This is a genomic window from Streptomyces sp. NBC_00316, from assembly GCF_036158715.1.
Classification (GTDB): domain Bacteria; phylum Actinomycetota; class Actinomycetes; order Streptomycetales; family Streptomycetaceae; genus Streptomyces.
Map to the genome: position 1 here is coordinate 3045759 of NZ_CP108023.1, position 57671 is coordinate 3103429.

Here is a 57671-nt window from a genome sequence, read left to right on the forward strand (position 1 = left end):
GCCAGCCCCGACAACCTCAGCCTCGACGGCAACGGAAACCTCCGGATCACCCCGCTCCGCGACGGTGCGGGCAACTGGACCTCCGGCCGGATCGAGACCACGCGCTCCGACTTCAAGGCCCCGGCGGGCGGCACGCTGCGCATCGAGAGCCGGATCCAGATGCCGAACGTCACCGGGAACGCGGCGCTCGGCTACTGGCCCGCGTTCTGGGCGCTCGGCTCCCCGTACCGCGGCAACTACTGGAACTGGCCGGGCATCGGCGAGTTCGACATCATGGAGAACGTCAACGGGATCAACTCCGTCTGGGGCGTGCTGCACTGCGGCGTGAACCCGGGCGGCCCGTGCAACGAGACCAGCGGCATCGCGAGCAACCGGGCCTGCCCCGGCTCCAGTTGCCAGTCGGCGTTCCACACGTACACCTTCGAGTGGGACCGCGCCGTCACCCCCAATGCGCTGCGCTGGTACGTGGACGGCCAGCAGTTCCACTCCGTCTCCCAGAGCCAGCTGGACGCCGGCACCTGGGCCAACATGACCGAGCACGCGGGCTACTTCGTCCTGCTCAACCTCGCGATCGGTGGCGCGTTCCCCAACGCACTGGCCGGCAGCACACCCACCGCGGAGACCGTCCCGGGCCGCCCCATGCTCGTCGACTACGTCGGTGTCTGGACCAAGGGCGGCGGGGGCAGCACCGATCCGACCGATCCCCCGGACCCGACCGATCCGCCGTCCGGCTCCTCCGACCTCACGCTCCGCTCCGGCGGCGGTCTCGGTGCGGCGGAGGCGTCCGGCTCGGCCGTGACCCTCGCCTCGGCGGGCGGCGCCAACTACGACGGCACCCCGCACAGCCCGCAGACCTTCACCGCCTCGGGCATCACCCGGACGTACAACGGCGGGGCCACACAGTTCGACCTGTTCGTCGACGCCGGCACGACCGTCGCCAACGGACAGCAGGTGAGAGTGAGCTATGACCGTACGGGCGACGGAACCTGGGACCGCACGGAGACGTACAACTACTTCCCCACCGACCCGGTCACCGGCTACGAGCACTACACGCAGGGCAAGGGGCTCATGGCCTCGACAGGGAGCCAGGGCAATCTGGTGAACGGCAAGGTCAGGGTGGAGATCTGGAACGCCATCGGCAACGGCTCCAGCACCGTCGGCGTCGGCAACCAGTCGGTCGTCCACATCCCGTTCGGCTGACCCGCAGGCCGACATGCGTGTGCGGCCGGTACGGGAGTCCCGTACCGGCCGCACACCCGCCTCGTTACGCCTTCGCCAGCGAGGGCTTCTCGTCGTCGCCGCCCCGGGACTCCGGGACGTACGGCTCGGAGGGACCTTCGTCCGTGATCATCCGCTCGTCGAACGGAATGGATCCGGACAGCACCTGGTCCACCCGCTCCCTGTCGATCTCCTTGGTCCACGTGCCGACCAGCACCGTGGCGACCGCGTTGCCCGCGAAGTTCGTCAGGGCGCGGGCCTCGCTCATGAAGCGGTCGATGCCGACGATCAGGCCGACGCCGTCGACCAGCCCGGGGCGGTGGGACTGCAGGCCGCCCGCCAGCGTGGCGAGGCCCGCACCGGTGACGCCCGCCGCGCCCTTCGAGGCGACGATCATGAAGAGCAGCAGGGAGACCTGCTCCCCCGCGCTCAGCGGGTCGCCCATCGCGTTGGCGATGAAGAGCGAGGACATCGTCAGATAGATGGCGGTGCCGTCGAGGTTGAACGAGTAGCCGGTCGGCACCGTGATGCCCGCGACGGACTTGCTGACGCCCAGGTGCTCCATCTTCGCGATGAGCCGCGGCAGCGCGGACTCCGACGACGAGGTGGAGAGGATCAGCAGGAACTCGCGGCCCAGGTACTTCAGCAGGAGCAGCAGATTCACCCCGGCGACCAGCCGCAGGATCGTGCCGAGCACCACGAAGACGAAGATCGCGCAGGTGATGTAGAAGCCGACCATGATGATCGCGAGGGACTTCAGCGCGTCGACGCCGGTCTCGCCGACCACGGCCGCCATCGCGCCGAACGCGCCGACCGGGGCGGCCCACATGATCATGGCGAGGACGCGGAAGACGAGTCGCTGGATGTGGCCGATGCCGCGCAGGACCGGTTCACCGGCGGAGCCCATGGCCTGGAGCGCGAAACCCGCGAGCAGGGCGACGAGCAGGGTCTGGAGCACTTCGCCCTCGGTGAAGGCGGAGATCATCGTCGTCGGGATGATGCCCAGCAGGAAGTCCACGGTGGACTCGCTCGCGCCGGCCGCCTGCTTCTCACCGGCGGCGCGCACCGCTTCGGTGAGGTGGAGGCCCTGTCCGGGCTCCAGGATGTTGCCGACGAGCAGACCGATGGCGAGGGCCACGGTCGACATCACCAGGAAGTAGCCGAGTGCGAGCCCGCCGACCGCGCCGACCTTGGCGGCCTTACGGACCGAGCCGACGCCCAGCACGATCGTGCAGAAGATGATCGGCGAGATCATCATCTTGATGAGGTTCACGAAGCCGGTACCGATCGGCTTCAGCTCGACGGCGAATCCGGGGGCCGCGAAGCCCACCAGGATGCCGAGTGCCACAGCGCCGATCACGGCGAGATACAGATAGTGCGTACGGTCCCGCCTGGCGGCTGGCACTCCCACGGGTGTCTCCTCGGCTCGTCCTTGTCCGTCCCCCGCCCCTGTCCCCGGGGCCTCGGCGAATATCCCGCCCCTTGTGACGGCCGTCACCCTTACGTGCATTTCGTTCATACGTTTTCGGCCAGGCAGACTGTGGCCATGCGCCTTCCCCGCCCCCGTACCCGTCCGCGCAGCCTGGCCGGTCAGCTCTTCGCGATGCAGGTGGTGCTGGTCGCGGCCGTGGTGGCGGGATGTGCGTTCTTCGCGTACGTGTCCGGCAGCGCGCAGGCGGAGGAGACCGCGACGCGGCAGGTCAGGGCGGCGGCGCTGGCGGTGGCCGATTCCCCTTCGGTGCGGGAGGCGATCCGCACCCCGGACCCGTCCGCCGTGCTGCAGCCGTACGCGGAGCAGGTCCGCAAGGACACCGGGATCGCCTTCGTCACGATCATGAGCCCGGACCGGATCCGCTGGACGCACCCCGACGTCGACCGGATCGGTGAGACGTTCCTCGGGCACACGGCGCGGGCGCTGCGCGGGGAAACGTTCTCGGAGACGTACACCGGCACGCTCGGAGCCTCGATCCGGGTCGTCACCCCGATCCGGGACGGCGGCAGGATCACCGGTCTGGTCAGCGCGGGCATCACGGTCGAGCGGGTCTCCTCGCAGGTACGGGCGCAGCTCGGCGCGCTGGGGCTCGCGGCGGGCGGGGCGCTCGCCCTGGGCGGCGTCGGTACGTATGTGATCAACGCCCGGCTGCGGCGCCACACACACGGGATGAACGCCGCCGAGCTGAGCCGGATGCACGACTACCACCAGGCCACGCTGCACGCGGTGCGCGAGGGGCTGCTGATGCTCGACGGGCGGCGCAGGATCGCGCTGATCAACGACGCGGGCCGGGACCTGCTCGGGCTGCCGCCGGGTGCGGTCGGGCGCCGGGTCGCCGATCTGGAGCTCCCTCCCCCGCTGACCGGGGCGCTGCTCGCCTCCGAGGAGCGGGTCGACGAACTGCATCTGACGGCGGATCGGGTGATCGTGGTGAATACCCGTCCGGTGGTGGGCGGCGAGCAGCGCGGTACGGTCGTGACCCTGCGCGACCACACGGAACTCCAGGCGCTGTCCGGCGAGTTGGACTCGGAGCGGGGTTTCACCCAGGCGCTGCGCTCGCAGGCGCACGAGGCGGCGAACCGGCTGCACACGGTCGTCTCGCTGATCGAGCTCGGCCGGGCGCAGGACGCGGTCGGCTTCGCCACGGCGGAGCTGGAGCTGGCCCAGGTCCTCACCGACCGGGTGGTCGGCGCCGTCGCCGAACCGGTACTGGCGGCGCTGCTGCTGGGCAAGGCCGCGCAGGCGAACGAGCGGGGGGTGGAACTGGTGCTCGCGGACGACAGCGTGATCGACGACGGGGCGCTGCCGGCGACGCTGCCGCAGCGCGATCTGGTGACGATCCTCGGCAATCTGATCGACAACGCGGTGGACGCGGCGTCGGAGGCGGCGACGGGCCCGTCCGCCGCCGGTGCCGTTCCCGGTCAGCGCGGTCCTGCGGCCGGCCGCCCGGTCCGCGCCCGGGTCACCGTCACCGCGGTCGCCGACGACGGTGAGCTGCTGCTGCGGGTCGCCGACACCGGGGCCGGGGTCGACCCGGGCGACGCCGCCGAGGTGTTCCACCGCGGCTGGTCGACGCACGGTGCCGGCCGCGGGCTCGGGCTGGCCCTGGTCCGGCAGGCCGTGCACCGCAACGGCGGGACGGTCACCCTGGGTGAGGGGCCGGACAGCGGCGCGGAGTTCACCGTGCGGCTGCCGCTGACGCCCGTACCGACGCCGCACCCCCCGAAGGAGCCGACCCCGTGATCCAGGTGCTGGTCGTCGAGGACGACCCCGTGGCCGCCGACGCCCACAGGCTGTATGTCAGCCGTGTCCCCGGCTTCACCGTGGCCGCGGTCGCGCATTCGCGTGCGGAGGCCGTGCGGGCGCTGGACCGTACCCCCGTCGATCTGCTGCTCCTGGATCTGTATCTGCCCGACGGGCACGGTCTGCAGCTGCTGCGTGCGCTGCGCGCGGCGGGGCACGCGGCGGATGTCATCGCCGTGACGTCGGCACGCGATCTGGCGGTGGTCCGGGAAGGGGTGTCGCTCGGGGTCGTCCAGTACGTCCTGAAGCCGTTCACCTTCGCCACCTTGCGCGACCGCCTCGTGCGGTACGCCGAGTTCCGTGCGGCGGCCGGTGAGGCGAGCGGCCAGGAGGAGGTGGACCGGGCTCTCGGCGCGCTCCGGGCTCCGCAGCCGGCCCGGCTGCCCAAGGGGCTGAGCAGCCCGACGCTGGAGGCGGTGACCCGTACGCTGCGGGCCTCCACGGACGGGGTGACCGCGGCCGCGGCGGGGGTGGAGCTGGGCATCTCCCGGATCACCGCACGCCGCTATCTGGAGCATCTGGTGACGGTGGGCCGCGCCGTCCGCAGTCCGCAGTACGGGCAGATCGGGCGGCCGGAGCTGCACTACCGATGGGTGGCCGAAACTCGCTGACGTTCTCCGACCGCATGTCCCACGCACCCCCCTCATGCACAACAAGCGCTTCCTGCACGGGCATTGACCTTGCCGACAGGCCGGTCCTACGGTCACGTCTCAGCCCCCCGTGGCTATGAGGAGGTCGTGCCCGTGCGCCCCACCGCCCCGCTGGTCCTCGCCGCTGCAGTCACCGTTCTGGCTGCCGGCTCTCTGACTGCCTGCTCGTCCGGTTCCGGCAGTGACCCGGACACCGTGAAGGTCGCGTACAACCGGTCCACGGACAACAAGATCCGCTTCAAGGACGCCTATCTCGAATCGGTGAAGAAGCAGTTCGAGAAGGAACACCCCGGCAAGAAGGTCAAGCTGATACCGATTCAGGCGCCGGACAACGACTACGCCACCAAGGTGCAGCAGATGATGCGGTCACCGAAGACGGCGCCGGACCTGGTCTACGAGGACACGTTCCGGATCAATTCCGACATCAAGGCCGGCTATCTGCGGCCGCTGGACACCTACCTCGCCACGTGGGACACGTGGGACCGGTTCGTGGAGACGGCGAAGGCCGCGGCGAAGGCCGAGGACGGCAAGACGTACGGGGTCCCGGACGGCACCGACACCCGCGGGCTCTGGTTCAACAAGAAGCTCTTCGCCAAGGCGGGGCTGCCCGCCGACTGGCAGCCGAAGAACTGGGCAGAGGTCCTGGACGCGGCCCGCACGATCAAGAAGAAGGTCCCCGGCGTCATCCCGCTGAATGTGTACACGGGCAAGGGTCCGGGCGAGGCCGCGGTGATGCAGGGCTTCGAGATGCTGTTGTACGGGACCGGCGAGGACCCGCTCTACGACCCGGCAGCCAAGAAGTGGGTGGCCGGGGGGAAGGGCTTCCGCGATGCGCTCGGCTTCGTGGAGACCGTGTACGGGGAGAAGCTCGGACCGGATCCGTCGGACGCCCTCGACCCCAACGTCGGTACACATGTGGCCACCGAATGGTTCCCCGAGGGCAAGCTGGCGATCTCGCTGGACGGCTCCTGGATGGGCCAGAACTGGGTCAACGCAGGGCCCAGGGAATGGCCCGGGTGGAAGACGGAACTCGCCCAGACCCCGATGCCGACGCAGAACGGCCAGGCACCCGGGAAGGTGTCCATGTCGGGCGGCTGGACCTGGGCGATCCCGCAGAAGGCCAAGAACGCAGATCTGGCCTGGGAGTTCATCGAGACGATGCAGACCCCGCAGAACGCGGCGAAGTGGGACGTGGTGGGTGCGCAGATCGCGGTGCGCGAGGACGTGGCGAAGGATCCTGCGTATCTGAAGTCGATGCCGGGCATCGACTTCTTCACCGGCCTCGTCCAGTACACCCACTACCGTCCCGCGCTGCCCGTCTATCCGCAGGTGTCGACGGCCGTCGGTGAGGCGATGGAGAAGGTGACGACGGGCGACGGGTCGCCGGAGTCGGCGGCGAAGGAGTACGACGAGCAGCTGAAGACGATCGTCGACGGCGCGGTCGTCACGAAGTGAGCGGCGGCGCGTCGGAGACCGGATCATCGCCGTGGCGGCGGGCGGGGCGGTGGCTGCCGATCGCGCCCGCCACCGCCCTGCTGCTGCTCTTCCTGGCCGGCCCCATCAGCTACTGCGTATGGATCGCCTTCACCAACACCCAGTTGACCGGATCGTCCGGCTCCGACTTCGTCGGCCTCGCCAACTTCCGGCGCGCGTTCGCCGACGACAATTTCCGTAATGCCGTCTGGCTGACGCTCGTGTTCACCTTCCTGTCGTCGATCGTCGGGCAGAACACCCTGGGGCTGGCGCTCGCGGGTCTGATGCGGGCCGCGTCCCGCCCGGTCCGTACGGTCACCGGGGCGCTCGTCGTCACGGCGTGGGTGCTGCCGGAGATCGTCGCGGCATTCCTGCTGTACGCGTTCTTCCGGCGCGAGGGCACCCTGAACGCGATCCTGGAACAGCTCCATCTACCGGACCAGAACTGGCTGTTCACCTTGCCGATCCTGGCGGTGTCGTTCGCCAACATGTGGCGCGGGACGGCCTTCTCGATGCTGATCTACTCGGCCGCGCTGGCCGAGATCCCGCAGGACATCACGGAGGCCGCCGAGGTCGACGGGGCGAGCGGGCCGCGCCGGCTGTGGCACATCACCCTGCCGATGATCCGCCGTTCCATCGGCACCAATCTGATGCTCAACACCCTGTCCACGCTCTCCGTGTTCGGACTGATCTGGGCCATGACCCGCGGCGGACCGGGCAACCGCAGCCAGACCCTTCCGGTGTTCATGTACGACCAGGCGTTCGTGAACAGTCTGATCGGCTACGGGACTGCTGTGGCGCTGCTGCTGCTTCTGGTCGGGTCGCTGTTCTCGGTCGTCTATCTGCGGCTGATGAAGGTGGAGGTGTGACGGACGTGAGCGGTGCGAGCGAGGTGCGGGGCGTGAGCGGTGCGGAAGCCGTGCCGACGCCCCGGCGCACCCATGGTGCGAGAGGCATGACCGTGTCCCGGCACACCCGGGCGCGGCTGGCGTCCGACGGCGCGCTGCTGCTGGTCGCTGTGGCGTTCGCACTGCCGCTGATGTGGCTCCTGTTCGCCTCGGTGGACGGCAGCGCCGATCTCCGGGTACGACCGCCGGCGTCACCGACGCTGGACAACTTCGACGCGGTCCTCACCGACGAGATCACCTTCACCCCGATGCTCAACAGTCTGCTGCTGTGCGGCAGCGCGACACTGCTGACCGTGGTGTGCGCTGCGCTGGCCGCGTATCCGCTGTCCCGCCACCGCTCGCGCCTGACCCGCCCGTATCTGCTGACCATCCTTTTCACGACGTGTCTGCCGATCACCGCGATCATGGTGCCGGTGTACGGGCTCTTCGTGCAGGTCGATCTCATCGACACGACGTACGGGACGGCGCTCTTCCTCGCCACCGCCCAACTGCCGTTCGCCATCTGGCTGATGAAGAACTTCATGGACGGTGTGCCCAAGGTGCTGGAGGAGGCCGCCTGGACGGACGGGGCGTCGATGACGCAGACCCTGGTCCGGGTGGTGCTGCCACTGATGGGGCCGGGGCTGGGTGTGGTGACGATCTACACGTTCATCATGCTGTGGGGGAACTTCTTCGTCCCCTTCATGCTGCTGCTCTCCCCCGATCAGCTGCCGGCATCCGTCTCGATCTTCACGTTCTTCGGCAACTACGGGTCGGTGGTCTACGGGCAACTGGCGGCGTTCTCGATCCTGTACTCGACGCCGGTGCTGCTGCTCTACATCCTGATCTCGCGCCGCCTGGGCGGCGGGTTCGCCCTGGGCGGCGCAGTCAAGGGCTGACCGGGCCGCGCAGGGCGCCGGCCGTCGGCACGCGGCGGCCGCGGCGTGCGCGAGGACCGGACGCACCCGCGGCCGGCCCTCGAAGAAGCTCGCAGCCGCCGGTCAGAACACCGACTCCGCCTCGTACATCCGGTCCTTCGGCACCGTCTTCAGCTGCGTGATCGCATCCGCCAGCGGCACCATCGCGATGTCGTTGCCGCGCAGCGCCGTCATCCGGCCGAAGTCACCCCGGTGCGCCGCCTCGACCGCGTGCCAGCCGAAGCGGGTCGCGAGCACCCTGTCGTACGCGGTCGGCGTGCCGCCGCGCTGGACGTGGCCGAGAATGACCGGCCTGGCTTCCTTGCCGAGGCGGGTCTCCAGCTCGACCGCGAGCCGGTTGCCGATGCCCTGGAAGCGCTCGTGTCCGTACTGGTCGATCTCGCCCTTGGCGTACGGCATCGAGCCCTCTGCCGGGTGCGCACCTTCCGCGACGCAGATGACCGCGAACTTCTTGCCGCGTGCGAAGCGTTCCTCGATCATCTTGACCAGGTGGTCGACCTGGAACGGCCGCTCCGGCAGACAGATGCCGTGCGCACCGCCCGCCATGCCGGACTCCAGCGCGATCCAGCCCGCGTGCCGGCCCATCACCTCGACGACCATGACCCGCTGGTGCGATTCGGCCGTCGTCTTGAGTCGGTCTATGGCCTCGGTGGCGACGCCCACCGCCGTGTCGAAGCCGAAGGTGCGGTCGGTCGACGAGATGTCGTTGTCGATGGTCTTCGGCACGCCGACGACGGGCATCCCGGCGTCCGACAGCATCCGGGCCGCGGTGAGGGTGCCCTCGCCGCCGATCGGGATCAGTACGTCGATGCCGTAACGGCGGCTCAGCGCGTCACAGTTCTCGGCGGCCTCGCGGAGCCGGTCGCGCTCCAGCCGGGCCGAGCCGAGGATGGTGCCGCCGCGCGCGAGGATGCCGCTGACCGCGTTGAGGTCGAGGGGACGGAAGTGACCGTCGAGGAGTCCCTTGAAGCCGTCCTCGAACCCGATGACTTCGTCGCCGTGACCCACCACGGCGCGGTGCACGACCGACCGGATCACTGCGTTCAGCCCAGGGCAGTCGCCGCCGGCGGTCAGAACTCCGATGCGCATCGTGCTGTATCTCCTGCTCGCTAGGTCCCGTGCATGCCGGGGGGTGCCTGCCGGATCCCCCGGAGCGTGAGCCACTGTGATTGTCCCACGTCAGGTCTGGGCCTGGCGCTTTCCGCTGCTCCGGGGGCGCGGCACCTGGCCGCAGCAGGACGGTTCAGCACCCTGGGACAAGGGCTTTCGCCCGGCGGGCGGCGGGTCCAACCCCGCGGGTATCGTCGAAAAAGGGCGATACCCCATCCGGCCAGGACGACAGGAGAGCACGCGTGACGCGCAGCGTGTACGTGACGGGGATCGACCGAGGAGACGGGCGCCAGGTCGTCGATCTGGGGGTCATGGAGCTCCTGACACGTCAGGTGGACCGGGTCGGGGTGTTCCGTCCGCTGGTCCATGACAGCCCCGACCGGCTCTTCGAGCTGCTGCGGGCCCGCTACCGGCTCACCCAGGACCCGGCGTCGGTCTACGGCCTCGACTATGCGGAGGCGTCCGCACTGCAGGCGGAGAAGGGCACCGACGAACTGGTCTCGCGGCTCGTCGACCGCTTCCACCAGGTGGCCCGGAAGTACGAGGTGGTGCTGGTGCTCGGCACCGACTACGCCGCCACCCAGCTCCCCGACGAGCTGGCGCTCAACGCCCGGCTGGCCAATGAGTTCGGCGCCTCGGTGATCGTGGTGGTCGGCGGCAAGGGCCAGGACGCCGAGTCCGTACGGGCCGAGACGCACAACGCCTACCGGGCGTACGCGGGGCTGGGCTGCGACGTCCTGTCGATGGTGGTGAACCGGGTGGCGGCCGAGGACCGCGAGGCGATCGCCGGGCGGCTGGCGGCGCGCCTGCCCGTGCCCTGTTCGGTGCTGCCGGACGATCCGGCGCTCTCCGCACCGACCGTCGCCCAGATCACCGCGAGCCTCGGCGGCACGGTGCTGCTCGGTGACGACGCGGGGCTGGCGAGGGACGCGCTGGACTTCGTCTTCGGTGGAGCGATGCTGCCGAATCTGCTGAAGGCGCTGACGCCGGGCGCCCTCGTGGTCACGCCGGGGGACCGGGCGGATCTGGTGGTCGGCTCGCTGGCCGCGCACAGCGCCGGCACGCCGCCCATCGCCGGTGTGCTGCTGACGCTGAACGAGCGCCCCGGCGAGGAGATACTCAAGCTGGCCGCACGGCTCGCGCCGGGCACCCCGGTCGTCTCGGTGGCCGGCGGCTCCTTCCCCACGGCCGGCGAGCTCTTCGCGCTGGAGGGCAAGTTGAACGCGGCGACGCCCCGCAAGGCGGAGACCGCGCTCGGTCTCTTCGAGCGCCACGTGGACACCGCCGCCCTGCTGGACAGGATCTCGGTGGCCCGAAGCGGCCGCGTCACACCGATGATGTTCGAGCACGAGCTGCTGGAGCAGGCCCGCTCGGACCGGCGCCGGGTGGTGCTGCCCGAGGGCACCGAGGAGCGGGTGCTGCGCGCCGCCGATGTGCTGATGCGCCGCGATGTCTGTGAGCTCACCCTCCTCGGCGACCCGGACGTCATCCGCAAGAAGGCCGCCGACCTCGGCATCGATCTCGCCGGCACCCAGCTGATCGATCCGCAGACCTCCGAGCTGCGCCAGGTGTTCGCGGAGCGGTACGCACAGCTGCGCGCGCACCGCGGGGTGACGGTGGAGCTGGCGTACGACGTCGTCGCGGACGTGAACTACTTCGGCACGCTGATGGTGCAGGAGGGCCTGGCCGACGGCATGGTCTCCGGGGCCGTGCACTCCACGGCGGCGACGATCCGCCCGGCGTTCGAGATCATCAAGACCAGGGCGGACGCGTCGATCGTCTCGTCGGTCTTCTTCATGTGCCTCGCCGACAAGGTTCTGGTGTACGGCGACTGCGCGGTCAACCCGGACCCGGACGCGGAGCAGCTCGCGGACATCGCCGTGCAGTCCGCCGCGACGGCCGCCCGCTTCGGTGTGGAGCCGAGGATCGCGATGCTCTCCTACTCGACGGGCACCTCCGGCACGGGGGCCGACGTCGACAAGGTGCGCCAGGCGACGGACCGGGTGCGCGAGAGCAGGCCCGACCTCAGGATCGAGGGTCCGATCCAGTACGACGCGGCGGTCGAGCCGAGCGTGGCCGCGACCAAGCTGCCGGGTTCGGAGGTGGCGGGGCAGGCGACCGTGCTGATCTTCCCGGACCTGAACACCGGCAACAACACGTACAAGGCCGTGCAGCGCTCGGCGGGCGCCGTGGCCGTCGGACCGGTGCTCCAGGGGCTGCGCAAGCCGGTCAACGACCTGTCGCGCGGTGCGCTCGTCCAGGACATCGTCAATACCGTGGCCATCACGGCGATCCAGGCGCAGGGCCGGGACTGAGTCCCATGGCCACGACACCCACGAACACCCCTACGAAGAAAGGTTCCGCCGCCGTGCAGGCCCGTCGCGTACTCGTCCTCAACTCCGGCTCCTCCTCGGTGAAGTACCAGCTCCTCGACATGAACGACCGCTCCCGGCTCGCGGTCGGCCTGGTCGAGCGGATCGGCGAGGACACCTCCCGTCTGGTGCACACCCTGCTGACCGGCGGCGGCGCCGAGCCGCGCGAGCGCACCGGCAGGATCGCGGACCATGCGGCGGCGCTGAAGGCGGCGGCCGAGGAGCTGGCCGCCGACGGGCTCGGCCTGGACTCACCGCAGCTGGCGGCGATCGGCCACCGTGTGGTGCACGGCGGTCTGCGGTTCACCGAGCCCACCGTCATCACCGACGAGGTACTGACGGAGATCGAACAGCTCGTCCCGTTGGCTCCGCTGCACAACCCGGCGAACATCACCGGCATCCGTACCGCACAGGCCCTGCGCCCCGACCTGCCGCAGGTCGCCGTCTTCGACACCGCGTTCCACACGACGATGCCGGAGTACGCGGCGCGGTACGCGATCGACGTGGAGACCGCCGACGCGTACCGGATCCGCCGTTACGGCTTCCACGGCACCTCGCACGCGTACGTCTCCCGCAAGACCGCCGAGCTTCTCGGACGTACCCCCGAGGAGGTCAATGTCATCGTGCTGCACCTGGGCAACGGCGCCTCGGCCTCGGCGGTGGCGGGCGGCCGGTGCGTGGAGACGTCGATGGGGCTGACCCCGCTGGAGGGGCTGGTGATGGGGACCCGGTCCGGGGACATCGACCCGGCGGTCACCTTCCATCTGAAGCGGGTGGCGGGGATGTCTGCCGAGGAGATCGACGACCTGCTCAACAAGAGGAGCGGTCTGGTCGGCCTCTGCGGGGACAACGACATGCGGGAGATCCGGCGCCGGATCGACGAGGGCGACGAACGGGCGGCGCGGGCGTTCGACATATATGTGCACCGGCTGAAGAAGTACATCGGCGCCTATTCGGCGGTCCTCGGGCGGGTGGATGCGGTGGCTTTCACGGCGGGGGTCGGGGAGAACTCGGCGCCCGTACGGGAGGCTGCGATCGCCGGTCTCGAGGAGTTCGGCCTGGCGGTGGACGCCGGTCTCAACGCCGCACGGTCCGGACGACCGCGGCTGATCTCGCCCGACTACGCGCGGGTCGCGGTCGCCGTGGTGCCGACGGACGAGGAGCTGGAGATCGCCGAGCAGACCTTCGCGCTGATCGGACAGGCGGAACAGGCCGGTCCAGCCGGCTCCGCCGGGCAGCTCGGACAGGTCGACAACTGAGCACCCCCGCGCCCCTTTGTATCTTCCACCAGACGGAATATTCCGCAGCGAAACAAACCGATAGGATCCGCCTCATGCGCCGTTCCAAAATCGTCTGTACCCTCGGTCCCGCCGTCGACTCCCATGAGCAGCTCGTCGCTCTGATCGAGGCCGGCATGAGCGTGGCCCGTTTCAACTTCAGCCACGGCTCCCACGAGGAACACCAGGGCCGTTACGACCGCGTCCGCAAGGCGGCCGCCGAGACCGGGCGGGCGGTGGGCGTGCTCGCCGACCTCCAGGGCCCGAAGATCCGCCTGGCGAAGTTCGCCGAGGGCCCCGTCGAGCTCGTCCGCGGGGACGAGTTCACCATCACCACCGAGGACGTCCCCGGTGACAAGTCGATCTGCGGCACGACCTACAAGGGCCTGCCCGGCGACGTCGCCAAGGGCGACCCGATCCTGATCAACGACGGCAACGTCGAGCTGAAGGTCGTCTCGGTCGAGGGCCCCCGGGTCAGGAGCATCGTCATCGAGGGCGGTGTCATCTCCGACCACAAGGGCATCAATCTGCCCGGCGCGGCGGTGAACGTCCCGGCCCTGTCCGGGAAGGACGTGGAGGACCTCCGGTTCGCCCTGCGGATGGGCTGCGACATGGTCGCGCTCTCCTTCGTGCGGGACGCCGACGACGTCAAGGACGTCCACAAGGTGATGGACGAGGAGGGCCGCCGGGTCCCCGTCATCGCCAAGGTGGAGAAGCCGCAGGCCGTCGAGCACATGGAGGGCGTCGTCATGGCGTTCGACGGTGTGATGGTCGCCCGTGGCGACCTGGCCGTCGAATACCCGCTGGAGAGGGTCCCGATGGTGCAGAAGCGCCTGGTGGAGCTCTGCCGGCGGAACGCCAAGCCGGTGATCGTGGCGACCCAGATGATGGAGTCGATGATCACCAACTCGCGGCCGACCCGCGCCGAGGCGTCCGACGTCGCCAACGCGATCCTGGACGGCGCGGACGCGGTCATGCTGTCCGCCGAGTCCAGCGTGGGCGCGTACCCGATCGAGACGGTCAAGACGATGTCGAAGATCGTCGTCGCCGCCGAGGAGGAGCTGCTCTCCAAGGGCCTGCAGCCGCTGGTTCCGGGCAAGAAGCCCCGCACCCAGGGCGGTTCGGTGGCCCGCGCGGCCTGCGAGATCGCGGACTTCCTGAACGGCAAGGCGCTGGTCGCCTTCACCAAGTCGGGCGACACCGCGCGCCGGCTCTCCCGCTACCGTGCCGCACAGCCGATCCTGGCCTTCACCACCGACGAGTCCACCCGTAACCAGCTCGCGCTGAGCTGGGGCGTCGAGGCCCACGTCGTGCCGCACGTGGACAACACCGACGCCATGGTGGACCTGGTCGACGCGGAGCTGCTGAAGCTGAGCCGCTACAACGCCGGCGACACGATGGTCATCACGGCCGGTTCGCCCCCCGGCGTCCCCGGCACCACCAACATGGTCCGGGTGCACCACGTGGGCGGCACCGACCGCGCCTGACGCGGCCGCCCCGGCCGGCACACGACTGTGGCCCGCATCCCCTTCGGCAAGGGGTGCGGGCCACAGTCCTTGTGCGGCTCCCGGACGGGTCGTTGCGGCTAGTTTCCGCCGGTGAAGTAGTTGTGCAGCCCGGGCACCTTCAGCGAGCCGCCGAACTGGCCGGCCTGGGTGACCTTCACGTTGGTGAAGAACGCGAACGGGACGTTCACCGGCGGCGGGGTCTGGGGGCTGAACGTGATCGGGATGAGGCCGAAGAGGTTGCCCTTCAGCTCCTCCGTGTACATCGTCACCGTGCCGTTGCGGATGGTGGACGTGGAGCCCTTCTCCGCCTGCACATGACCGGTGGTGCCGTTGGGCCCCTCCGTCATCTGGTGCAGATCCTTGATGTCGAGGGACGTGGCGGTGAACTTGAGCACCTTCTTGATGGCGCCGTCACTCGTCCGCACCTCGACGATGCCCTTGTAGTCGAGTCCCTTCAGGGTCAGCAGCGAACTCTCCAGGGTCCACGGCTTGCTCGGCAGCAGGGGGATGCCCTGCTCCAGCTCGGCCGCCGCCAGGGCCTGGGGGTCGGCGGTGGGACACGGGAAGCGCTCCTTGGCGCCGTCCGGGATGTCCTCGTCCTTCAGCGGGTCGAGACCCTTGACGCTCTCGTCGAGCTCCTCGACCTTCGTGCCCGCCTTGCCGGCCGCGTCGCGTATGGCGTCCGCGGTCTTGTCCGCCGTGTCCTTCACGGTGCCCGTGACCGTGTCGACGGGGTTCTCGGCCGCACCGGCCTTGGTCTCCGACGACTTCGGGGCCGCGGTGGTGGCGCTCGGGGACGGACTGGCCGTCTCCTGCGCCGGTCCGCCCAGAAGGCCCTTGAGCACGTCGCCGACGCCCAGCGGGTCCAGCGGGTTCTCCGTCGCCGCGGGCGACGGGGAGGCGCTCGGCGCCGCAGCGGGCGCGCTGCCCGACGACGGGGTCGCGGAAGGCTTCGGGGTCGCCGTGCTGCCCTGGCCCGCGTCGCTGCCGCCGGCACCGGTCGTGGCGGTGTCCGACGGGGACGGGGTCTTCGTCGCCGAGGCCGACGCCGACGGATCCGGCGACTCGCTCGGCTCGTCGGAGCGGGTCACACAGGGGCCGGGCGCGAAGGGGATGTCCGTCGCGTCGTCGGCGAGCGCGAGCTTGGGGGTGAGCCCCATGCCGACGAAGACGGCCGTCGGCATCGCGGCGAGAGCGAACGCCTTGCCCGCGGGTATGTGCAGCTTCGTCAGCAGCGACTTCCTGGGGGCCGCGTGACGCGGTCCGCTTCTCGTCGGGAGGTACTCACCGGCCGAGTTCAGCTGCGTCTCGTCATTCCGCACGATGCCTCCCGCCGTCGACCTCGGCTGTCGTGTCGTACTGCTCCGGCTGCTGGGGGACGGATGCCACACCCTGGAACTCGGGCTGGGGCTCCTGCATACCGGCACCGGCGTCCTTGAACGCCTCGCCCTGGACGCCGGCATCTGCCGCGGCCGCCTTCGGCTCGCCCGGGGCCCAGGCGATGGAGAGCGCTCCACCGAGCAGGGAGAGCACGAAGCCGATCACGAATCCGCCGATGTTGGCGACCGGTATGGAAATCAGCGCCAGCAGGATCGCGGCGACTCCGGCGAACACTCTCACGATGTGGTGGAACCACATGGTGAGGCCCAGCGTGATCAGCAGGATCCCGATGATCAGCGATCCCGCGCCGGCCGTCGTGGACATCGCAAGCGTGACGTTGCCGAGGTGCATGTTGGCGTACGGGAAGTACGCGATGGGTAGACCACCCACCATCGTGAACAGGCCCGCCCAGAATGGCCGGTTACCCCGCCAGGTGCGGAATCCCCGCCAGAAGACGCGGAGGTAGTGCTCGTTCTGCCCTGTGGACTCGGGGCTCATGGAAAACAGCTCCCTGGAACCGGTACTGCTGTGAGAAGAGTAGGGGTGGGTGGCCGGAGACCCTCAGAGGGTGCTCCGGCCACCCGGGCGAGTGCTAGTAGCACTCCTTGGTGCCGCTGTGCAGCCGCAGGCTCAGGTTGCTGAGCTTGAAGGTGCCCGCGGTGGTCGCCCACGCCTTCTGCTTCACGTCGGTCAGCACGGCCGTCTGGGCGCGCTGCGCGAAGCCGTTCGGGTTGACGGCCTTCTCGGTGCCGGACTGGATGCCGGGCTTGCCGACGGAACCGGCCGCTACACCGATGTCGATGTTCTCGAAGTACGCATCGGCGTCGAGCTCGGCGACGTCCAGGTACAGATTGGTCGCCTTGACCGGCTTCTTCGGGTCCGTACCCGCGTTCAGCTGCAGCGTGACAGTGCCGAGGCCGAACGGAAGGTTGGGAGTGACCACCGACTGGCACATGTTGGTGATCGTGGCGTCGCTGAAGCCGGACACGGCCACGGCGTGCGCCCCGCCCGGGGCATCGGGGCTGGTGCCGGTGGCAACGCTGCCGTACTGGACGAAGTCATGGCCGACGAGCTTGTCCGCGTGCACCTTGAAGCTCTGGCCGGACACGCTGAACGACGCCGCGAGGGCGCCCTGCGCGAGACCGACACCCACCGCGGCGGTCGCGACGACGCTCGGCACCATGACCAGAGCGAAGCGCTTCCATCTGGTGCCGCCACGAACCTGGGAACTCATAATTTTCCTCCTTCTCGGACGTACATCTCCGGTCCGGGCCCTGGGCCCGTCCTGGGATGGGAGAAGTGCTACGTCCTCGGAAAGGAGAGCGCCGGGACCGGAGGCATGAGCCGCGTCCGAATCACTGGCGATCACCCCCGAGCGACAACCACCGGCCACGCGTTCGCGCAACCTGTTCGGACAGGCCCTGCCGGTCAGCAGGAACCCCCCTGTCCGCGATCGGCGTCACTGCCGCCGACCCACTCGGTGGGGACCCAATTCGGCCACCGCGCCGACTGGCCGTCGGGCTGGCGTCATTGGACCGAGCGTGGCCGATCGTGGTCCATTCGCGCCCGCGACACAAGGGGGTTCGTTACTGACTAGTAACGGCCCGATAACCGATGCACAACCCGGTGGCACCATCCGGCCACACAGGGTGGCTCGCGCCACAAGGAGAAAAGGGATAATCAGAGTCCTTAAGCGGACAGATCCCCACGCTCGATTTACTGCGAGTAACAGTTCGAGCTTTTATCAAGATTTGGTAAAGCACGGGCATCATTTGTCGCCCGGACGCGAAAACGGCCGTGGCGCCCACCGGGGCACCACGACCGCGTTGTCACATCAGAACAAGACCCGGGCCAGGGCCGTGCGGGCGGCGACGACCCGCGGGTCGTCCGAGCCGATCACCTCGAACAGTTCGAGCAGACGCAACCGCGCCATGTCCCGGTCCTCGCCGAAATTGCGGCGAACGGTCTCGACGAGCCGCCCGAAGGCGTCCTCGACATGACCGCCGACCAGATCCAGGTCCGCGGCGGCGATCTGCGCCGCGACATCGGCCGGCTTCTCGGCGGCGTCCTCGCGGACCTTCTGCGGGTCCATGTCCCGCACGCGGGAGAGCAGTTCGGCCTGGGCGAGACCCAACTTCGCCTCGGTGTTGGCCGGGTCGTCGGAGAGGACGTTCTTGTACGCCTGCACGGCGCCGCCGAAGTCATTGGCGTCCAGCGCCCGGACGGCCGCTTCGAGCAGTGCGTCGTACGGCCCCGCAGGGGCCTCGGCCGGCCCCTGCGGGGCCTCCTCCGGACCGGCGGCGTCCGCGTCGACCGTGATCCCGGTGAGCCCGAAGCGCTCCTCGCCGACCTGGATCAGCTGGTCCAGGGTCTGCCGGATCTGGGCCTCGGGAGCCGCGCCCTGGAAGAGCGGGAGGGCCTGCCCGGCGACGACGGCGAAGACCGCCGGGATGCCCTGGATACCGAACTGCTGCATCAGCATCTGGTTGGCGTCGACATCGACCTTGGCCAGCACGAAACGGCCGTTGTAGTCCCGGGCCAGACGCTCCAGGAGCGGCCCCAGCTGCTTGCACGGCTCGCACCACTCGGCCCAGAAGTCGATGACGACGGGAACCTCGGCGGAGCGCTGGAGGACATCGCGCTCGAAGCCCGCCTCATCGACATCGATCACCAGGGAGGACGGGGGCACCGCACCGCCGCCACCCTGCCGGGCGCTCTCGGCGCGGGCCTGCTCCGCCTTCGCCTTGGCCTCACCGGCCGCCTTCAACGCGGCGAGGTCGACGACGCCGCTCATGGACATGTTCCTAGGCTGCATACGTACATCCTCCCCCCTCGGCACACCGTTGTGGAAAGCGATCCGGGAACCGCATCCGTCCGTGGTCGCCGCCGGTGTGCGGGACGCGCGGACATCCACGGTCCGAGGGCCCCGAAAGGCCCGTTTCCCCTGCCGGGTCCCCACCCGGCGCATGTGGCTGTCGTTCGCTGGTGGCGCAGCGACGACGCTGCCGCCGTCCTTACGCTACGACCCGTAGCGTAACTGTCCCGCACCCCTCGCGCACAAGAGTGTCCGGTGATCTGTCTCACGGCGCACCGGATCGGCCGGTTCTGGCTACTGGCGGGTATGGTCACGGGATGCTGAGCCACGGCCACCCCAAACCCGCTCGAACGGGACGACCACGCAACGCAGCGGCCGATGAGGCGATCCTGGAGGCCTGCCGGGCCTCTCTCGTCGACCTCGGCTGGTCGAAACTGACGATGGGGGACGTGGCCGTCCGGGCCGGGGTCGCCAAGACGACCCTCTATCGCCGCTGGGCCGGCAAGAACGAACTGGTCGTGGACGCCGTGGCCGTCCTCTTCGACGAGCTGGAGCTGCCGGATCTGGGCAGCCTGTCGGCCGATGTGCAGGGCGTGGTGCTGCAGTTCGCCGCGCTGCTGGCGCGCCCGGAGACCAGGACCGCGCTGATGGCCGTGGTCGCAGAGTCGACCCGCGATGAGGCGCTGCGGGCCCGGATCCGCGACTCGATCGTGGACCGGCAGAAGCGGCTCGTACTGCTGGGGCGGCAACGGGCCCAGCAGCGCGGTGAGTTGCCCGTGGATCCGGACGAGGCTGCGGCCGCCAGGACCGCCGACCTGATCTTCGATGTGATCGCCGGCGCGGTGGTGCACCGGACACTGGTGAGCGCCGAGCCCGTCGACGAGGACTGGGCCCGGCGCTTCACCGTTCTGCTGCTCGCGGGGCTGGGCGCCGCGGTCGACGCGTAGCCCGGCCGGACCGTCAGAAGCCCGGCGGCTCCGTGTACGTGCCCCACTCGTCCCGCAGGACCCCGCAGATCTCACCGAGCGTCGCCTCGGCCCGTACCGCGTCGAGCATCGGCCCGATCATGTTCGAGCCGTCGCGGGCGGCGGCCAGCATCGCGTCCAGCGAGGCGCGGACGCGGGCGTCGTCGCGGGCCGCCTTGCGGCCGCCGAGCTCACGGACCTGCTCGCGCTCGACCTCGTGGCTGACCCGCAGGATCTCCAGGTCGCCGGTGACCGAGCCGTGGTGGACATTGACGCCCACGACCCGCTTGTCGCCCTTCTCCAGCGACTGCTGGTACTGGAAGGCCGACTCGGCGATCTCGCCGGTGAACCAGCCGTCCTCGATCCCGCGCAGGATGCCGGAGGTCATCGGCCCGATGGGGTGCTGTCCGTCCGGGTGCGCCCGGGTGCCGCGCTCCTTGATCTGGTCGAAGATCTTCTCGGCGTCGGCCTCGATCCGGTCGGTGAGCTGCTCGACGTACCAGGAGCCGCCCAGCGGGTCCGCCACGTTGGCGACACCGGTCTCCTCCATCAGCACCTGCTGGGTGCGCAGCGCGATCTCGGCGGCCTGCTCGGAGGGGAGCGCGAGGGTCTCGTCGAGGGCGTTGGTGTGCAGCGAGTTGGTGCCGCCGAGGACGGCGGACAGGGCCTCGACCGCGGTCCGTACGACGTTGTTGTACGGCTGCTGGGCGGTGAGGGAGACCCCGGCGGTCTGGGTGTGGAAACGGAGCCACTGCGCCTTGTCGGTCCTGGCCCCGTACACCTCCTTCATCCAGCGGGCCCAGATCCGGCGGGCGGCGCGGAACTTGGCGATCTCCTCGAAGAAGTCGAGGTGCGCGTCGAAGAAGAAGGAGAGACCGGGGGCGAAGGTGTCGACGTCGAGCCCGCGGGAGAGGCCGAGCTCCACATAGCCGAAGCCGTCGGCGAGGGTGTAAGCGAGCTCCTGCGCGGCCGTCGCCCCGGCCTCGCGGATGTGGTAGCCGGAGACGGACAGCGGCTTGTACGCGGGGATGGCGGCGGCGCAGTGCTCCATCAGGTCGCCGATGAGGCGCAGATGGGGCTCGGGCTGGAAGAGCCACTCCTTCTGCGCGATGTACTCCTTGAAGATGTCGGTCTGGAGCGTGCCGTTGAGCACGCCCGGGTCGACGCCCTGGCGTTCGGCGGCGACCAGGTACATGCAGAAGACCGGGACGGCGGGGCCGCTGATCGTCATGGACGTCGTGACGTCGCCGAGCGGGATGTCCTTGAAGAGGACCTCCATGTCGGCGGCGGAGTCGATGGCGACACCGCAGTGACCGACCTCGCCGAGCGAGCGCGGGTCGTCGGAGTCGCGGCCCATCAGCGTCGGCATGTCGAAGGCCACACTCAGCCCGCCGCCGCCCGCGGCGAGGATCATCTTGTACCGCTCGTTGGTCTGCTCGGCGTTGCCGAAGCCGGCGAACTGGCGGATGGTCCAGGTGCGGCCGCGGTAGCCGGTCGGGTAGAGGCCCCGGGTGAAGGGGTACTCACCCGGCCAGCCGATCCGCTCGAACCCCTCGTACGCGTCCCCGGGGCGGGGCCCGTACACGGGCTCGACCGGGTCCCCGGAGAGCGTGGTGAAGTCCGCGTCACGCTTGCGGGCCTTGTCGTAACGGGCCTGCCAGCGTCGGCGGCCTTCCTCGATCGCGTCAGCGTCCATGGAAACCAATTTACTAGGACGTCCTAGTAAATGTCGACGGCAAACCGCCCGGCGCTTTGCGCGGGGCGGTTCGGGTCAGGCTTTGACGGTCACCGCGGAGGCGTCCGCGATCAGCGGCTCGACATCCCGGACGACCTTGCGCTCGACGAAGAACGCGGCGGTCGGGATGGTGCCGGAGATCAGCACCCACAGGAGCTTGCCCATCGGCCACTTCGCCTTGGAGCCCAGGTCGAAGGCGAAGATCAGGTAGATGATGTACAGCACGCCGTGGATCTGGGAGACGACGAGCGTCAGGCCCTCACCCGTGTCGAATCCGTACTTGAACACCATGCAGGTGCAGAGCACCAGCAACATGACGGCGGTGACATAGGCCATCACCCGGTACCGGGTCAGCACACTGCGTTTCATGGCATCGAGCGTAACCGGGCGCCCGGGGCGATCTTGCAGCGGGCCGGGTGTCGCGCCCGGGATCTCAGCGCTCCTCGAAGTCCCTGGCCGCGATCCGCAGGGGGCGCAGCATGGCGAAGATCTCCGCGCACTCCTCGGCGTCGTACGCCCCGAGGCCGAACTCCATGTCCATCAGGTCCCGGGTGGCCGCCTCGACCACCTCGCGGCCCTTGTCCGTGATGGAGGCAAGCGTGCCGCGGCCGTCGTTCGGGTTGGGACGCTTGCCGACCAGACCGGACCTGACCAGGCGGTCCACCGTGTTCGTCACGGAGGTGGGGTGGACCATCAGCCGCTCGCCGATCTTGGACATCGGCAGCTCGCCCGCCTTCGAGAAGGTCAGCAGCACCAGCGCCTCGTACCTCGCGAACGTCAGCCCGTACGGTTTGACGACCGCGTCGACCTCGGCAAGCAGGATCTGCTGCGCACGCATGATCGAGGTGATCGCCCCCATCGAGGGGACCGGACCCCAGCGCTGCTGCCAGAGTTCGTCGGCGCGGGCGATGGGGTCGAACGGGAGACTGAGCGGCTTCGGCACGGCACCGACCTTACCCACTGGTCATATGGTGGTCAGCCCCGTCTCGAACTTCGGTCCGATCATCGTCCGGGCGCGCTGCCGCCCGAACTCCGCGAACCCCCGGCCTGGCGGCGCCGGGGTTCGTCGGGTGCTGCTGCAGTACGGGGTGTCAGCCGGCGAGGTAACGCTCGATCGTCTCGACCTTGGAGGTCAGCCCGTCGGTGACACCGGGCCGGATGTCGGCCTTCAGGACGAGGGAGACGCGCCCCGCGCGGGCCTCGACGGCGGCGACGGCCCGCTTGACGACGTCCATGACCTCGTCCCACTCCCCCTCGACGGAGGTGAACATGGCGTCCGTGCGGTTGGGCAGTCCCGACTCCCGGACGACCCGGACGGCGTCGGCGACATACTCGCCGACGTCCTCACCGCCCCCCAGCGGACTGACGGAGAAGGCGACGATCATGCGCCGACCACGCCTTCCCGGCGGGCCCGGGCGGCGATGACGCCGTCGGCCTCGTGGCGCTTCAGCACCTTGTCGCCGTACAGCCCGCCGAACGGGAGCAGCGCCATCAGGAAGAAGAACGCGACCCGCTTCAGCGGCCACTTGGTCTTGGACCACACGTCCAGCAGCAGAAGGATGTAGATCGTGAAGAGGACGCCGTGCAGCATGCCGAGCGGCATCATCAGGAAGTCGATGTCCGAGACACGGCTGAGGATCGAGCCAAAGATGATCAGGGCCGGGAAGGAGAGCGCCTCGGGAATCGAGATGAGGCGCAGCCGGTGCAGGGCGGTGGCGGTCTTGATGTCCACGAGGGCACCTTCGGTGGGAGGGTCGTGACAGCTTGTGAATACAGGCACAAGCGACCCCCATTGTGGCATCGCGCCCCACCGGTCCCGGGGGCGGGGGCCGGTACCCGCCCCGGGGCACGTATCGGCGTATATCAGGGTCGGCTCAGGGTCCGGACAGGACCACAGACCCTGTCCGGAGCCCGGCCCGGGCCGCTAACGTCTCTGCGTGGCAATGTTCCGACTCCAAGGCAGCAAGACGCTCGCCGTCGACCTCACCGGCGATGCCGTCAAGGCGAAGAACGGCTCGATGGTCGCGTACGACGGCCGGATGGCGTTCAAGAAGATGTCCGGCGGCGGTGAGGGCATCCGCGGCATGGTGACCCGCCGGCTGACCGGCGAACAGATGACGGTGATGGAAGTGACAGGTCAGGGCACCTGCTACTTCGCCGACCGCGCGAGTGAGATCAACCTCGTCTCGCTGCGCGGCGAGAAGCTCTACGTGGAGGCGAGCAATCTCCTCTGCACCGACGCCGGACTGCGCACCGGCACCGCCTTCACCGGACTGCGCGGCGGGGCGACCGGCAACGGCCTGTTCACCACCACCGTCGAGGGCACCGGCCAGGCGGCGATCATGTCGGACGGCTCGGCCGTGGTGCTGCGGGTGACGCCCCAGTACCCGCTGTGCGTCGACCCCGGCGCATACATAGCCCACCAGGGCAGCCTCCAGCAGCACTTCCAGTCGGGGGTGAATTTCCGGACCCTGATCGGTGAGGGCTCGGGCGAGTCGTTCCAGATCCGGTTCGAGGGCGACGGGCTGGTCTACGTCCAGCCGAGCGAGCGGAACACCATCGGGGGCGATGTCTGATGCCGTTCCGTGAGATCAACTCGAAGATGGTCGAGGCGACGGTCGTCCCCGGCCAGAAGATGTACAGCCAGCGCGGCGCGATGCTCGCGTACCGCGGCGAGGTGTCGTTCACCCCGAACATCCAGGGCGGCCAGGGCGGCCTGATGTCGATGATCGGCCGGCGGGTCGCCAACGAGGCGACCCCGCTGATGACGGTCGAGGGCAACGGCACGGTGATGTTCGGCCACGGAGGCCACCACATCCAGGTCATCAACCTGGCCGGCGACACCCTCTATGTGGAGGCGGACCGGCTGCTGGCCTTCGACGGAACGCTGCAGCAGGGCACGATGTTCATGGGTGCGCAGGGCGGGGTCATGGGCATGGTGCGCGGCCAGGTGACCGGGCAGGGCCTGTTCACCACGACGCTGAAGGGCCATGGCGCGGTCGCGGTGATGGCGCACGGCGGGGTCATCGAGCTGCCGATCACTCCCGGCCGCGAGGTGCATGTGGACCCGCAGGCGTATGTCGCGCACCACGGCGACGTACGCAACAAGCTCTCCACCGCGCTCGGCTGGCGCGACATGGTGGGGCGCGGCTCCGGCGAGGCGTTCCAGCTGGAGCTCAGCGGCAGTGGCGCGGTGTACGTCCAGGCGTCGGAGGAGAAGCTGTGAGCACGCCCGTGATCTTTGACCCGATGACGCTGCCGTCGGACGACAACGTCAATGCGTACACCTTCTGCGTGGAGCTCAAGGGGAGCCAGTGGTTCCTGCAGAAGGGCAAGATGATCGCCTACTACGGGCGGATCGACTTCAACGGCATCGGCCACGGCCGCTTCGAGCGGCTGATCCGTACGAGCTTCCACTCGCCGCTGCACGCGAGCGACTGGGTGGTGGCCGAGGGCAGCGGCAAGATGCTGCTCGCCGACCGCGCCTTCGACGTCAACTCGTACGACCTGGAGGACGGGAACCTGACGATCCGGTCCGGCAACCTCCTGGCGTACCAGCCGACGCTGGCACTCAAGCAGTCGATCGTGCCGGGATTTCTGACGCTGATCGGTACGGGGAAGTTCGTGGCCGCCTCCAACGGTCCGGTGGTCTTCATGGAGCCGCCGCTGCGGGTCGATCCGCAGGCGCTGGTGGGCTGGGCGGACTGCCCCTCGCCGTGCCACCACTACGACCACGGCTACATGACCGGGGTGATGGGCGGCCTCAGGTCGCTGACAGGGATCGGCGGGACCTCGGGCGAGGAGCACCAGTTCGAGTTCGTCGGCGCCGGTACGGTCCTGCTCCAGTCGACGGAGGTCCTGATGCCCGAGCTGGCGACGGGGGCGACTCCGCACCAGGCGGGGGTTCCGGGCGGCGGCCAGCATGCACCCGGCGCAGGTCAACCCGGCTCCGCGCCCCGCCTGCCGGGGCAGCTGGGGGACCTCCAGCGCCGCTTCGGTTTGTGAACGGTAGTCTGCGGAGTGTGACGTCGAACGTCTGCGCCCAGCTCCGGAGCGGATTCCCGACCCGGTTGCGGGGCCGGTCCGCGGGCCGGTGCCGGACGTCACACCTCCCATACTTCGTCCAGATTTCAACTTCTTAGGTAGAATCCATATATGGAGACCGAGACCGCCACCCGTTGGCTGAGCGACGCGGAGCAGCGCGCCTGGCGCACGCACCTGGACGTCAGCAGGCTGCTGATGCACCAGCTGGAAAAGGATCTCCAGCCGTTCGGGCTGACCAACAACGACTACGAGATTCTGGTGAACCTCTCGGAGTCGGACGACCACCGCATGCGGATGAGCGACCTGGCCGCGGCGACACTGCAGTCCAAGAGCAGGCTCTCGCACCAGATCACGCGGATGGAGTCGGCGGGGCTGGTCCGCCGGGAGAACTGCGAGTCCGACCGGCGCGGGCTGTTCGCGGTGCTCACGGAGGCCGGCGCGGAGACGATGCAGAAGGTGGCGCCGCACCACGTCGCTTCCGTGCGCAAGCACTTCATGGACCTGCTGACGCCGGAGACGCTGGACGATCTGTACGCGGCGCTGGCGCCGGTCGCGGATCATCTGCGGGGGCGGCGGGGCAAGGGGTAGCGCCCGGCGCGGTTACGGTCTGCGGGTGCGCAGGCGCACAGCCGCCCCGCTCCGTACTCGATCGCCTGGCGGCTCGATCCCGCCCGGCGTGCTTGCGGCCTCACGCACGTGCCGCGAGGCCCATCGGCAGGCGCAGCTCGAAGCTGGCACCGCCTTCGCGTGCCCGGGTCAGGGTCAGGGTGCCCCGGTGCCTGTGGGCCACGTCTCTGGCGATGGCCAGCCCCAGGCCCGCGCCGCCCTCGTCGCGGCTGCGGGCGTCGTCCAGGCGTACGAACCGCTCGAAGATCCGCTCACGTTCGGGCTCCGGGACTCCCGGCCCGTCGTCGCTGACCGCGACAACCACCCAGTCGGGTTCCGTACGCAAGGAGACGGTGACGGAACTCTCCGCGTGACGCTCCGCGTTGTCCAGCAGATTGCCGACGACTCGCGCCAACTGACCGCGTGAACCCATGACTTCGAGAGGCGCCGCGGGCATCACATGCACCGCCACCGGTATCCGGTCGCCGGTGCGCTGCGAGACCTCCTCGTGGACCAACGCGCCCACGTCGAGCCGGGTGCTCCCGGGCCGCTCCCCCGCGTCCAGCCGAGCCAGCAGCAGCAGGTCCGCGGCCAGCGCCTGGAGCCGTACGGTGTCCGTGACCGCGCCCGGCACGTCCAGCAGATCGGGATGGGCCGCGCCCACCTCCAACTGGGTGCGCAGCGAGGCGATCGGGCTGCGCAGCTCGTGCGAGGCGTCCGCGACGAAGCGCCGCTGACGCCCGACCGAGGCCTCCAGCGCGGTCAGGGTCTCATTGGTGGTACGGGCCAGCCGGGCGATCTCGTCGCGCGAACCGGGCTCCGGCACCCGCCGGGAGAGGTCCTGGGATGCCGTGATCGCGGCCAGCTCCGCCCGGATGCCCTCCACCGGACGCAGCGCGCGCCTCGTCACCAGCAAGGTCACAGCGGCGACGATCAGCAGCATGACGGGCAGCCCGGCCAGCATCGCGCCGCGCACACTGCCCACCGCTTTCTGTTCGGTGGCGAGCGGGGCGCCCGCATGGACGGTCAGCGTCACACCGGCGCCGGTGGTCGCGGACACGGCGGCGAAGCGGTAGTCGGCCGTGTCGCCACCGACGGTGGCGGTGCCGTTGGTGAAGTCCGGGTCGTCGGTGGAGACTTCGCCGCGGGCGGGGGTGTTCCCGTTCGCGTGGTCGTCGTCGCCGCGGTTCTCGCCGCCGTGGCGGTCGCCGCCGCCGTCGTCGTCGCCACCGTCGTCGGTGGCCGTGCTCGTCGGCGCGACGGACGCATGAGGGGTGACCCGGTCCGTACGCGTGCCGGTGATCGCCTTCAGGCCCTTGGACACGGCCACCAGCCGCCCGTCCTCGTCTGTCACCTGGACCGGATGCTCCGCCACGTCGGGCAGGTCCAGTTGGCCGTACGGCACATCGAGGGCCAGCCGGCCGGCGACCTCGCGGGCCGCCACCTCCGCCTGCAGGCCCGCCTGGTCGGTGAGGTTGGCACGCAGGACGAGGAGTACGGCGAGCCCGGCGCCGATCAGCGCGACCGCGACCACCACCGTTGCGCCGAGCGCGGCCCTGGCCCGTACCGATCTCACTGCGCCTCCAGCCGGTAGCCCGCGCCGCGCACCGTGCGGATGGCGGCCGGGGAGAGCTTGCGCCGCAGCGCACTCACGTACACCTCGACGATGTTCGGGTCCCCGTCGTACGCGAAGTCCCAGACGTGCTCCAGGATGTCCGCCTTGCTGACCACCTGTCCCGCCCGCAGGGCCAGTTGTTCCAGCACGGCGAACTCCTTGGCCGTGAGGGCGACTTCGTCCTCGCCGAGGTGGACACGGCGGGCGGCGGTGTCCATCCGCAGTGCGCCGACGGTGAGCACCGGCGAGGCGGACCCGCCCCGGCGCCGCAGCAGTGCCCGGATCCGGGCGACCAGCACCACGTACGAGAACGGCTTGGTCAGATAGTCGTCGGCGCCGGTGTCCAGCCCCTCCGCCTCGTCGTACTCCCCGTCCTTCGCCGTCAGCATCAGGATCGGCACCTCATGGCCGGCGGCGCGCAGTGCGGCGCAGACCCGGTAGCCGTTCATCCCCGGCAGCATGATGTCGAGGACGACGAGGTCGTACACGCCCTCGCCGGCCCGGTGCAGCCCTTCGAGGCCGTCGTGCACGACGTCCACGGCGAAGCCCTCGGCGGTGAGTCCCCCGGCCAGGGACATCGCCAGCCGCTTCTCGTCCTCCACGATCAACAGGCGCATACGCACAGAGTGGCAAAAGGAACCTGAAGACGTCTTCAGGTCGCTTCAGGCTGCATTCAGCATCACCTCGGCAGAGTGGCTGACATCGCACGACAGGCCAACTCATCGGGGAGGAAACCCTCATGAAGCGCAGGATCGCCATCGCCGCCGTCACCGCGGCCGTACTCGTCGGCGGCGGGACCGTCACGGCCGTCGCCTTCGCGGACGGCAACGGCCGGAGCAGCCACGAGATCAGCCACGGGAACAGTCGTGGGAGCAGTCACGGCGAGGTCCGCAGCAGCAGCGTGGCGGAGGTCGGCGTCAAGGACGCCGTTGCCGCGGCGGTGAAGGCCGTACCCGGCACCGTCACCGAGGCCGGTCTGGACGACAGGAACGGCGGGCGCGTCTGGCACCTCGATGTGTACGGCTCCGACCGCGTCCGGCACGACGTGACGGTCGACGCGGACACCGCGAAGGTGCTCGGCAGGCACACCTCCGACGACCGCGGCCGGCGTACGCCCCCGTCGGCCCCCGTCACGCTCTCCGCGGCTGTGGACGCCGCGCTGCGCTCGACGCCGGGCACGGTCACCTCGATCGAGCTCGACGACACCGACCGCAACGGTCGTGCGGTGCGCTGGGAGGTCGACGTCAGGGACGCGAACGGCATGCACCACGAACTGAACGTGGACGCGAGGACCGCCCGGGTCACCGCGGACGGCCCGGGCGACGGCCGGAAGGGGGACGACAGCCGTAACGGGACCGCTCCACAGGGGGACGACAGGAGCCGAGACGACAGGAACGCGGACGACCGGCGCCACGACTCCCGCGACGACGACCGGCAAGCGGACGACCGGAACAGCAACAGCCCGCACGCCGACGACCGGCAAGCGGACGACCGGAACGACGACAGCTCACACACCGACGACCGGCACGGGGACGACCGGCACCACGACTCCCACGACGACGACTGATCAGCGCGTGCACCGACAGCACCGGCCGCCGGCGACGGTCACGGACACCGGGTCGCCCTTCGCGATCGGCCCGGGCCCGGTCCTCACCGGTGGCCGGCCGGGAGCAGCGCCCATGGTGTGCGGGACGCGGCCCGCACGCCGCTCCCGCCCCGCCCCTGGGATCACGCTCCGCCGGTGATCCCCGCCACGAGTTCGTCCGCCGCGGCGTACGGATCCAGACGGCCCGCCACGATGCGTTCGGCAAGGGCGTCCAGGCGGCGGTCGCCGTGCAGGTCGCCGATGCGTTCGCGGAGTCTCGTGACGGCGATCGTCTCGACCTCGCCCGCCGCACGCGCCGTGCGGCGCTCGGTCAGGACGCCGTGCTCCTCCATCCATGCCCGGTGCTTCTCCAGAGCCTCGACGACCTCGTCGATGCCCTCGCCCCGGGCGGCGACCGTCTTCACGATCGGCGGCCGCCAGTCGCCGGGCCCTCGGGACTCCCCCAGGCCCAGCATGTGATTGAGCTCACGCGCGGTGGCGTCCGCACCGTCCCGGTCGGCCTTGTTGACGACGTACACATCGCCGATCTCCAGGATTCCGGCCTTCGCCGCCTGGATGCCGTCACCCATGCCCGGGGCCAGCAGGACGACGGAGGTGTCGGCCTGGGAGGCGATCTCCACCTCCGACTGGCCGACGCCGACGGTCTCCACCAGGATCACGTCGCAGCCCGCCGCGTCGAGCACCCGGATGGCCTGCGGAGCCGACCAGGCCAGGCCGCCCAGATGCCCGCGGGTGGCCATGGACCGGATGTAGACCCCGGGGTCGGAGGCGTGCTCCGACATCCGGACCCGGTCCCCGAGGAGCGCGCCCCCGGAGAACGGCGACGACGGGTCGACGGCCAGCACGCCGACGCGCTTGCCGGCCCGCCGGTACGCAGAGACGAGCGCCGACGTCGAGGTCGACTTGCCGACACCGGGCGAGCCGGTCAGGCCGACGACGTACGCGTTCCCGGCCAGCGGCGCGAGGGCCGCCATCACCTCGCGCAGTTGCGGCGACGCCCCCTCCACCAGCGAGATGAGCCGGGCCACGGCCCGCGGCCGGCCCTCACGGGCCTGCTCGACCAGGGTGGGGACGTCCACCATTACCGCTCCGTTCGGTTTCGCTCTGCAGTTGCGTACGTACGACTACTTCTTGCCCGGAACGCGGATGATCAGCGCGTCGCCCTGGCCGCCACCACCGCAGAGTGCCGCCGCACCCGTGCCGCCGCCGCGCCGCTTCAGCTCCAGCGCCAGGTGCAGCACCACACGGGCGCCGGACATCCCGATCGGGTGGCCGAGCGCGATCGCGCCGCCGTTGACGTTCACCTTTTCCGGGGAGACGCCGAGGTCCTTCATGGACTGGACCGCGACAGCCGCGAACGCCTCGTTGATCTCGATGAGGTCGAGGTCCTCGACGGCGAGGCCGCCCTTCTTCAGCGCGTGCTTGATCGCGTTGGACGGCTGCGACTGCAGCGAGTTGTCCGGACCCGCGACATTGCCGTGCGCGCCGATCTCGGCGAGCCACTCCAGGCCCAGCTCCTCGGCCTTGGCCTTGCTCATCACGACGACCGCCGCGGCGCCGTCGGAGATCTGCGAGGAGGTGCCCGCGGTGATCGTGCCGTCCCTGGTGAAGGCCGGGCGCAGCCTGCCGAGGGACTCCGCGGTCGTCTCGGGGCGGATGCCCTCGTCCTTGACGAAGAGGACCGGCTCGCCCTTGCGCTGCGGGATCTCCACCGGGGTGATCTCGGCGTCGAAGAGACCGTTCTTCTGGGCGGCGGCGGCGCGCTGGTGGGACAGGGCGCCGATCTCGTCCTGGTCCGCGCGGCTCAGGCCGAGGCGGGTGTTGTGCTTCTCGGTGGACTCGCCCATCGGGATGTTCTCGTAGGCGTCGGTGAGACCGTCGTACGCCATCGAGTCGAGCATCTCGATCGCACCGTACTTGTAGCCCTCGCGGGACTTCGGGAGCAGGTGCGGGGCGTTGGTCATGGACTCCTGGCCGCCGGCGACGACGACGTCGAACTCACCGGCGCGGATCAGCTGGTCGGCCAGCGCGATCGCGTCGAGCCCGGACAGGCACACCTTGTTGACGGTGAGCGCGGGAACGTTCATCGGGATGCCGGCCTTGACGGCGGCCTGGCGTGCCGGGATCTGCCCCGCCCCGGCCTGGAGCACCTGCCCCATGATCACGTACTCGACCTGGTCGCCGCCGATGCCGGCCCGGTCCAGCGCGGCCTTGATGGCGAAGCCGCCCAGCTCGGCAGCGGAGAAGCTCTTCAGGGAGCCGAGAAGACGCCCCATGGGCGTACGGGCGCCCGCGACGATCACTGAGGTGGTACCGGTCGTTCCAGACATGAGGCACGGCCCCTTGGATTAGATGTGAACGAGGGTTTACTTGAATGTACTGAGCGGTACCCCGCCCGTCATCCGGCAGCGAGTGTGATCGCGCGCACGTTGCGTAACCATCGGGGTAGCGCTCCACTGGTGTCCATGCTGACGCGAATCGACCACATCGGGATTGCCTGTTTCGACCTCGACCGCACGGTCGAGTTCTACCGCTCGACCTACGGCTTCGAAGTGTTCCACTCCGAGGTGAACGAGGAGCAGGGCGTCCGGGAGGCCATGCTCAAGATCAACGAGACCTCGGACGGCGGTGCCTCGTACCTCCAGCTGCTCGAACCCACCCGTGAGGACTCGGCCGTCGGTAAATGGCTGGCCAAGAACGGCGAGGGGGTCCACCACATCGCGTTCGGCACCGCGGACGTCGACGCGGACGCCGCGGACATCCGGTCCAAGGGCGTCAGGGTGCTCTACGACGAGCCCAGGACCGGGTCGATGGGGTCCAGGATCACCTTCCTGCACCCCAAGGACTGCCACGGTGTGCTGACCGAACTGGTCACGTCCCGGGCGGAGCACTGACCTCCGGATACCTGGGCCGGTAGAGTGGGCGGTTCCGGGCCGGGGCCGGGTCGGGGCCGCGCCGCGTCCCCAGCCGTTGATCTGTCACCATTCCCCGGGGGACCGTTCGCCGGCGAACGGTACTCGTTTGGAGAGTTGCGACCAGGGGACGGATGGGACCGCGCAGTGCGGGGCTACGAACGCCAGGAGAGCCACCGAGCTGACGACGACCACCTCTCGCGGTTCGAAGCCGAGATGGATCGGCTGAAGACCGACCGGGAGAAGGCCGTCCAGCACGCCGAGGACCTCGGTTACCAGGTCGAGGTCTTGCGCGCCAAGCTGCACGAGGCTCGGCGCAATCTCGCGACCCGTCCCGCGTACGACAGCGCGGACATCGGCTATCAGGCCGAGCAGCTGCTCCGCAATGCCCAGATCCAGGCCGACCAGCTGCGCACCGACGCCGAGCGCGAGCTCCGTGACGCCCGGGCGCAGACGCAGCGGATCCTGCAGGAGCACGCCGAGCACCAGGCCCGGCTGCAGGCCGAGCTGCACAACGAGGCCGTGCAGCGGCGCCAGCAGCTCGACCAGGAGCTGGCGGAGCGCCGCCAGACCGTCGAGTCGCACGTCAACGAGAACGTCGCCTGGGCCGAGCAGCTGCGGGCCCGGACCGAGTCCCAGGCCCGCCGCCTGCTCGACGAGTCGCGGGCCGAGGCCGAGCAGTCCCTGGCGGCCGCCCGTGCCGAGACCGCCCGGCTCGCGGACGAGACCCGGCAGCGGCTCGGCTCCGAGGCGGAGTCCGCCCGCGCCGAGGCCGAGGCGCTTCTGCTGCGCGCCCGCAAGGACGCCGAGCGGCTGCTCAACGCCGCATCCAGCCAGGCCCAGGAGGCCACCAGCCACGCCGAGCAGCTGCGCTCGTCGACGACCGCGGAGACCGAGCAGACCCGGCAGCAGACCGCCGAGCTGAACCGGGCCGCCGAGCAGCGCATGCAGGAGGCCGAGACGCAGCTGCGCGAGGCCCGCCTGGAGGCCGAGAAGGTCCTCACCGAGGCGAAGGAGGCCGCGGTCAAGCGGCTGGCCGGCGCCGAGTCGCAGAACGAGCAGCGCACCCGTACGGCCAAGTCGGAGATCGCCCGGCTGGTCGGCGAGGCCACGAAGGACGCCGAGGCGCTGAAGGCGGAGGCCGAGCAGGCGCTCGCCGACGCCCGCGCCGAGGTGGACCGGATCACGTCCGAGGCAACGGAGAACGCCCGTACGGCGGCCGCCGAGGACACCGCGGCCCAGCTCGCCAAGGCGGCCAGGTCCGCCGAGGAGGTACTGACCAAGGCGTCCGAGGACGCGAGGTCCACCACCCGGGCGGCGAGCGAGGAGGCCGACCGGATCCGCCGTGAGGCGGAGGCCGAGGCGGACCGGCTGCGCGGCGAGGCGGCCGAGCAGGCCGACCAGCTCAAGGGCGCGGCCAAGGACGACACCAAGGAGTACCGGGCCAAGACGGTCGAGCTGCAGGAGGAGGCGCGCAGGCTGCGCGGCGAGGCCGAGCAGCTGCGCTCCGAGGCGGTCGCCGAAGGTGAGCGGATCCGGGGTGAGGCCCGCCGCGAGGCCGTCCAGCAGATCGAGGAGGGCGCCAAGACCGCCGAGGGGCTGCTGGCCAAGGCGAAGGCGGACGCGGAGGAGCTGCGGACCACCGCGGGCACCGAGAGCGAACGCGTCCGTGCCGAGGCGATCGAGCGTGCCGCGGGCCTGCGCAGGCAGGCCGAGGAAGCCCTGGAGCGTGCCCGGGCCGAGGCCGAGCAGCTGCGCACGGAGTCCGAGGAGCAGGCGGCCTCCACCACGGCCGCGGCCGAGCAGGCGGCGGCGGAGCTCCGTGCGGAGACCGAGCGTGCGGTCGAGGCCAGGCATGCCGAGGCGGCCGACGATCTGACCCGGCTGCACACCGAGGCCGAGACCCGGGTCACATCCGCCGAGCAGGCGCTCACGGATGCGCGCGCCGAGGCGGAGCGGATCCGGCGGGAGACGAACGACGAGTCCGAGCGGCTGCGCGCGGAGGCCGCCGAGCGGCTGCGCGCCCTGCAGGAGCAGGCGGAGACCGAGGCCGAGCGGCTGCGCGACGAGGCCGCGGCGGACGCGTCGCAGTCGCGTGCGGAGGGCGAGGCCGTCGCCGTACGGCTGCGCACCGAGGCGGCCACCGAGGCCGAGCGGCTCAGGACCGAGGCGCAGGAGAGTGCCGACCGGGTGAGGTCGGAGGCCGCGGCCGCCGCCGAGCGTGTCGGCACGGAGGCCGCCGAGGCACTGGCCGCCGCCCAGGAGGAGGCGAACCGGCGTCGCCGCGAGGCCGAGGAGACCCTCGACGCGGCGCGCACGGAGGCGACTCAGGAGCGTGAGCGGGCCCGCGAGCAGAGCGAGGAGCTTCTCGCCTCCGCCCGCAAGCGGGTCGAGGAGGCGCAGGCCGAGGCCCAGCGGCTGGTCTCCGAGGCGGATGCCCGGGCGACCGAGATGGTTTCCGCGGCCGAGCAGACGGCCCAGCAGGTACGGGACTCGGTCTCCGGGCTCCAGGAGCAGGCCGAGGCGGAGATCGCCGGGCTGCGCTCCACCGCCGAGCATGTCGCGGAGCGGACGAAGGCCGAGGCGCAGGAAGAGGCGGACCGGGTCCGCGCCGACGCGTATGCGGAGCGGGAGCGGGCGGGCGAGGACGCGGGCCGGATGCGCCGCGAGGCGCACGAGGAGTCCGAGGCCGCGAAGGCGATGGCCGAGCGGACCGTCAGCGACGCGATCACGGAGTCGGAGCGGCTGCGCGCGGACACCGCGGAGTACAGCCAGCGGATGCGCACCGAGGCGTCGGACGCGCTGGCCTCGGCCGAGCAGGACGCCGCGCGCAGCCGGGCGGAGGCCCGCGAGGACGCCAACCGGATGCGTTCGGAAGCCGCCGCCCAGGCCGACCGGCTGGTGGGCGAGGCGACGGCCGAGGACGAGCGGATCCGTACCGAGGCGGCGCAGCAGGCGGCCGAGGTCACCGCGGACGCCACGGCGCGGGCCGACCGGCTCGTCGGCGATGCGACCGACGAGGCGGAGCGGCTGCGCGCGGAGGCGGCGGCGACCGTCGGCTCGGCGCAGGAGCACGCGGCCCGTACCCGCGAGGAGTCGGAGCGGGTGCGCACCGACGCGGAGGCGGCGGCCGAGCAGATGCGCGCCGAGGCTCGCGAGGAGGCGGACCGGCTGCTCGACGAGGCCCGCGAGGCGGCGTCGAAGCGCCGCGCCGACGCGGCCGAGCAGGCCGATCAGCTGGTCAACAAGGCCCAGGAGGAGGCGTTGCGCGCCGCCACCGAGGCCGAGAAGCAGGCCGACACGATGGTGGGCGCGGCCCGCAAGGAGGCCGTGCGGATCACCTCGGAGGCGACCGTCGAGGGCAACTCCCTGGTGGAGCGGTCCCGCGCGGACGCGGACGAGCTGCTGGTGGGCGCGCGCCGCGACGCGACGGCCATCCGGGAGCGGGCCGAGGAGCTCCGTGCCCGCCTGGAGAGCGAGATCGAGGAGCTGCACGACCGGGCCCGCCGCGAGACCGCCGAGCAGATGAAGACGGCGGGCGAGCGGGTCGACAAGCTGATGAAGGCGGCGACGGAGCAGCGCGAGGAGGCCGCGGCAAAGGCCAAGGAGCTGCTGTCGGAGGCCAATTCCGAGGCGAGCAAGGTCCGGATCGCCGCGGTGAAGCGGGCCGAGTCGCTGCTGAAGGAGGCCGAGCAGAAGAAGGCCACCATGGTCCGCGAGGCCGAGAAGCTGCGGGCCGACGCCGAAGAGGAGGCGCAGCGGACGGTGGACGAGGGCCGTCGCGAGCTCGACGTGCTGGTGCGCCGGCGCGAGGACATCAACACGGAGATCTCCCGTGTCCAGGACGTGCTGGAGGCGTTGGAGTCCTTCGAGGCGCCGGGCGGCGGGAAGGGCGCGGGCGGCGGTGCCACCGGCGGCGTCAAGGCCGGGGCCTCGGCCGGCACTCGATCGAGTGGCAAGTCGTCCGAGGGGTAGTCGGCCGCCCGTGTCCCATGCCTTCGACAAGGACGTTCAGCCCTCCGGGTGGCAAGGGTTCCGGGGGTTAGCCACTCAAAAGGGGTGTCATTCTCCAGATCAAACGGGCATCCACTCGATGACACGCCGCTCAGGCCCCTAGGATTCCCCCTATCACCTCACCGGTCTTACTTCGACAGGAACCCCATGAGTGACCCTTCCTCCCCCTTCGGCTTCGAGCTCGTGCGGCGTGGTTACGACCGCGGTCAGGTGGATGACCGCATTACCAAGCTCGTCGCCGACCGTGATAGTGCTCTGACCCGCATCACGTCTTTGGAAAAGCGCATCGAGGAGCTCCACCTCGAAACGCAGAACGCCCAGGCCCAGGTGAACGACGCCGAGCCGTCGTACGCGGGTCTCGGTGCGCGCGTCGAGAAGATTCTCCGCCTCGCCGAGGAAGAGGCGAAGGACCTGCGCGAGGAGGCCCGTCGCGCCGCCGAGCAGCACCGCGAGCTCGCCGAGTCGGCCGCCCAGCAGGTACGCAACGACGCCGAGTCGTTCGCCTCCGAGCGCAAGGCGAAGGCCGAGGACGAGGGCGTACGCATCGTCGAGAAGGCCAAGGGTGAGGCCACCGGGCTGCGTACCGAGGCCCAGAAGGACGCCGCGCAGAAGCGCGAGGAGGCGGACGCCCTCTTCGAGGAGACCCGCGCCAAGGCCGCCCAGGCCGCCGCGGACTTCGAGACCAACCTGGCCAAGCGCCGCGACCAGTCGGAGCGCGACCTCGCGTCCCGTCAGGCCAAGGCCGAGAAGCGCCTCGCCGAGATCGAGCACCGCGCCGAGCAGCTCCGCCTGGAGGCCGAGAAGCTCCGTACGGACGCCGAGCGCCGGGCGCGTCAGACCGTGGAGACCGCGCAGCGTCAGGCCGAGGACATCGTCGCCGACGCGAACGCGAAGGCCGACCGGATCCGCAGCGAATCGGAGCGCGAGCTGGCGGCGCTCACCAACCGCCGCGACTCGATCAACGCGCAGCTGACCAACGTCCGCGAGATGCTGGCGACGCTGACCGGTGCCGCGGTGGCCGCCGCGGGTTCGCCGGTGGACGACGAGCCCGTCACCCGTGGGGTTCCGGCTCAGCAGACCCGTTGATCCCGCAGCAACTCGGCTTTACCCCTTGCGCGCCCGGTTCCGCCTTTGTGGTGGCGCCGGGCGCGCAGGCGTTCTAGCGTGTGCGCATGATCGAGCTTGATGGCCTCACCAAGCGTTTCGGCAGCAAGGTTGCGGTCGACCGGCTCTCGTGCCGGATCAGACCAGGAATGGTGACGGGCTTTCTGGGCCCGAACGGGGCGGGCAAGTCCACCACGATGCGGATGATGCTCGATCTCGACAATCCGACGAGCGGATCGGTGCGGATCGATGGCAAGCACTACCGCGAACTGTCCGAACCCCTGAAGCACATCGGTGCGCTGCTCGAAGCCAAGTCGATGCACGGCGGCCGCAGCGCCTACAACAATCTGCTCTGTCTCGCGCAGAGCAATCGCATCCCGGCGAGCCGCGTCGCCGAAGTCCTCGACACCGTCGGACTGAGCGCGGTGGCGAGGAAGAAGTCCAAGTCCTTCTCCCTCGGTATGGGCCAGCGGCTCGGAATCGCGGCCGCGCTGCTCGGCGATCCCGAGATTCTGATGTTCGACGAACCCGTCAATGGTCTGGACCCCGAGGGAATTCACTGGATCCGCAATCTGATGAAGACGCTCGCCGCGGAAGGCCGGACGATCTTCGTCTCCTCGCATCTGATGAGCGAAATGGCGCTCACCGCGGAACACTTGATCGTCATCGGCCAGGGCCGGCTGCTCGCCGACACGTCGATGGCGGACTTCATTCACCAGAACTCGCGCAGTTATGTACGGATGCGCTCACCGCAGCAGGAACGGCTGCGCGATGTGCTGCACGAGGAGGGCATCATCGCCGTCGAGTCGGGAAGCGGTGTGCTGGAGATCGACGGCGTCACCAGTGAGCGGCTCGGCGAACTGGCCGCGCAGCACCAGATCGTGCTGCATGAGCTGAGTTCCCAGCGGGCCTCGCTGGAGGAGGCATTCATGCAGATGACGGCGGACTCCGTGGAGTACCACGCCCATACGGATCACGCCGGGGGGCCGCCGCCCGGGGGCTCGCAGTGGGGCGAGCAGTGGAACCAGCAGCCCGGCACCCCCGGCCCCGGAAAGGGTGCGTGACGACGATGGCATCGGTACCCGCGGTCCTGAACTCCGAGTGGACCAAGATCCGTACGGTCTCCTCGACCACCTGGACCCTGATCTCCGCGTTCGCCGTCACCGTGGCGATGAGTGCGGCCCTGTGTGCACTGATGAACTCCCAGTTCGACGATCTCCCCGCGCCGGAGCGGGCCACCTTCGACCCGACCCTGCTCAGCTTCTCCGGCATGATCCTCGGTCAGCTGGCGATGGTCGTCTTCGGTGTCCTGGTGGTCGGCACGGAGTACAGCTCCGGCATGATCCGCACCTCGCTGGCCGCCGTACCGCAGCGCGGCTCGTTCCTCTTCGGCAAGATCCTGGTCGCCGGGGTCCTCGCCCTGGTGGTCGGCCTCGCCACCAGCTTCGTGACGTTCTTCCTCGGCCAGGCCCTCCTCGGCGACCACCGTACGGACATCGGCGCGGAGCACGTGCTGCGCGCGGTCGTCGGCGGCGGCCTCTACATGGGCCTGATCGCCGTCTTCTCCATGGGTGTGGCCACGATGCTGCGCAGCTCAATGCTGTCGCTCGGCATCCTGATGCCGTTCTTCTTCCTGGTCTCGCAGATTCTTTCGGCGGTCCCGGGCGCCAAGGACGTGGCCCGTTACTTCCCCGACCAGGCCGGCTCCAAGATCATGCAGGTGGTTCCGGAGGCCATGAACAGCGATCCGACCCCGTACGGCCCGTGGGGCGGGCTGGGCATCATGGCGGCGTGGGTGGTGGCCGCGCTGATCGGCGGCTATCTCGTACTGAAGAAGCGGGACGCGTGATCCGCCGGAAGCGGACGAAAGCAGGAGAAGGAGACCCGGCCCGGTCCGTCACGGGGAAGACGCGCCCCCGCAACGGCTTGGCCGGAACCGTCAAGGCCTGGATATCCTCCTAACTCTTACGGGGGGCGTGCGGCCGGACGGCCTGTGCCCCGACGACAGATAAGTCGATGGGGCTGGAGCATGATCGAGGCAGTCGGCCTGACCAAGCGCTACGGCGCGAAGACGGCCGTGTACAACCTTTCCTTCCAGGTGCGGCCCGGTGCCGTCACCGGATTCCTCGGTCCCAACGGGTCGGGCAAGTCCACCACCATGCGCATGATGCTCGGCCTGGACCGGCCGACGTCGGGTCATGTCACCATCGGCGGGCACCCCTTCCGCAGCCTGCCGAACGCCCCGCGCCAGGTGGGCGCGCTGCTGGACGCCAAGGCGGTGCACGGCGGCCGCAGCGCGCGCAACCACCTGCTCTCGCTGGCCCAGCTCGCCGGCATTCCGGCCGCCCGGGTCGACGAGGTGCTCGGCGTCGTCGGCCTCCAGGACGTCGCGAGGAAGCGGTCCAAGGGCTTCTCGCTCGGCATGGGGCAGCGGCTCGGGATCGCGGCGGCGCTGCTCGGCGACCCGCAGGTGCTGCTCTTCGACGAGCCGGTCAACGGTCTCGACCCCGAGGGCATCCTCTGGGTACGCAACCTGATGAAGATGCTGGCGGCCGAGGGGCGCACGGTCTTCGTCTCCAGCCACCTGATGAGCGAGATGGCGCTCACCGCCGATCATCTGATCGTGATCGGACGCGGGCAGCTGCTCGCCGATATGAGCGTCACGGACTTCATCTCCGCCAACTCGGCCGATTTCGCCCGGGTGCGGGTCCCGGACACGCAGCCGGAGCACCGGGAGAAGCTGACCGCCTCGCTCACCGAGGCGGGCGGCCGGGTCATGCCCGAACCGGACGGTGCCCTGCGGGTCACCGGACTGCCGCTGCCGCGGATCAGCGACCTGGCGCACGAGTCGGACGTCCGGCTGTGGGAACTCTCGCCGCACCAGGCATCGCTGGAGGAGGCGTACATGCGGATGACGCAGGGCGCCGTGGACTACCGCTCGACGGTGGACCAGAAGGCCGGGCTGCAGCAGCCCGTGCCGGTCGGCGGTTACGTGCAGCCACCCGTCCAGGAGGTGCCGCAGCAGGGCTGGTACGCCCCGCCGCCGCCCGGAGAGAACCCGTACGCGACAGCCCCCGTGGCCCCGGCCGCAGCCGCCGGCCCCGCAGACCCGACCCAGCGCGACACCAGCGAGGACGCCCGATGACAACGCCGCCGACCCCGCAGGCGCCGTACCAGCAGCAGGCGCAGCCGTACCCGCAGCAGCCCCCGGCCGCGCAGCCGATCCGGCAGGGGGCGGTCACCGCCCACTACGCCTCGCCGATCCCGCAGCGCCGGGCCACCCTCGGCGACGCGCTCGCCTCCGAGTGGACCAAGATCCGTTCCGTGCGCTCCACGATGTGGACGCTCGGCGTCATGAGCGCGCTGCTGCTCGCCATCGGACTGCTGTCGGCCATCGCCGTCAACGCGTCCGGCATGGCGCTCAACGAGACCCCGGTGCTCAGCTTCGGCTTCTTCGGGGTGCTTCTCGGTTCGATCTGTGTGATCACGCTCGGTGTGATGACCATCGCCTCCGAGTACGGCACCGGCATGATCCGTACGACGCTGACGGCCTGCCCGAGCCGCGCCCGGGTACTGACCGCGAAGGCGATCGTCTTCTTCCTGCTCACCTTTGTGATCACGACGGTGATGACCGCGCTCGTCGGCGTGCTGCAGACGGCCGTCCTGGACGGTGTCGAACCCAGCGGCGGCGAGTGGCTGCGCGCCACGGTCGGTGTCGGGCTCTACATCGCGACGCTGGGGCTTCTGTCGCTCGCCGTCGGCGCCCTCATCCGGCACTCCGCCGGTGCGATCACCATCATGATCGCCGTGGTGCTGCTGCCGCTCGTGCTGGCGATGTTCATGTTCTCGCAGTCGCTCGCCGACGTGCAGCAGGCGCTCTTCGAGTACTCGATCCCCAGCCAGCTCGGCGCGTTCTACGACGCCTCGGTCGCCCCGTCGGGGCCGTCCGGCTGGGAGCCGCTGTGGATCATGCTCGGCGTCACGGCCGTGGCCATGGCCGGCGCCTATACGGCGCTGGACAGGCGCGACGTCTGACCGGTCGCCCGCCGGCCCGGCCCGCTCAGTAGCGCGGCGCGTTCCTGGACCGCTGCACCCGTGTGGTGCGGCGGTCCTTCGCGTTCCAGCAGGCCTTGTGCCAGTGTCTGCGGTCGTCGATCCCGCCGTACTCGGACCAGGCGACGAGGTGCGGGACCCCGGACGGGATCTCCTGGTCGCAGCCGGGGCAGCGGTACCGCTTGCCCGCAGCACTCGCCCCGCTCACCGGGCGGACCGACCACTGCTCGCCCTGCCACTCCTCGGCACGCCCTCCCCCGCCGTACCGGTCCCCCGACACGCTTGCGCTGTCGGTGGGACTCTCGCCGCCTCGGGGGCGGTTGCGGCGCGGGGACACGTGACACCTCACTGGGCAGACTCGGAAGTTCCCGTCCAGCGTAGGGCCATTCGGTGGGGGCAGGCGTCCAGTGGGGGGACAGGACGGAGCCCGGGAAGGACGGGTTACCGGAAAATCGCAACAACTTCGCCGTGGACCGTGCCTTTGGCACGTGTCAGACGTTGTTGCCAGTAGGGGAGAGCCGCGTCGGCCACAAGGAGGCAATTGGCGATGCGTGTAGGAACGTTCGTACTGGCAGCCCAGTTTCCGGGCCAGGGGCCGGGGGAAGCGCTGCATCGCGCCGTCCGGTCGGCAGAGGTCGCGGAGGAGTCCGGACTCGATTCGGTCTGGCTGGCAGAGCATCATTTCGTGCCGTACGGGGTCTGCCCGTCCGCGGTCACCCTGGCCGCGCTGCTGCTCGGCCGCACCCGCAGAATCCGGGTCGGCACGGCGGTGAGCGTGCTGCCGAGCCAGCACCCGGTCGCGCTCGGCGAGCAGGCCGCGCTGCTCCACCTCACCAGCGGGGGCAGGTTCTCCCTCGGCGTGGGGCGGGGCGGCCCCTGGGTGGACCTGGAGGTGTTCGGAGGGGGCCTGGAGGCCTACGAGAAGGGCTTCCCCGAGTCGCTGGAGCTGCTGCTCGACTGGCTCCGCAAACCGCGTGTGGCGGGCCGTGGGGAGCGATTCGGCTTCCGTGAGGTCGCGGTGGTCCCCCGGCCCGACGACCTGCTCGACGATCCCGACGGGGACATCCCGCAGGGATCGGGCGGCCCCGAGGTGATCGTCGCGTGCACCTCGCCGAAGAGCGTGAAGCTCTCCGCCGAGAAGGGCCTGCCGATGCTCCTCGGGATGCATTGCGGGGACGAGGAGAAGGCCGAGATGGTCGCCCTGTGGCGCTCCACCGCGCTGGCCGCGGGCCGTTCCCCGGAGAGCGTCCGGGACGCGGGCCATGTCTCCGCGGGCGTCGCCCAGATCGGGGACCGCCGCGAGGAGGCCGTGGAGACGCTGGTGAAGGCGATGCCGGGCTGGCTGCGGCAGGGGCTCGACGCCCATGTGACGGTCGACGGCCGGCACCGGGTGATGCGCGATCCGGTCGCGTACACAGAGCTGCTGTGCGGTCTTCATCCGGTGGGCCCGCCCCGGCTCGCGGCCGACCGGCTCGCCGCCACCGCCGAGCGGACGGGCATCACCAGGTTCGCGCTCCTGGCGGAGGGGTCGGGAGATCTCGCTGCCACGGAGGAGAACGTAGCGCGGCTGGGCACCGAAGTACTGCCACTACTGACATGAACACCCGTAGGAGTACGGGGAGCTGCCGCCCCGGGCCAGTACACCTCCCGCGGCCCGGAGCGACAGCAAAAGCGTTCAGCAGTCCCGTAGTTCGGGCGACTGGTTGAGCAACTGGCCTCTCACCGAGGTGAAACGGGCCAACCGCTCGTCGACCGAGGCGTCCAGCGGGAACACCGCGACGCGGTGGCAGTTCTGGAATGCCAGGCGCACCCCGAAGTGCCGCTGCAGAGCGCCGCGTATCGCATCACTCGCGAGCGCGCGCAGCAGCTGACCACGTGCCTGCTCGTCCGGCGGCGGCGTCTGGTTGTCGGCGAACTCTCCGCCGTCGACCTTCAGCTGGGCCACCAGAGAGCTGATCATCTCCCATGCGTAGGGCAGGGAGGTCCGGACGCAGTCGACGAAGTCGGCTTCGTCGACCTCGCCTCGCTCGGCCTGTTCCAACAGCGCCGGTGAGACGTCGAGCGACATGGGTACTCCTCTCGCGACCCCGGCGAACGGCCGGGACCTTACGGGCAGGGAAGGAGGACGGCGACGCAGCGTACACACACGGCGACCTCCTGCTTCCACGGTAAGGGTGCAGTCCGGGCCGCACCAGGAGATTGGGAACACAACCGGCCAATAACGAAGGTGCGCAAAGAGGGGCAAGCCCACGGGGCGCGCAGGGGTGGGGCGGGCGGTGATGGTGGGTTGCCGGAGGGAGAATCGCGTGGAGCACCCCTCGTCGAGTAGCGTTGCCGACCATGCGTCTCGTCATCGCCCGCTGCTCCGTGGACTACGCGGGCCGGCTCACGGCCCACCTGCCCTCCGCTCCCCGTCTCATCCTGGTCAAGGCGGACGGGAGCGTCTCGATCCATGCCGACGACAGGGCGTACAAACCCCTCAACTGGATGTCACCGCCCTGCACGCTGAAGGAGGGCGCCGACGACAACGAGGGCGTCTGGACCGTGGTGAACAAGGCGGGCGAGAAGCTGATCATCACGATGGAGGAGATCCTCCACGACTCGTCGCACGAGCTGGGCGTCGATCCGGGCCTCATCAAGGACGGCGTGGAAGCGCACCTGCAGGAGCTGCTCGCCGACCGGATCGAGATCCTCGGTGAGGGCTACACACTGATCCGCCGCGAATACCCCACCGCCATCGGCCCGGTCGACATCCTCTGCCGGGACACCGACGGGAAGACGGTGGCCGTCGAACTCAAGCGCCGCGGCGACATCGACGGTGTGGAGCAGCTGACCCGCTACCTGGAGCTGCTCAACCGCGATCCCCATCTCGCCCCGGTGAAGGGCATCTTCGCGGCGCAGGAGATCAAGCCCCAGGCCCGGGTGCTGGCGACGGACCGCGGAATCGGCTGCGTGGTGCTCGACTACGACGCCATGCGCGGCATCGAGGACGACAAGCTGCGCCTGTTCTGACCCGCGTCACCCCGCCTGCGTGAGGCCCCGGACCGCCGATGTGCGGTCCGGGGCCTCACGCACGAGCGACCGCGCGACGGGCTCGCGGGTATGCGACCGCGGATGCCCGGTTGCGCCGGCGTGATCGTGTGACGCGTCGTGCCTGGATGGCGCACGTACCGGTCGCGCACATACCGGTCGCGCGTGCCTGCAGCGCGGACGGAGACGCGCACACCGGATGTCGGCACCCGGGATCACGCAAGCCCGGCGGTCCGCACCCGGTCGCGCGCCGGACGGCCCGTGCGTCGTTCCCGCTCAGGCCACCGTCGGCTCCACCGTCGTACCGGACGCGCTCGCCGTCGTCGACGGGCCGCTCGCCGAGTCGGACGTGGCCGGCGAGGTCGTCGGCGTGTCCGTCGGGTCCGAGGTGTCGGTCGGATCCGGCTCCGACGGGCCAGGCGGGGACGAGATGGTCGGGGGCTTGCTGGGCGTGGGCGACGTCCCGGTCGTGGGCGTGCCCGACGTGCTGGGCCGGCCGGTCGGCGGCCTGCCGGTCGACGAGGGGCTGTCGCCCGGCCCGGCCTGTCCCGTGGACTGGGTCTCACCTGCGCCCGGGACGGTCCGGCTGCCGGACGGGCCCGGCGCCGACGACTTCCCGCTCGGCGAGGCCTTGCCCGGCGCCGTGGCGTCCGTCGGCTCGTCGGCCGGGAACCCGTTCTCGGTGTCGTCCTCGTCGGCCGGCTGCTCGGTCGTGACGGTGCCGCCGTCCCGCGCATCGCTGCTGGACGTCATGCCGAGCGTGACCACCGTGCCGAGCACCCCGGCGAGCAGGACGCCCGCCCCCGCCGCGACAAGGTTGCGCCGGGCACCGCCGAGCAACGCCGCCTTGCGGCCACCGGAAGCACCGGAGCCGGCCGCCGGGGCGATCCGGGATATCAGCGCGGTCGCGTCCTCGGACGTACGCCGCGCGGCCGTGGGCCCGGCCACCGGCAGACCGACGGGCGACACCGAGTCCTCGTGCCGCGAGGCCGCCATGTTCTCGCCCGCCGCAACGAGCCCGCCGAGGACCGGTCCGCCGGAGCGGTCCGCGACCAGGGCGAGTGCCCGGCGTCCGGCCACCGCACCGGACTTGTCGGCGAGCGCCCCGCGCATGCCGATCGAGGCCTCGAGCTCGGCCCTGGCCCGGTCGAGATTGCCGGTGCAGAGCGCGAGCACACCCAACTCATGGTGGAAGTAAGCCTCTTCGGCGACCTCGCCGCTGATCCTGCTGGCCTCCTGGCCGAGCCGCAGGGCCTTCTCCCAGCCGCTCCAGTGCAACCCTGCGGCGAAGGCGGGGGCGGCGCTGCGGGCCAGCAGAACGGCGGCGCTAGCCTGTCCGGCCCCGTCGCCGGGGACCAGCCGGGCCATGGCCGCGACGATCGCGTCCGCCTCGGCGACGACGCGGGCGGCGACGACCGAAGGATGCCCGGCCCACCAGGCGTAGTGCTGGGCCGCCGTACGGGCACGGTCGGCGGCGTCCTCCCCGTACCCGGCGGCCTCCAGCTGGGCGACGACACCGGCAGCCAGCCGGTAACGGGAACCGGCCGGGGAGAGCAGTCCGCAGCCGGCCAGCTCGCCGAGCGCGGCATCCGCGTGGGTGTCCCCCACGAGGGCCGGCAGATGCGCCTGGTGCGGCACTTCGCCGCCGAGCGCGACCGCGAAGTGCAGGGTGTCGCGGGCGGGCCCGCTGAGCCGGGAGGCGAGCAGCGCGGCGGGTGCCGCACCCTCACCGAGGCTGGGCAGCGGTGCGTCGTGGCCCGCGTCGTCGGTGTCCTGCCCGAAGGAGTCGTCGACGGGCCGGCCGTCGAAGTAGCCGAACTCGTCGTACGCGGCGGGGTCGGTGCGCAGCATGTCGCGCTGGCGCAGCAGGGCGCCCGCCTGCACGAACCGCAGCGGCAGCCCCTCGGACTCGAACCAGAGGTCGCCCGCCCAGTTCGCCTCCTCCTCGGTGAGCGACCGCTCGACGACGTGTTCCAGCAGCTCGACCGAGGCACTGCGGTCCAGCCCGGCGAGGAAGACCTCTTCGAGGTGCGAGTCGGCACCGGGAGCGGCGACGTCGGGAGTCGCGGCGAAGAGGAACGCGCACTCGGGGGTCGCGTCCAGCAGCTCCTCCAGCGGTGCCCCGCCGAACTCCAGGTCGTCGAGGACGACGACGGCGCCTATGCCCTTGACCTTCTCCAGGAGTTCGGCGCGGTCCGGGCGCAGCAGCGGTGCGTCGAAGACCGCCTCGAAGAGCCCGTACAGCAGGTCCGTGGCGGTGCGCTTGTGGCCGGAGAGCCGTATGACTCCGTCCGGTGCGAGGTCCGCGCAGTCGGTGGCGACGGCGTTCAGCAGCGAGGTACGCCCGGAGCCGGCCGGTCCGGTGAGCCGCACCGAGCGGCCACGTGCCAGCAGACGCACCAGCCGCTCACGCTCCTGGGTGCGTTCCAGGAGCGGCAGCTGGGGGGCGGGCGGACCCGGCGGTACGGGCGGTGCGGCGGCGCGCTCGCGGTCGGTGCGCTCGGCGGCGGCGCGCCGGGCCGGAGCGGCGGGCTGCTCCCCCGGCGGGCACAGCTCGACCTCGCTGCCGTCGACCGGATTGACGGTGAGGAGGAAGTCTCCGGGGAAGAGCTGCACGATGCGGGCCTGCTGCAGGGACTGCTGGCCGAAGTCGGCAATCAACGGCTCGCGGGACTGCCGCCGCCGGCCGCTGTCCTCGCCGTAGCCGTCCATGTCCTGACCGAAAACCTCCGGCCCCCGGTGTGTCGGGTCCATCGCCAAAGCCCCCCAGACGCGTCGCGCACGGTTGCCCCTCCGGCCTCGCACGCCCTGCTGTCGCCTCTGGCCCGGTGTCCGCCCCTTGGGTTGTGTCAATCGGCGGACGGCCGAACCCTAAACCTTCGCACAGTATCTACGCACCATCGGGGTCCCGCGCCGACCGAGACATCACGATCCGGTGGGGATTGTGTGTGTTCGTGCACACGGCTCGAGCCGGAGGAAAGGCCCTACACCCGTGGCAGGGAGTCTGCGGCGATTCCGCCCTCGATGGCCAGGATGCGGTGCAGTCGCGTCGCCACCAGCAGGCGCTGCATCTGCGGCGGTACACCGCGGAGCACCAGCCGTCGTCCGGCCCGGCCGGCCCGCCGGTGCGCACCCATGATGACACCGAGTCCGGTGGCATCCCAGGAGTCCAGCTCGGTCAGGTCGAGGATGAGGTCGCCGACCCCGTCGTCCAGGGCCGAGTGCAGGACCGTACGGGCGTCCGCCGCGCTGCGGACGTCGAGGCGGCCCCCGACGACCAGCTCGGCATGGTCGCCCCTGATGTGCATAGCTGCTCCCCTGGAATGCTCCATGGCACGGTCGTCTGTCTGTTTCTGTCTCTGCCACAACTGACTGCGACAACGACAGCGAGGTTTCCGTCTGTGAGCGAACCGATATCTAATTCACTCCGTGGAGTGACAACGGCCCGCTGCACGCCCACCGCTACCGGGGCGTGACCCCCGGCAGCCCCGGGCGTGATCGACGGCAGATCAGGCGCCCGGGGACCGGAGACGATCAGTAGGTATAGAAGCCCTGCCCGCTCTTGCGCCCGATGTCACCTGCATCGACCATCCGGCGCATCAGCTCGGGTGCGGCAAACTTCTCGTCCTGCGACTCGGTGTAGATGTTGGACGTGGCGTGCAGCAGGATGTCCACGCCCGTGAGGTCCGCCGTCGCGAGGGGACCCATGGCATGGCCGAAACCGAGCTTGCAGGCGATGTCGATGTCCTCGGCCGAGGCCACGCCCGACTCGTACAGCTTGGCGGCCTCGACGACGAGCGCCGAGATCAGCCGGGTGGTGACGAACCCGGCGACGTCCCGGTTGACGACGATGCAGGTCTTGCCGACCGACTCGGCGAACTCCCGTGCGGTGGCGAGGGTTTCGTCGCTCGTCTTGTAGCCGCGCACCAGCTCGCAGAGCTGCATCATCGGGACCGGCGAGAAGAAGTGCACACCGACGACGCGCTCCGGGCGCTCCGTGACGGCCGCGATCTTGGTGATCGGGATGGCGGAGGTGTTCGAAGCGAGGACGGTGTCGTCCCGCACGATCTTGTCGAGGGCACGGAAGATCTCGTGCTTGACCTCGAGCTTCTCGAAAACGGCCTCGACGACGACATCCGCGTCGGCGACCGCGTCGAGGTCGGTGGTCGTGGTGATCCGGGCCAGCGCGGCCTCGGCGTCGGCCGCCTGCAGCTTCCCCTTGGAGACGAACTTGTCGTACGAGGCCTTGATGCCGTCGCGCCCACGGGTCAGGGCCTCGTCGGTCACATCACGCAGCACGACGTCCCAGCCCGCCTGGGCAGAGACCTGCGCGATACCGGACCCCATGAGTCCGGCGCCGATGACGGCGAGCTTCCTGGCCACGTTCGCACCCCTTTTGTGTCGGTCCTCGACGGCCGTCGCCCGCGACGGCTCCCCGGACGATCCCTTAACAGTTGTTCACATGCTCTCCGGCGGACATTAGTACCCGTGAGGCACGCTGTGGCCGCGAAGAGATACGCGTCACGTCTCACATGACGGACATCACACCGGGACGCGTCATACGACGGCGCTCCACGCGCAGTTGAGCGCCCGGCCGCTCGGGACTGCGTGAGTCCCGGCACACGCGCGTTCCGGACCGCGGGAGCCCGAACCACCCCCGATAGGCTCGGCCGCATGGTCAATCTGACGCGTATCTACACCCGTACCGGCGACCAGGGCACCACCGCCCTCGGCGACATGAGCCGCACCGCCAAGACCGATCTGCGGATCTCGGCGTACGCCGACACCAACGAGGCCAATGCCGTCATCGGTACGGCGATCGCGCTCGGGCAGCTGCCGGAGGAGGTCGTGAAGGTCCTCGTGCGCGTACAGAACGACCTGTTCGACGTGGGCGCGGATCTGTCGACCCCGGTCGTCGAGAACCCGAAGTACCCGCCGCTGCGGGTCGAACAGCACTACGTCGACCGGCTGGAGGCGGACTGCGACCACTTCCTGGAGCAGCTGGAGAAGCTGCGGAGCTTCATCCTGCCGGGCGGTACGCCGGGGGCCGCGCTGCTGCACCAGGCATGCACGGTGGTCCGGCGGGCCGAGCGGTCCACCTGGGCGGCGCTGGAGGTGCACGGCGACGCGATGAACGCGCTGACGGCTACGTATCTCAACCGCCTCTCCGATCTGCTGTTCATCCTCGCGAGGACGGCGAACAAGGAGGTCGGCGACGTGCTGTGGGTGCCGGGCGGCGAGCGGTGAGGTCGCGCCGGCCCGGCGGCCGGGGGCGCCGCCGGTCCGGCCGCGGCTGACGGCGCTCGGCCCGTCCGGCGAGGTCCCCGTTCCGGAACGAGCGTGCGGCTCCCGCCGGTGATCACGTCTGCGCCGATCACCCGCGTCATCCTCCGTCGCCGAGCCGCCGGCGAAGCGGGCTCTCCGCCGCCGCCCCACACCGGGCCGCCGCCTGGAGCACCACCGGCGCGATCGCCACGGCGGCCACCCGCCGCGCCGCGTCCCGCCGCCCGTGGACGGCCCGTGTCGTACCTCGGCGATCCGGCGGGCACGGGCCGAACCGCCCGACAGGGACACGGGGACGGTGCGGCCCGCCCACGAACTCAGCCCGGTTCCGGTGCTGATGGCTGCTCAGACACCCGCGCCGGAAAGGGTGTCGGCGACACGGCAGGTGCGGCCGAAGGGCCGGCCCGCGTTCCCTCTTCCACCGCGTGCGATCCGGGTGAGTACCCCTTCACTGTGCGGACCAAGCACGTCAGACGGTCACAGGGAAGGTCCGGGCTGCGCGACCGGGCCCAAGCGGCAGTGTTCGCACAGGAGTTGGGCATTCGAGGTTTACTTCCGATCTTTGGTCCAGACCTCTTGACGATTGGTCCAGACCTTCCTAACCTCACCGAACACACTGCGGTGAGCTCGCCATGACAAAGCGGGCTCAGGGCGGCGCAGGGTTTGCAGTCCACGGACCACCCCCCGTTTGTCCGGACCTCACCCGAGGAGCACCGTTGACCACCGAAACCCCCCAACGCCGATCCAGATTCAGATTCGGCGTGGCCACCACCACCCGCACCCGAGCGATGGCAGGCCTCACCGCGCTGCTGCTCCCCCTCGCCGCAATGGTCGGACTGGCCTCACCGGCCCAGGCCGCCACGTCGGCCACCGCCACGTACGTCAAGAAGTCCGACTGGGGCACCGGCTTCGAGGGCCAGTGGACGGTGAAGAACACCGGTACCACCTCCCTCAGTTCCTGGACCATCGAGTGGGACTTCCCGTCCGGCACATCGGTCACGTCCGCCTGGGACGCCACCGTCACCAGCTCCGGCACCCACTGGACCGCCAGGAACGTCGGCTGGAACGGTACGGTCGCCCCCGGCGCCAGCGTCAGCTTCGGCTTCAACGGCGCCGGCCCCGGCGCCCCCACCGGCTGCAAGCTGAACGGCGCCTCCTGTGACGGCGGCAGCGTTCCCGGCGACAACGCGCCCTCCGCGCCCGGCACTCCGACCGCGAGCAACATCACCGACACCGGCGTGAAGCTCACCTGGACGGCGGCCACCGACGACAACGGCGTCAAGAACTACGACGTGCTGCGCAACGGCACCAAGGTCGCCACGGTCACCGGCCTGACCTACACCGACAGCGGGCTGACCGCCGGCAGCGACTACTCGTACACGGTCCAGGCGCGTGACACCGCCGACCAGACGGGACCGGCCAGCGGCTCGGTGTCCGTACACACCACGGGCGGCGGCACAAACCCCGACCCCGGCAGCAAGGTCAAGCTCGGATACTTCACCAACTGGGGCGTCTACGACCGCAATTACCACGTCAAGAACCTGGAGACCAGCGGCAGCGCCGCCAAGATCACACACATCAACTACGCCTTCGGCAACGTCACCAACGGCCAGTGCGCGATCGGAGACGCCTACGCCGACTACCAGAAGACCTATGACGCGGCCTCCAGCGTGAGCGGCGTCGCCGACACCTGGGACCAGCCAGTGGCCGGCAGCATCAACCAGCTGCGCGAGCTCAAGGCCAAGCACCCGGGCCTCAAGGTCATCTGGTCCTTCGGCGGCTGGACCTGGTCCGGCGGCTTCGGCCAGGCGGCGCAGAACCCGACCGCCTTCGCCAACTCCTGCTACAACCTGGTCGAGGACCCGCGCTGGGCCGATGTCTTCGACGGCATCGACATCGACTGGGAGTACCCCAACGCCTGTGGTCTGTCATGTGACAGCAGCGGCGCCGCGGCCTTCAAGAACGTGGTCTCCGCGCTGCGGACGAGGTTCGGCAGCTCCAACCTGGTCACCGCGGCCATCACCGCCGACGGCTCGTCGGGCGGCAAGATCGACGCGGCCGACTACGCAGGCGCGGCGCAGTACGTCGACTGGTACAACGTGATGTCGTACGACTTCTTCGGCGCCTTCGACGCGGACGGCCCGACCGCCCCGCACTCCCCGCTCACCTCGTACAGCGGCATCCCGCAAGAAGGCTTCAACACCGACGCCGCGATCACCAAGCTCAAGGGCAAGGGCATCGCGGGCAGCAAGCTGAACATCGGCATCGGCTTCTACGGGCGCGGCTGGACCGGCGTCACCCAGGACGCCCCGGGCGGCACGGCGACCGGCCCCGCCCCCGGCAAGTACGAACAGGGCATCGAGGACTACAAGATCCTCAAGACCAGCTGCCCGTCCACCGGGACCATCGCCGGCACCGCGTACGCCAAGTGCGGCAGCAACTGGTGGAGCTACGACACCCCGGCCACCATCGCCGGAAAGATGACCTACGTGAAGAACCAGGGCCTCAAGGGCGCGTTCTTCTGGGAGTTCAGCGGGGACACCAGCAACGGTGAACTCGTCAGCGCGATCGACAGCGGTCTGAGGTAGTCACCGCGGTCCCCGTCCCGATCAGCGCGTGACCCCGCACAGCAGCCGGGGAGACAGGTCCGCCCCCTGTCTCCCCGGTTTTCGTCATGTCCTACGGGTGCCGCTGATCGGGCCCGTACGGAACGGGCCTCAGGCCACGTTCACTCTCTGGCCGGGCGGAGCCGCCTCGAGCCAGGCGAGAAAGCCGGTCAGCGCGTCCTCGCTCATCGCCAGCTCCAGGCGCGTCCCCCGGTGGAGACAGCCGAGCACGATGGCGTCGGAGAGCAGCGCCAGTTCCTCCTCGCCCTCGGGCAGCCGGCGGGCGACCACCTCGATGGCGGAACGCTCGAGAACCCGGCGGGGCCGGGGAGCGTACGAGAAGACCCGGAACCAGTCGATACGGTCGCCGCTGTAGCGGGCGACGCCGTACACCCAGCCCTTGCCGGAGAGATCGGGCTCGTCCGACACGTTCCACCGCACGCTGCAGTCGAACGTGCCGCCGGAACGCTGGATCAGCCGTCGGCGCAGGCCGAAGACGAAGAGACCCACCGCGACCAGTACGACGACCAGGCCGCACACCCACAAAGCGAGGACCATCTCCACCGACCTCCTCGCATCGTCGAGTAACGGATACCGCCCGGACCGCACCTGCAACTGCACCTGCATCGCCTCAGCCGCGGCACGGTCTGGAGAGTTCCAGCTCGGGCCGCGGCTGAGGGTAAAGACACTCGGCGGGGTGCTTAATGCACCGCCACCGCACGGAGTCGCACTTCGGCGCGCCGCTCGGAAGCGGCGTCCGTGTCCGACTTCGCGCGCTCCAGCGCACGCTCGGCGCGCTGGACATCGATCTCGTCCGCCAGCTCCGCGATCTCCGCGAGCAGCGAGAGCTTGTCGTCCGCGAACGAGATGAAACCGCCGTGCACAGCGGCGACCACGGTCCCGCCGTCGCTCGTACGGATCGTCACCGGGCCCGATTCCAGCACACCCAGAAGCGGCTGGTGACCGGGCATGACGCCGATGTCGCCGGACGTGGTGCGCGCGACGACCAGGGTGGCCTCGCCGGACCAGACACTGCGGTCCGCGGCGACCAGCTCGACGTGCAGCTCAGCAGCCAAGGGTGGCTCCTCGGGTCACCACCCGGCCGTTCATGCCGGGTGTTGGGTCAATTCTACGGGGCGTGGTGAGGGGGACGGGACGCACCCGCCCCCCTCGGTGAGCCATGGGCTCAGGAGACGCCGAGCTCCTTGGCGTTGGCCTTGAGGTCCTCGATGCCACCGCACATGAAGAACGCCTGCTCCGGGAAGTGGTCGTACTCACCGTCGCAGATGGAGTTGAACGCGGCGATCGACTCGTCGAGCGGAACGTCCGAACCGTCCACGCCGGTGAACTGCTTTGCGACGTGGGTGTTCTGCGACAGGAAGCGCTCGACACGACGGGCACGGTGGACAACGAGCTTGTCCTCCTCGCCCAACTCGTCGATACCGAGGATCGCGATGATGTCCTGGAGGTCCTTGTACTTCTGGAGGATCCCCTTGACGCGCATGGCGACCTCGTAGTGGTCCGCCGCGATGTAGCGCGGGTCCAGGATGCGGGACGTCGAGTCCAGCGGGTCGACCGCCGGGTAGATGCCCTTCTCCGAGATCGGACGCGACAGTACGGTCGTCGCGTCCAGGTGGGCGAAGGTGGTCGCCGGTGCCGGGTCGGTCAGGTCGTCCGCGGGGACGTAGATCGCCTGCATCGAGGTGATCGAGTGACCGCGGGTCGACGTGATGCGCTCCTGCAGCAGACCCATCTCGTCGGCCAGGTTCGGCTGGTAACCCACTGCGGACGGCATGCGGCCGAGCAGCGTGGAGACCTCGGAGCCGGCCTGGGTGTACCGGAAGATGTTGTCGATGAAGAAGAGCACGTCCTGCTTCTGCACATCGCGGAAGTACTCCGCCATGGTCAGACCGGCAAGCGCGACCCGCAGACGGGTGCCCGGGGGCTCGTCCATCTGACCGAAGACAAGGGCGGTCTTGTCGATGACGCCCGAGTCCTGCATCTCCTCGATGAGGTCGTTGCCCTCACGGGTACGCTCACCGACGCCCGCGAACACCGACACACCGTCGTGATTGTTGGCGACGCGGTAGATCATTTCCTGGATCAGAACGGTCTTGCCGACACCGGCACCACCGAACAGGCCGATCTTTCCACCCTTGACGTACGGGGTGAGAAGGTCGATGACCTTGACGCCGGTCTCGAACATCTCGGTCTTGGACTCGAGCTGGTCGAAGCTGGGCGCCTTGCGGTGGATCGGCCAGCGCTCGGTGACCTCGGCCTCGGCCTCGGGCTTGTTCAGGATCTCACCGAGGGTGTTGAACACCTTGCCCTTGGTGATCTCGCCGACCGGCACCGTGATACCGGCGCCCGTGTCGGTCACCGGGGCCTGGCGGACCAGGCCGTCGGTGGGCTGCATCGAGATCGCGCGGACCAGGCCGTCGCCGAGGTGCTGGGCGACCTCGAGCGTCAGCTTCTTGAGCTTGCCGTCCTCGGCCGGGTCGGCCACCTGGACGGTCAGCGCGTTGTAGATCTCCGGCATCGCGTCGACGGGGAACTCCACGTCGACGACCGGGCCGATGACCCGGGCGACGCGGCCCGTGGCAACGGCCGTCTCAACTGTGGTCGTCATTACTTGTCACTCCCCGCGGTCGCGTCGGCCAGCGCACTGGCACCACCGACGATCTCGCTGATTTCCTGGGTGATTTCGGCCTGGCGGGCCGCGTTGGCAAGCCGGGAGAGGCTCTTGATGAGATCTCCGGCGTTGTCGGTGGCCGACTTCATCGCACGGCGGCGGGCAGCGTGCTCGGAAGCAGCGGCCTGCAGCAGTGCGTTGTAGATCCGGCTCTCGACGTACCGCGGAAGCAGGGCGTCGAGGACGTCCTCCGCCGACGGCTCGAAGTCGAAGAGCGGCAGGATCTCGCCCTTGCCCTCTCCGTCCTTCGTCGTGTCGAGGCTGAGCGGCAGCATCCGGTCGTCCACCGGGTTCTGCGTCATCATCGACACGAACTCCGTGAAGACGATGTGCAGCTCGTCCACGCCGCCCTCGGCGGTCTCCTGGGTGACCGCTTCGATCAGCGGGGCCGCAGCCCGCTTCGCATCCGCGTACGTCGGGCTGTCGGTGAAGCCGGTCCACGAGTCCGCGATCTTGCGCTCACGGAAGCCGTAGTAGGCGACACCCTTGCGGCCGATCACATACGTGACGACCTCCTTGCCCTCACCGCGCAGACGCTCGGTCAGTCGCTCCGCCGCCTTGATGGCGTTGGCGGAGTAACCGCCGGCCAGACCGCGGTCGCTCGTGATGAGCAGGATCGCGGCCCGCGCCGGAGCGTCGGCCTCGGTGGTCAGCGGGTGCTTGGTGGTGGAGCCGGTCGCCACCGCGGTCACCGCACGGGTGAGCTCGGTCGCGTACGGCATCGACGCCGCCACCTGGCGCTGCGCCTTGACGATGCGCGAAGCGGCGATCATCTCCATCGCCTTGGTGATCTTCTTCGTGGCGGTGACGGAGCGAATGCGGCGCTTGTAAACGCGAAGCTGAGCGCCCATCGATCAGCCCTCGCCCAGGAGCTTGCCGTCCGAGGTCTCGAACTGCTGCTTGAAGGCCGCAATGGCGTCGGCAATCGACTGCAGCGTGTCGTCGGACATCTTGCCGCCCTCGACGATGCTGGTCAGGAGCTCCTTGCGCTCACGGCGCAGGTACTCCAGCAGCTCGCTCTCGAAGCGGCGGATGTCCTCGACCGGGACGTCGTCCATCTTGCCGGTGGTACCGGCCCAGACGGAGACGACCTGCTCCTCGACGGGCATCGGCTGGTACTGGCCCTGCTTCAGCAGCTCGACCATGCGCTTACCGCGCTCCAGCGAGGCCTTCGACGCGGCGTCCAGGTCGGAACCGAAGGCGGCGAACGCCTCCAGCTCGCGGTACTGGGCGAGGTCGACGCGGAGTCGGCCCGAAACCTGCTTCATGGCCTTGTGCTGGGCGGAGCCACCGACACGGGAGACCGAGATACCGACGTTCAGAGCCGGACGCTGGCCGGCGTTGAACAGGTCGGACTCCAGGAAGCACTGACCGTCGGTGATGGAGATGACGTTGGTCGGGATGAACGCCGACACGTCGTTCGCCTTGGTCTCGACGATCGGGAGGCCCGTCATCGAACCGGCACCCATGTCGTCGGAGAGCTTCGCGCAGCGCTCCAGCAGACGCGAGTGGAGGTAGAAGACGTCGCCCGGGTAGGCCTCACGGCCCGGCGGACGGCGCAGCAGAAGCGACACGGCGCGGTAGGCGTCGGCCTGCTTCGAGAGGTCGTCGAAGATGATCAGGACGTGCTTGCCCTGGTACATCCAGTGCTGACCGATGGCCGAACCGGTGTACGGCGCCAGGTACTTGAAGCCGGCCGGGTCGGACGCCGGGGCGGCGACGATGGTCGTGTACTCGAGCGCGCCGGCCTCTTCGAGGGCACCGCGCACGGAGGCGATGGTGGAACCCTTCTGACCGATGGCGACGTAGATGCAGCGCACCTGCTTGTTCACGTCGCCCGAGCGCCAGTTGTCGCGCTGGTTGATGATCGTGTCGACGGCCAGAGCGGTCTTACCCGTCTGACGGTCACCAATGATCAGCTGACGCTGGCCGCGGCCGATCGGCACCATGGCGTCGACGGCCTTGTAGCCGGTCTGCATCGGCTCGTGCACCGACTTACGGACCATGACGCCAGGGGCCTGCAGCTCGAGGGCGCGGCGGCTGTCGGTCGCGATCTCGCCGAGACCGTCGATCGGGTTGCCGAGCGGGTCGACGACGCGGCCGAGGTAGCCCTCGCCGACGCCGACGGAGAGCACCTCACCGGTGCGCTGCACCGGCTGGCCCTCCTCGATTCCGCTGAACTCGCCGAGCACGATCGCACCGATCTCGCGCTCCTCGAGGTTGAGGGCGAGACCGAGGGTTCCGTCCTCGAACTTCAGCAGCTCGTTCGCCATGGCCGAGGGAAGACCCTCGACCTTCGCGATGCCGTCGCCGGCAACGCTGACCGTACCGACCTCCTCGCGCGAGGCCGCGTCCGGCTTGTACGACTGGACAAAGTTCTCCAGCGCGTCCCGGATCTCCTCCGGCCGGATCGTGAGCTCCGCCATCTGGGTTCCCTGCTCTCCTTGTTGGGCCCGAAGTTTCTTAAGGGGGTCTGGGGGCCG

51 protein-coding genes (1 of these 51 only partly in view) are annotated in these 57671 nt (G+C 70.0%); 26 read left to right on the forward strand and 25 right to left on the reverse strand.

The annotated features are described in order from the left end of the window. Window positions 1-1200, forward strand: partial view of a family 16 glycosylhydrolase gene (locus OG878_RS13360; protein ID WP_328891227.1) — the 3' portion only. Its footprint begins 216 nt before the window's first position; the window shows 1200 of its 1416 coding nt (coding positions 217-1416); the start codon falls outside the window, past its left edge; it ends in the stop codon at window positions 1198-1200. A 64-nt stretch (window positions 1201-1264) separates the two neighbouring features. Here OG878_RS13360 and OG878_RS13365 read toward each other — a convergent pair whose 3' ends face one another. Continuing rightward, on the reverse strand, window positions 1265-2629 hold the full coding sequence (locus tag OG878_RS13365; RefSeq protein WP_328887003.1) for a cation:dicarboxylate symporter family transporter: 1365 nt from the start codon (window positions 2627-2629) through the stop codon (window positions 1265-1267). Between the two features lie 135 nt (window positions 2630-2764). On the opposite strand from OG878_RS13365, the gene OG878_RS13370 reads away from it, so the two are divergent. The 5 genes from OG878_RS13370 to OG878_RS13390 all read left to right on the forward strand — a co-directional run bounded on the left by OG878_RS13370 (window position 2765) and on the right by OG878_RS13390 (window position 8422). After that, window positions 2765-4453: a sensor histidine kinase gene (locus OG878_RS13370; RefSeq protein WP_328887004.1), complete on the forward strand. Its 1689-nt coding sequence runs from the start codon at window positions 2765-2767 to the stop codon at window positions 4451-4453. Continuing rightward, entirely contained in the window at window positions 4450-5124 is a 675-nt protein-coding gene (locus OG878_RS13375) for a response regulator (RefSeq protein ID WP_328887005.1), read from the forward strand. Before OG878_RS13370 ends, OG878_RS13375 begins: the two co-directional genes overlap by 4 nt. 132 nt (window positions 5125-5256) lie before the next feature. Next, window positions 5257-6618 carry an extracellular solute-binding protein gene (locus OG878_RS13380; protein ID WP_328887006.1) on the forward strand — a complete coding sequence of 454 codons (1362 nt, stop codon included), beginning with the start codon at window positions 5257-5259 and terminating at the stop codon, window positions 6616-6618. Beyond that, window positions 6615-7505, forward strand: a complete 891-nt coding sequence (locus OG878_RS13385) for a carbohydrate ABC transporter permease (protein ID WP_328887007.1) — start codon at window positions 6615-6617, stop codon at window positions 7503-7505. The genes OG878_RS13380 and OG878_RS13385 overlap by 4 nt, the downstream gene beginning before the upstream one ends. An 86-nt stretch (window positions 7506-7591) precedes the next feature. Further along, window positions 7592-8422, forward strand: coding sequence for a carbohydrate ABC transporter permease (locus OG878_RS13390; protein ID WP_328891228.1), 831 nt, complete (start codon window positions 7592-7594; stop codon window positions 8420-8422). Window positions 8423-8524: 102 nt separating this feature from the next. On the opposite strand, the gene OG878_RS13395 is transcribed toward OG878_RS13390, so the two are convergent. Continuing rightward, a complete protein-coding gene (locus OG878_RS13395) occupies window positions 8525-9550 on the reverse strand; it encodes an ATP-dependent 6-phosphofructokinase (protein ID WP_328887008.1) in 1026 nt (341 codons plus the stop codon). A 263-nt stretch (window positions 9551-9813) separates the two neighbouring features. Here OG878_RS13395 and pta point away from each other — a divergent pair, with 263 nt between their 5' ends. The 3 genes from pta to pyk all read left to right on the forward strand — a co-directional run bounded on the left by pta (window position 9814) and on the right by pyk (window position 14707). Further along, window positions 9814-11886, forward strand: a complete 2073-nt coding sequence (gene pta / locus OG878_RS13400; RefSeq protein WP_328887009.1) for a phosphate acetyltransferase — start codon at window positions 9814-9816, stop codon at window positions 11884-11886. A 5-nt stretch (window positions 11887-11891) separates the two neighbouring features. Further along, window positions 11892-13202: an acetate kinase gene (locus OG878_RS13405; protein ID WP_328887010.1), complete on the forward strand. Its 1311-nt coding sequence runs from the start codon at window positions 11892-11894 to the stop codon at window positions 13200-13202. A 74-nt stretch (window positions 13203-13276) separates the two neighbouring features. Then, window positions 13277-14707 (forward strand): pyruvate kinase, encoded by a 1431-nt coding sequence (gene pyk, locus OG878_RS13410; protein WP_328887011.1) that lies wholly within the window; start codon window positions 13277-13279, stop codon window positions 14705-14707. A 98-nt stretch (window positions 14708-14805) separates the two neighbouring features. On the opposite strand, the gene OG878_RS13415 is transcribed toward pyk, so the two are convergent. The 4 genes from OG878_RS13415 to OG878_RS13430 form a co-directional block, all read right to left on the reverse strand. Then, window positions 14806-16050 carry a hypothetical protein gene (locus OG878_RS13415; protein WP_328887012.1) on the reverse strand — a complete coding sequence of 415 codons (1245 nt, stop codon included), beginning with the start codon at window positions 16048-16050 and terminating at the stop codon, window positions 14806-14808. Next, entirely contained in the window at window positions 16040-16606 is a 567-nt protein-coding gene (locus tag OG878_RS13420) for a DUF6114 domain-containing protein (protein ID WP_328887013.1), read from the reverse strand. Before OG878_RS13420 ends, OG878_RS13415 begins: the two co-directional genes overlap by 11 nt. A gap of 94 nt (window positions 16607-16700) precedes the next feature. Continuing rightward, window positions 16701-17342: a DUF6230 family protein gene (locus OG878_RS13425; protein ID WP_328887014.1), complete on the reverse strand. Its 642-nt coding sequence runs from the start codon at window positions 17340-17342 to the stop codon at window positions 16701-16703. A 600-nt stretch (window positions 17343-17942) separates the two neighbouring features. After that, complete coding sequence (locus OG878_RS13430) at window positions 17943-18923, reverse strand: tetratricopeptide repeat protein (protein ID WP_328887015.1); 981 nt, start codon at window positions 18921-18923, stop codon at window positions 17943-17945. 317 nt (window positions 18924-19240) lie between these two features. Between OG878_RS13430 and OG878_RS13435 the strand changes: the two genes are divergently transcribed. Continuing rightward, on the forward strand, window positions 19241-19870 hold the full coding sequence (locus OG878_RS13435) for a TetR/AcrR family transcriptional regulator (protein WP_328887016.1): 630 nt from the start codon (window positions 19241-19243) through the stop codon (window positions 19868-19870). Between the two features lie 13 nt (window positions 19871-19883). On the opposite strand, the gene OG878_RS13440 is transcribed toward OG878_RS13435, so the two are convergent. The 5 genes from OG878_RS13440 to OG878_RS13460 all read right to left on the reverse strand — a co-directional run bounded on the left by OG878_RS13440 (window position 19884) and on the right by OG878_RS13460 (window position 23355). Beyond that, a complete protein-coding gene (locus OG878_RS13440) occupies window positions 19884-21584 on the reverse strand; it encodes an acyl-CoA mutase large subunit family protein (protein WP_328887017.1) in 1701 nt (566 codons plus the stop codon). 75 nt (window positions 21585-21659) lie between these two features. Then, window positions 21660-21992 (reverse strand): DUF3817 domain-containing protein, encoded by a 333-nt coding sequence (locus tag OG878_RS13445; protein WP_328887018.1) that lies wholly within the window; start codon window positions 21990-21992, stop codon window positions 21660-21662. 64 nt (window positions 21993-22056) lie between these two features. Continuing rightward, entirely contained in the window at window positions 22057-22566 is a 510-nt protein-coding gene (locus OG878_RS13450) for a MarR family winged helix-turn-helix transcriptional regulator (RefSeq protein WP_328887019.1), read from the reverse strand. 148 nt (window positions 22567-22714) lie between these two features. Continuing rightward, window positions 22715-23008, reverse strand: a complete 294-nt coding sequence (locus tag OG878_RS13455) for an MTH1187 family thiamine-binding protein (protein WP_328887020.1) — start codon at window positions 23006-23008, stop codon at window positions 22715-22717. Further along, entirely contained in the window at window positions 23005-23355 is a 351-nt protein-coding gene (locus OG878_RS13460; RefSeq protein ID WP_328887021.1) for a DUF3817 domain-containing protein, read from the reverse strand. Before OG878_RS13460 ends, OG878_RS13455 begins: the two co-directional genes overlap by 4 nt. 211 nt (window positions 23356-23566) lie before the next feature. On the opposite strand from OG878_RS13460, the gene OG878_RS13465 reads away from it, so the two are divergent. The 4 genes from OG878_RS13465 (at window position 23567) to OG878_RS13480 (ending at window position 26255) form a co-directional block, all read left to right on the forward strand. Then, a complete protein-coding gene (locus OG878_RS13465) occupies window positions 23567-24199 on the forward strand; it encodes an AIM24 family protein (RefSeq protein WP_328891229.1) in 633 nt (210 codons plus the stop codon). Then, the gene (locus OG878_RS13470; RefSeq protein WP_277328414.1) at window positions 24199-24849 is read left to right on the forward strand and encodes an AIM24 family protein; all 651 of its coding nucleotides are present in this window, start codon (window positions 24199-24201) and stop codon (window positions 24847-24849) included. Before OG878_RS13465 ends, OG878_RS13470 begins: the two co-directional genes overlap by 1 nt. Next, complete coding sequence (locus tag OG878_RS13475; protein ID WP_328887022.1) at window positions 24846-25628, forward strand: AIM24 family protein; 783 nt, start codon at window positions 24846-24848, stop codon at window positions 25626-25628. The genes OG878_RS13470 and OG878_RS13475 overlap by 4 nt, the downstream gene beginning before the upstream one ends. A 150-nt stretch (window positions 25629-25778) precedes the next feature. Beyond that, entirely contained in the window at window positions 25779-26255 is a 477-nt protein-coding gene (locus OG878_RS13480; RefSeq protein ID WP_328887023.1) for a MarR family winged helix-turn-helix transcriptional regulator, read from the forward strand. Between the two features lie 100 nt (window positions 26256-26355). Here OG878_RS13480 and OG878_RS13485 read toward each other — a convergent pair whose 3' ends face one another. After that, window positions 26356-27849 (reverse strand): sensor histidine kinase, encoded by a 1494-nt coding sequence (locus tag OG878_RS13485; protein ID WP_328887024.1) that lies wholly within the window; start codon window positions 27847-27849, stop codon window positions 26356-26358. Continuing rightward, window positions 27846-28505: a response regulator transcription factor gene (locus OG878_RS13490; RefSeq protein ID WP_328887025.1), complete on the reverse strand. Its 660-nt coding sequence runs from the start codon at window positions 28503-28505 to the stop codon at window positions 27846-27848. The genes OG878_RS13485 and OG878_RS13490 overlap by 4 nt, the downstream gene beginning before the upstream one ends. A gap of 122 nt (window positions 28506-28627) precedes the next feature. Here OG878_RS13490 and OG878_RS13495 point away from each other — a divergent pair, with 122 nt between their 5' ends. Next, a complete protein-coding gene (locus tag OG878_RS13495; protein ID WP_328887026.1) occupies window positions 28628-29455 on the forward strand; it encodes a PepSY domain-containing protein in 828 nt (275 codons plus the stop codon). Window positions 29456-29616: 161 nt separating this feature from the next. Here OG878_RS13495 and meaB read toward each other — a convergent pair whose 3' ends face one another. Both meaB and OG878_RS13505 read right to left on the reverse strand, forming a co-directional pair. Continuing rightward, the gene (gene meaB / locus OG878_RS13500; protein WP_328887027.1) at window positions 29617-30576 is read right to left on the reverse strand and encodes a methylmalonyl Co-A mutase-associated GTPase MeaB; all 960 of its coding nucleotides are present in this window, start codon (window positions 30574-30576) and stop codon (window positions 29617-29619) included. Between the two features lie 42 nt (window positions 30577-30618). After that, on the reverse strand, window positions 30619-31824 hold the full coding sequence (locus OG878_RS13505; protein WP_328887028.1) for an acetyl-CoA C-acetyltransferase: 1206 nt from the start codon (window positions 31822-31824) through the stop codon (window positions 30619-30621). A gap of 135 nt (window positions 31825-31959) precedes the next feature. Between OG878_RS13505 and mce the strand changes: the two genes are divergently transcribed. From mce to OG878_RS13540, 7 genes are all read left to right on the forward strand, one after another. Beyond that, window positions 31960-32388 carry a methylmalonyl-CoA epimerase gene (gene mce / locus OG878_RS13510; protein ID WP_277328405.1) on the forward strand — a complete coding sequence of 143 codons (429 nt, stop codon included), beginning with the start codon at window positions 31960-31962 and terminating at the stop codon, window positions 32386-32388. A gap of 165 nt (window positions 32389-32553) precedes the next feature. Then, window positions 32554-36381, forward strand: a complete 3828-nt coding sequence (gene scy / locus OG878_RS13515; protein WP_328887029.1) for a polarized growth protein Scy — start codon at window positions 32554-32556, stop codon at window positions 36379-36381. Between the two features lie 186 nt (window positions 36382-36567). Continuing rightward, entirely contained in the window at window positions 36568-37506 is a 939-nt protein-coding gene (locus OG878_RS13520) for a cellulose-binding protein (protein WP_328887030.1), read from the forward strand. Between the two features lie 86 nt (window positions 37507-37592). Then, on the forward strand, window positions 37593-38588 hold the full coding sequence (locus OG878_RS13525; RefSeq protein WP_328887031.1) for an ABC transporter ATP-binding protein: 996 nt from the start codon (window positions 37593-37595) through the stop codon (window positions 38586-38588). Window positions 38589-38593: 5 nt separating this feature from the next. After that, the gene (locus OG878_RS13530) at window positions 38594-39373 is read left to right on the forward strand and encodes an ABC transporter permease subunit (protein ID WP_328887032.1); all 780 of its coding nucleotides are present in this window, start codon (window positions 38594-38596) and stop codon (window positions 39371-39373) included. A gap of 180 nt (window positions 39374-39553) precedes the next feature. Next, the gene (locus OG878_RS13535; RefSeq protein ID WP_328887033.1) at window positions 39554-40669 is read left to right on the forward strand and encodes an ABC transporter ATP-binding protein; all 1116 of its coding nucleotides are present in this window, start codon (window positions 39554-39556) and stop codon (window positions 40667-40669) included. Then, complete coding sequence (locus OG878_RS13540; RefSeq protein ID WP_328887034.1) at window positions 40666-41559, forward strand: ABC transporter permease subunit; 894 nt, start codon at window positions 40666-40668, stop codon at window positions 41557-41559. The genes OG878_RS13535 and OG878_RS13540 overlap by 4 nt, the downstream gene beginning before the upstream one ends. A gap of 25 nt (window positions 41560-41584) precedes the next feature. Here the strand turns inward: OG878_RS13540 and OG878_RS13545 are convergent, their stop codons facing one another. Continuing rightward, window positions 41585-41914: an ATP/GTP-binding protein gene (locus OG878_RS13545; protein WP_328887035.1), complete on the reverse strand. Its 330-nt coding sequence runs from the start codon at window positions 41912-41914 to the stop codon at window positions 41585-41587. A 210-nt stretch (window positions 41915-42124) separates the two neighbouring features. On the opposite strand from OG878_RS13545, the gene OG878_RS13550 reads away from it, so the two are divergent. Further along, window positions 42125-43177, forward strand: coding sequence for an LLM class flavin-dependent oxidoreductase (locus tag OG878_RS13550; protein ID WP_328887036.1), 1053 nt, complete (start codon window positions 42125-42127; stop codon window positions 43175-43177). Between the two features lie 75 nt (window positions 43178-43252). Here OG878_RS13550 and OG878_RS13555 read toward each other — a convergent pair whose 3' ends face one another. Next, window positions 43253-43645, reverse strand: coding sequence for an SCO5389 family protein (locus OG878_RS13555; RefSeq protein ID WP_030971516.1), 393 nt, complete (start codon window positions 43643-43645; stop codon window positions 43253-43255). Between the two features lie 272 nt (window positions 43646-43917). On the opposite strand from OG878_RS13555, the gene nucS reads away from it, so the two are divergent. Further along, window positions 43918-44589: an endonuclease NucS gene (nucS, locus tag OG878_RS13560; protein WP_328887037.1), complete on the forward strand. Its 672-nt coding sequence runs from the start codon at window positions 43918-43920 to the stop codon at window positions 44587-44589. Between the two features lie 294 nt (window positions 44590-44883). Here the strand turns inward: nucS and OG878_RS13565 are convergent, their stop codons facing one another. The 3 genes from OG878_RS13565 to OG878_RS13575 all read right to left on the reverse strand — a co-directional run bounded on the left by OG878_RS13565 (window position 44884) and on the right by OG878_RS13575 (window position 48990). Continuing rightward, the gene (locus OG878_RS13565; protein ID WP_328887038.1) at window positions 44884-47361 is read right to left on the reverse strand and encodes an ATP-binding protein; all 2478 of its coding nucleotides are present in this window, start codon (window positions 47359-47361) and stop codon (window positions 44884-44886) included. Window positions 47362-47591: 230 nt separating this feature from the next. Beyond that, window positions 47592-47915 (reverse strand): STAS domain-containing protein, encoded by a 324-nt coding sequence (locus OG878_RS13570; protein WP_030916001.1) that lies wholly within the window; start codon window positions 47913-47915, stop codon window positions 47592-47594. Between the two features lie 226 nt (window positions 47916-48141). Beyond that, a complete protein-coding gene (locus OG878_RS13575) occupies window positions 48142-48990 on the reverse strand; it encodes a 3-hydroxyacyl-CoA dehydrogenase family protein (protein WP_328887039.1) in 849 nt (282 codons plus the stop codon). 291 nt (window positions 48991-49281) lie between these two features. Here OG878_RS13575 and OG878_RS13580 point away from each other — a divergent pair, with 291 nt between their 5' ends. Together OG878_RS13580 and OG878_RS13585 are read left to right on the forward strand one after the other, a co-directional pair. Continuing rightward, window positions 49282-49854: a cob(I)yrinic acid a,c-diamide adenosyltransferase gene (locus OG878_RS13580; protein WP_328887040.1), complete on the forward strand. Its 573-nt coding sequence runs from the start codon at window positions 49282-49284 to the stop codon at window positions 49852-49854. 752 nt (window positions 49855-50606) lie between these two features. Next, window positions 50607-52478: a glycoside hydrolase family 18 chitinase gene (locus OG878_RS13585; RefSeq protein WP_328887041.1), complete on the forward strand. Its 1872-nt coding sequence runs from the start codon at window positions 50607-50609 to the stop codon at window positions 52476-52478. A 129-nt stretch (window positions 52479-52607) separates the two neighbouring features. Here the strand turns inward: OG878_RS13585 and OG878_RS13590 are convergent, their stop codons facing one another. The 5 genes from OG878_RS13590 to atpA all read right to left on the reverse strand — a co-directional run bounded on the left by OG878_RS13590 (window position 52608) and on the right by atpA (window position 57614). Then, window positions 52608-53054: a DUF2550 domain-containing protein gene (locus OG878_RS13590; RefSeq protein ID WP_328887042.1), complete on the reverse strand. Its 447-nt coding sequence runs from the start codon at window positions 53052-53054 to the stop codon at window positions 52608-52610. Between the two features lie 143 nt (window positions 53055-53197). Continuing rightward, window positions 53198-53572 carry a F0F1 ATP synthase subunit epsilon gene (locus OG878_RS13595; protein WP_277328391.1) on the reverse strand — a complete coding sequence of 125 codons (375 nt, stop codon included), beginning with the start codon at window positions 53570-53572 and terminating at the stop codon, window positions 53198-53200. A gap of 110 nt (window positions 53573-53682) precedes the next feature. Beyond that, a complete protein-coding gene (gene atpD, locus OG878_RS13600) occupies window positions 53683-55125 on the reverse strand; it encodes a F0F1 ATP synthase subunit beta (RefSeq protein ID WP_328887043.1) in 1443 nt (480 codons plus the stop codon). Beyond that, on the reverse strand, window positions 55125-56039 hold the full coding sequence (locus tag OG878_RS13605) for a F0F1 ATP synthase subunit gamma (RefSeq protein WP_328887044.1): 915 nt from the start codon (window positions 56037-56039) through the stop codon (window positions 55125-55127). Before OG878_RS13605 ends, atpD begins: the two co-directional genes overlap by 1 nt. A 3-nt stretch (window positions 56040-56042) precedes the next feature. Then, window positions 56043-57614, reverse strand: a complete 1572-nt coding sequence (atpA, locus tag OG878_RS13610; RefSeq protein ID WP_328887045.1) for a F0F1 ATP synthase subunit alpha — start codon at window positions 57612-57614, stop codon at window positions 56043-56045. Between the last annotated feature and the right edge of the window lie 57 nt (window positions 57615-57671).

Bases quoted from the DNA above. Each gene is read 5' to 3' on its own strand.
- OG878_RS13370 (WP_328887004.1), top strand. From the start codon at position 2,765: ATGCGCCTTCCCCGCCCCCGTACCCGTCCGCGCAGCCTGGCCGGTCAG.
- OG878_RS13390 (WP_328891228.1), top strand. From the start codon at position 7,592: ATGACCGTGTCCCGGCACACCCGGGCGCGGCTGGCGTCCGACGGCGCG.
- OG878_RS13395 (WP_328887008.1), bottom strand. From the start codon at position 9,550: ATGCGCATCGGAGTTCTGACCGCCGGCGGCGACTGCCCTGGGCTGAAC.
- OG878_RS13405 (WP_328887010.1), top strand. From the start codon at position 11,892: ATGGCCACGACACCCACGAACACCCCTACGAAGAAAGGTTCCGCCGCC.
- pyk (WP_328887011.1), top strand. From the start codon at position 13,277: ATGCGCCGTTCCAAAATCGTCTGTACCCTCGGTCCCGCCGTCGACTCC.
- OG878_RS13420 (WP_328887013.1), bottom strand. From the start codon at position 16,606: ATGAGCCCCGAGTCCACAGGGCAGAACGAGCACTACCTCCGCGTCTTC.
- OG878_RS13425 (WP_328887014.1), bottom strand. From the start codon at position 17,342: ATGAGTTCCCAGGTTCGTGGCGGCACCAGATGGAAGCGCTTCGCTCTG.
- OG878_RS13430 (WP_328887015.1), bottom strand. From the start codon at position 18,923: ATGCAGCCTAGGAACATGTCCATGAGCGGCGTCGTCGACCTCGCCGCG.
- OG878_RS13435 (WP_328887016.1), top strand. From the start codon at position 19,241: ATGCTGAGCCACGGCCACCCCAAACCCGCTCGAACGGGACGACCACGC.
- OG878_RS13440 (WP_328887017.1), bottom strand. From the start codon at position 21,584: ATGGACGCTGACGCGATCGAGGAAGGCCGCCGACGCTGGCAGGCCCGT.
- OG878_RS13445 (WP_328887018.1), bottom strand. From the start codon at position 21,992: ATGAAACGCAGTGTGCTGACCCGGTACCGGGTGATGGCCTATGTCACC.
- OG878_RS13455 (WP_328887020.1), bottom strand. From the start codon at position 23,008: ATGATCGTCGCCTTCTCCGTCAGTCCGCTGGGGGGCGGTGAGGACGTC.
- OG878_RS13465 (WP_328891229.1), top strand. From the start codon at position 23,567: ATGTTCCGACTCCAAGGCAGCAAGACGCTCGCCGTCGACCTCACCGGC.
- OG878_RS13470 (WP_277328414.1), top strand. From the start codon at position 24,199: ATGCCGTTCCGTGAGATCAACTCGAAGATGGTCGAGGCGACGGTCGTC.
- OG878_RS13480 (WP_328887023.1), top strand. From the start codon at position 25,779: ATGGAGACCGAGACCGCCACCCGTTGGCTGAGCGACGCGGAGCAGCGC.
- OG878_RS13490 (WP_328887025.1), bottom strand. From the start codon at position 28,505: ATGCGCCTGTTGATCGTGGAGGACGAGAAGCGGCTGGCGATGTCCCTG.
- OG878_RS13495 (WP_328887026.1), top strand. From the start codon at position 28,628: ATGAAGCGCAGGATCGCCATCGCCGCCGTCACCGCGGCCGTACTCGTC.
- meaB (WP_328887027.1), bottom strand. From the start codon at position 30,576: ATGGTGGACGTCCCCACCCTGGTCGAGCAGGCCCGTGAGGGCCGGCCG.
- OG878_RS13505 (WP_328887028.1), bottom strand. From the start codon at position 31,824: ATGTCTGGAACGACCGGTACCACCTCAGTGATCGTCGCGGGCGCCCGT.
- mce (WP_277328405.1), top strand. From the start codon at position 31,960: ATGCTGACGCGAATCGACCACATCGGGATTGCCTGTTTCGACCTCGAC.
- OG878_RS13520 (WP_328887030.1), top strand. From the start codon at position 36,568: ATGAGTGACCCTTCCTCCCCCTTCGGCTTCGAGCTCGTGCGGCGTGGT.
- OG878_RS13525 (WP_328887031.1), top strand. From the start codon at position 37,593: ATGATCGAGCTTGATGGCCTCACCAAGCGTTTCGGCAGCAAGGTTGCG.
- OG878_RS13530 (WP_328887032.1), top strand. From the start codon at position 38,594: ATGGCATCGGTACCCGCGGTCCTGAACTCCGAGTGGACCAAGATCCGT.
- OG878_RS13535 (WP_328887033.1), top strand. From the start codon at position 39,554: ATGATCGAGGCAGTCGGCCTGACCAAGCGCTACGGCGCGAAGACGGCC.
- OG878_RS13540 (WP_328887034.1), top strand. From the start codon at position 40,666: ATGACAACGCCGCCGACCCCGCAGGCGCCGTACCAGCAGCAGGCGCAG.
- OG878_RS13550 (WP_328887036.1), top strand. From the start codon at position 42,125: ATGCGTGTAGGAACGTTCGTACTGGCAGCCCAGTTTCCGGGCCAGGGG.
- OG878_RS13555 (WP_030971516.1), bottom strand. From the start codon at position 43,645: ATGTCGCTCGACGTCTCACCGGCGCTGTTGGAACAGGCCGAGCGAGGC.
- nucS (WP_328887037.1), top strand. From the start codon at position 43,918: ATGCGTCTCGTCATCGCCCGCTGCTCCGTGGACTACGCGGGCCGGCTC.
- OG878_RS13565 (WP_328887038.1), bottom strand. From the start codon at position 47,361: ATGGACCCGACACACCGGGGGCCGGAGGTTTTCGGTCAGGACATGGAC.
- OG878_RS13570 (WP_030916001.1), bottom strand. From the start codon at position 47,915: ATGCACATCAGGGGCGACCATGCCGAGCTGGTCGTCGGGGGCCGCCTC.
- OG878_RS13580 (WP_328887040.1), top strand. From the start codon at position 49,282: ATGGTCAATCTGACGCGTATCTACACCCGTACCGGCGACCAGGGCACC.
- OG878_RS13590 (WP_328887042.1), bottom strand. From the start codon at position 53,054: ATGGTCCTCGCTTTGTGGGTGTGCGGCCTGGTCGTCGTACTGGTCGCG.
- atpD (WP_328887043.1), bottom strand. From the start codon at position 55,125: ATGACGACCACAGTTGAGACGGCCGTTGCCACGGGCCGCGTCGCCCGG.
- OG878_RS13605 (WP_328887044.1), bottom strand. From the start codon at position 56,039: ATGGGCGCTCAGCTTCGCGTTTACAAGCGCCGCATTCGCTCCGTCACC.
- atpA (WP_328887045.1), bottom strand. From the start codon at position 57,614: ATGGCGGAGCTCACGATCCGGCCGGAGGAGATCCGGGACGCGCTGGAG.